This window comes from uncultured Lawsonella sp. (assembly GCF_947252745.1).
GTDB lineage: Bacteria > Actinomycetota > Actinomycetes > Mycobacteriales > Mycobacteriaceae > Lawsonella.
The window spans coordinates 1-57,671 of record NZ_CAMXWW010000006.1; the positions used below are offsets into that span (position 1 = coordinate 1).

At 55.1% G+C, this 57,671-nt stretch carries 52 protein-coding genes (1 of these 52 running past the window's edge); 13 read left to right on the top strand and 39 right to left on the bottom strand.

Annotation, left to right across the window (positions count from 1 at the left end; all coding sequences use genetic code 11):
* Positions 1-178: 178 nt before the first annotated feature.
* Positions 179-880: a LysM peptidoglycan-binding domain-containing protein gene (locus tag Q0X28_RS08600; RefSeq protein WP_367270673.1), complete on the bottom strand. Its 702-nt coding sequence runs from the start codon at positions 878-880 to the stop codon at positions 179-181.
* A 158-nt stretch (positions 881-1,038) separates the two neighbouring features.
* Between Q0X28_RS08600 and lexA the strand changes: the two genes are divergently transcribed.
* Positions 1,039-1,716: a transcriptional repressor LexA gene (lexA, locus tag Q0X28_RS06255; protein ID WP_296237229.1), complete on the top strand. Its 678-nt coding sequence runs from the start codon at positions 1,039-1,041 to the stop codon at positions 1,714-1,716.
* A 45-nt stretch (positions 1,717-1,761) separates the two neighbouring features.
* On the opposite strand, the gene Q0X28_RS06260 is transcribed toward lexA, so the two are convergent.
* A complete protein-coding gene (locus Q0X28_RS06260) occupies positions 1,762-3,522 on the bottom strand; it encodes a phosphoenolpyruvate--protein phosphotransferase (protein ID WP_296237232.1) in 1,761 nt (586 codons plus the stop codon).
* A gap of 437 nt (positions 3,523-3,959) precedes the next feature.
* Between Q0X28_RS06260 and Q0X28_RS06265 the strand changes: the two genes are divergently transcribed.
* Together Q0X28_RS06265 and Q0X28_RS06270 are read left to right on the top strand one after the other, a co-directional pair.
* Positions 3,960-6,029, top strand: a complete 2,070-nt coding sequence (locus Q0X28_RS06265; protein WP_296237234.1) for a fructose-specific PTS transporter subunit EIIC — start codon at positions 3,960-3,962, stop codon at positions 6,027-6,029.
* A 116-nt stretch (positions 6,030-6,145) separates the two neighbouring features.
* The gene (locus Q0X28_RS06270; protein ID WP_296237236.1) at positions 6,146-6,406 is read left to right on the top strand and encodes an HPr family phosphocarrier protein; all 261 of its coding nucleotides are present in this window, start codon (positions 6,146-6,148) and stop codon (positions 6,404-6,406) included.
* On the opposite strand, the gene hflX is transcribed toward Q0X28_RS06270, so the two are convergent.
* From hflX to miaA, 4 genes are read right to left on the bottom strand one after another with little or no spacing between them, the layout of a single operon-like run.
* On the bottom strand, positions 6,392-7,777 hold the full coding sequence (hflX, locus tag Q0X28_RS06275; protein WP_298577115.1) for a GTPase HflX: 1,386 nt from the start codon (positions 7,775-7,777) through the stop codon (positions 6,392-6,394). The genes Q0X28_RS06270 and hflX overlap by 15 nt on opposite strands.
* Positions 7,770-8,639: a diaminopimelate epimerase gene (gene dapF / locus Q0X28_RS06280; protein ID WP_298577117.1), complete on the bottom strand. Its 870-nt coding sequence runs from the start codon at positions 8,637-8,639 to the stop codon at positions 7,770-7,772. The genes hflX and dapF overlap by 8 nt, the downstream gene beginning before the upstream one ends.
* Before the next feature lie 12 nt (positions 8,640-8,651).
* Complete coding sequence (locus Q0X28_RS06285) at positions 8,652-9,422, bottom strand: IclR family transcriptional regulator (RefSeq protein WP_298577119.1); 771 nt, start codon at positions 9,420-9,422, stop codon at positions 8,652-8,654.
* A 51-nt stretch (positions 9,423-9,473) separates the two neighbouring features.
* Positions 9,474-10,406: a tRNA (adenosine(37)-N6)-dimethylallyltransferase MiaA gene (miaA, locus tag Q0X28_RS06290; protein ID WP_298577121.1), complete on the bottom strand. Its 933-nt coding sequence runs from the start codon at positions 10,404-10,406 to the stop codon at positions 9,474-9,476.
* A 180-nt stretch (positions 10,407-10,586) separates the two neighbouring features.
* Here miaA and Q0X28_RS06295 point away from each other — a divergent pair, with 180 nt between their 5' ends.
* Positions 10,587-11,927, top strand: a complete 1,341-nt coding sequence (locus Q0X28_RS06295) for a DUF349 domain-containing protein (RefSeq protein ID WP_298577123.1) — start codon at positions 10,587-10,589, stop codon at positions 11,925-11,927.
* A 51-nt stretch (positions 11,928-11,978) separates the two neighbouring features.
* Here the strand turns inward: Q0X28_RS06295 and miaB are convergent, their stop codons facing one another.
* The 4 genes from miaB to Q0X28_RS06315 form a co-directional block, all read right to left on the bottom strand.
* Positions 11,979-13,478 carry a tRNA (N6-isopentenyl adenosine(37)-C2)-methylthiotransferase MiaB gene (miaB, locus tag Q0X28_RS06300; RefSeq protein ID WP_298577125.1) on the bottom strand — a complete coding sequence of 500 codons (1,500 nt, stop codon included), beginning with the start codon at positions 13,476-13,478 and terminating at the stop codon, positions 11,979-11,981.
* 39 nt (positions 13,479-13,517) lie between these two features.
* Positions 13,518-14,123 carry a regulatory protein RecX gene (locus Q0X28_RS06305; RefSeq protein ID WP_298577127.1) on the bottom strand — a complete coding sequence of 202 codons (606 nt, stop codon included), beginning with the start codon at positions 14,121-14,123 and terminating at the stop codon, positions 13,518-13,520.
* Between the two features lie 3 nt (positions 14,124-14,126).
* Entirely contained in the window at positions 14,127-15,188 is a 1,062-nt protein-coding gene (gene recA, locus Q0X28_RS06310; protein ID WP_298577129.1) for a recombinase RecA, read from the bottom strand.
* 149 nt (positions 15,189-15,337) lie between these two features.
* Complete coding sequence (locus Q0X28_RS06315; RefSeq protein WP_320617236.1) at positions 15,338-15,562, bottom strand: DUF3046 domain-containing protein; 225 nt, start codon at positions 15,560-15,562, stop codon at positions 15,338-15,340.
* 89 nt (positions 15,563-15,651) lie between these two features.
* Here Q0X28_RS06315 and Q0X28_RS06320 point away from each other — a divergent pair, with 89 nt between their 5' ends.
* Genes Q0X28_RS06320 through Q0X28_RS06330 form a run of 3 tightly spaced genes read left to right on the top strand, consistent with a single transcriptional unit; the run spans position 15,652 to position 17,651 of the window.
* Positions 15,652-16,341, top strand: a complete 690-nt coding sequence (locus Q0X28_RS06320) for a biotin transporter BioY (protein ID WP_298577132.1) — start codon at positions 15,652-15,654, stop codon at positions 16,339-16,341.
* Entirely contained in the window at positions 16,338-17,015 is a 678-nt protein-coding gene (locus tag Q0X28_RS06325; RefSeq protein WP_298577134.1) for an energy-coupling factor ABC transporter ATP-binding protein, read from the top strand. Before Q0X28_RS06320 ends, Q0X28_RS06325 begins: the two co-directional genes overlap by 4 nt.
* A 12-nt stretch (positions 17,016-17,027) precedes the next feature.
* A complete protein-coding gene (locus Q0X28_RS06330) occupies positions 17,028-17,651 on the top strand; it encodes an energy-coupling factor transporter transmembrane protein EcfT (protein ID WP_298577135.1) in 624 nt (207 codons plus the stop codon).
* A 102-nt stretch (positions 17,652-17,753) separates the two neighbouring features.
* Here the strand turns inward: Q0X28_RS06330 and Q0X28_RS06335 are convergent, their stop codons facing one another.
* The 4 genes from Q0X28_RS06335 to pgsA form a co-directional block, all read right to left on the bottom strand.
* The gene (locus Q0X28_RS06335) at positions 17,754-18,578 is read right to left on the bottom strand and encodes a PspA/IM30 family protein (RefSeq protein ID WP_298577137.1); all 825 of its coding nucleotides are present in this window, start codon (positions 18,576-18,578) and stop codon (positions 17,754-17,756) included.
* A 164-nt stretch (positions 18,579-18,742) separates the two neighbouring features.
* Positions 18,743-19,039, bottom strand: coding sequence for a helix-turn-helix domain-containing protein (locus tag Q0X28_RS06340; RefSeq protein ID WP_298577139.1), 297 nt, complete (start codon positions 19,037-19,039; stop codon positions 18,743-18,745).
* 126 nt (positions 19,040-19,165) lie between these two features.
* Positions 19,166-19,648 (bottom strand): CinA family protein, encoded by a 483-nt coding sequence (locus Q0X28_RS06345; protein WP_298577141.1) that lies wholly within the window; start codon positions 19,646-19,648, stop codon positions 19,166-19,168.
* A 3-nt stretch (positions 19,649-19,651) separates the two neighbouring features.
* Positions 19,652-20,278 (bottom strand): CDP-diacylglycerol--glycerol-3-phosphate 3-phosphatidyltransferase, encoded by a 627-nt coding sequence (gene pgsA, locus Q0X28_RS06350; RefSeq protein WP_367270674.1) that lies wholly within the window; start codon positions 20,276-20,278, stop codon positions 19,652-19,654.
* Positions 20,279-20,375: 97 nt separating this feature from the next.
* Here pgsA and Q0X28_RS06355 point away from each other — a divergent pair, with 97 nt between their 5' ends.
* Both Q0X28_RS06355 and Q0X28_RS06360 read left to right on the top strand, forming a co-directional pair.
* Entirely contained in the window at positions 20,376-20,921 is a 546-nt protein-coding gene (locus tag Q0X28_RS06355; protein ID WP_296237269.1) for an amino-acid N-acetyltransferase, read from the top strand.
* Positions 20,922-20,969: 48 nt separating this feature from the next.
* Positions 20,970-21,257, top strand: coding sequence for a YciI family protein (locus Q0X28_RS06360; RefSeq protein WP_296237272.1), 288 nt, complete (start codon positions 20,970-20,972; stop codon positions 21,255-21,257).
* An 82-nt stretch (positions 21,258-21,339) separates the two neighbouring features.
* On the opposite strand, the gene Q0X28_RS06365 is transcribed toward Q0X28_RS06360, so the two are convergent.
* From Q0X28_RS06365 to Q0X28_RS06415, 11 genes are all read right to left on the bottom strand, one after another.
* Positions 21,340-22,503, bottom strand: a complete 1,164-nt coding sequence (locus Q0X28_RS06365; protein ID WP_298577146.1) for a TerC family protein — start codon at positions 22,501-22,503, stop codon at positions 21,340-21,342.
* A gap of 203 nt (positions 22,504-22,706) precedes the next feature.
* A complete protein-coding gene (locus Q0X28_RS06370; protein WP_298577148.1) occupies positions 22,707-25,223 on the bottom strand; it encodes a DNA translocase FtsK in 2,517 nt (838 codons plus the stop codon).
* Positions 25,224-25,354: 131 nt separating this feature from the next.
* Positions 25,355-27,223 carry an RNase J family beta-CASP ribonuclease gene (locus Q0X28_RS06375; protein WP_298577150.1) on the bottom strand — a complete coding sequence of 623 codons (1,869 nt, stop codon included), beginning with the start codon at positions 27,221-27,223 and terminating at the stop codon, positions 25,355-25,357.
* Positions 27,224-27,415: 192 nt separating this feature from the next.
* On the bottom strand, positions 27,416-28,321 hold the full coding sequence (gene dapA, locus Q0X28_RS06380) for a 4-hydroxy-tetrahydrodipicolinate synthase (RefSeq protein ID WP_298577152.1): 906 nt from the start codon (positions 28,319-28,321) through the stop codon (positions 27,416-27,418).
* A gap of 107 nt (positions 28,322-28,428) precedes the next feature.
* The gene (gene thyX / locus Q0X28_RS06385) at positions 28,429-29,178 is read right to left on the bottom strand and encodes an FAD-dependent thymidylate synthase (RefSeq protein ID WP_296237282.1); all 750 of its coding nucleotides are present in this window, start codon (positions 29,176-29,178) and stop codon (positions 28,429-28,431) included.
* Complete coding sequence (gene dapB / locus Q0X28_RS06390; RefSeq protein ID WP_298577154.1) at positions 29,175-29,930, bottom strand: 4-hydroxy-tetrahydrodipicolinate reductase; 756 nt, start codon at positions 29,928-29,930, stop codon at positions 29,175-29,177. Before dapB ends, thyX begins: the two co-directional genes overlap by 4 nt.
* Positions 29,931-30,068: 138 nt before the next feature.
* Positions 30,069-31,376, bottom strand: a complete 1,308-nt coding sequence (gene galK, locus Q0X28_RS06395) for a galactokinase (RefSeq protein WP_298577156.1) — start codon at positions 31,374-31,376, stop codon at positions 30,069-30,071.
* Entirely contained in the window at positions 31,369-32,550 is a 1,182-nt protein-coding gene (gene galT, locus Q0X28_RS06400; protein ID WP_298577158.1) for a galactose-1-phosphate uridylyltransferase, read from the bottom strand. Before galT ends, galK begins: the two co-directional genes overlap by 8 nt.
* Before the next feature lie 137 nt (positions 32,551-32,687).
* Positions 32,688-33,014 (bottom strand): hypothetical protein, encoded by a 327-nt coding sequence (locus Q0X28_RS06405; RefSeq protein ID WP_296237289.1) that lies wholly within the window; start codon positions 33,012-33,014, stop codon positions 32,688-32,690.
* 12 nt (positions 33,015-33,026) lie between these two features.
* On the bottom strand, positions 33,027-34,745 hold the full coding sequence (locus Q0X28_RS06410) for a sodium:solute symporter family protein (protein ID WP_298577160.1): 1,719 nt from the start codon (positions 34,743-34,745) through the stop codon (positions 33,027-33,029).
* Positions 34,746-35,209: 464 nt separating this feature from the next.
* Positions 35,210-37,453, bottom strand: a complete 2,244-nt coding sequence (locus tag Q0X28_RS06415; RefSeq protein ID WP_298577162.1) for a polyribonucleotide nucleotidyltransferase — start codon at positions 37,451-37,453, stop codon at positions 35,210-35,212.
* A gap of 461 nt (positions 37,454-37,914) precedes the next feature.
* On the opposite strand from Q0X28_RS06415, the gene Q0X28_RS06420 reads away from it, so the two are divergent.
* Positions 37,915-38,400: a phosphoribosyltransferase gene (locus Q0X28_RS06420; protein WP_296237703.1), complete on the top strand. Its 486-nt coding sequence runs from the start codon at positions 37,915-37,917 to the stop codon at positions 38,398-38,400.
* Positions 38,401-38,626: 226 nt separating this feature from the next.
* On the opposite strand, the gene rpsO is transcribed toward Q0X28_RS06420, so the two are convergent.
* From rpsO to rbfA, 7 genes are all read right to left on the bottom strand, one after another.
* Positions 38,627-38,896, bottom strand: a complete 270-nt coding sequence (gene rpsO, locus Q0X28_RS06425; RefSeq protein ID WP_053961424.1) for a 30S ribosomal protein S15 — start codon at positions 38,894-38,896, stop codon at positions 38,627-38,629.
* 201 nt (positions 38,897-39,097) lie between these two features.
* Positions 39,098-40,087: a bifunctional riboflavin kinase/FAD synthetase gene (locus tag Q0X28_RS06430; RefSeq protein ID WP_298577165.1), complete on the bottom strand. Its 990-nt coding sequence runs from the start codon at positions 40,085-40,087 to the stop codon at positions 39,098-39,100.
* 76 nt (positions 40,088-40,163) lie between these two features.
* Positions 40,164-41,114, bottom strand: coding sequence for a tRNA pseudouridine(55) synthase TruB (truB, locus tag Q0X28_RS06435; RefSeq protein ID WP_296237301.1), 951 nt, complete (start codon positions 41,112-41,114; stop codon positions 40,164-40,166).
* 5 nt (positions 41,115-41,119) lie between these two features.
* Entirely contained in the window at positions 41,120-41,902 is a 783-nt protein-coding gene (locus tag Q0X28_RS06440) for a 4'-phosphopantetheinyl transferase (protein ID WP_298577167.1), read from the bottom strand.
* 8 nt (positions 41,903-41,910) lie between these two features.
* Positions 41,911-43,263 carry an MATE family efflux transporter gene (locus Q0X28_RS06445; RefSeq protein WP_298577168.1) on the bottom strand — a complete coding sequence of 451 codons (1,353 nt, stop codon included), beginning with the start codon at positions 43,261-43,263 and terminating at the stop codon, positions 41,911-41,913.
* A 2-nt stretch (positions 43,264-43,265) separates the two neighbouring features.
* Complete coding sequence (locus Q0X28_RS06450; protein WP_298577170.1) at positions 43,266-44,273, bottom strand: bifunctional oligoribonuclease/PAP phosphatase NrnA; 1,008 nt, start codon at positions 44,271-44,273, stop codon at positions 43,266-43,268.
* A complete protein-coding gene (rbfA, locus tag Q0X28_RS06455; RefSeq protein ID WP_296237310.1) occupies positions 44,270-44,761 on the bottom strand; it encodes a 30S ribosome-binding factor RbfA in 492 nt (163 codons plus the stop codon). The genes Q0X28_RS06450 and rbfA overlap by 4 nt, the downstream gene beginning before the upstream one ends.
* 268 nt (positions 44,762-45,029) lie before the next feature.
* Between rbfA and Q0X28_RS06460 the strand changes: the two genes are divergently transcribed.
* Positions 45,030-46,301, top strand: coding sequence for an MFS transporter (locus tag Q0X28_RS06460; RefSeq protein WP_298577172.1), 1,272 nt, complete (start codon positions 45,030-45,032; stop codon positions 46,299-46,301).
* Positions 46,302-46,448: 147 nt separating this feature from the next.
* On the opposite strand, the gene Q0X28_RS06465 is transcribed toward Q0X28_RS06460, so the two are convergent.
* From Q0X28_RS06465 to rimP, 5 genes are all read right to left on the bottom strand, one after another.
* The gene (locus Q0X28_RS06465; protein WP_298577174.1) at positions 46,449-47,756 is read right to left on the bottom strand and encodes an MFS transporter; all 1,308 of its coding nucleotides are present in this window, start codon (positions 47,754-47,756) and stop codon (positions 46,449-46,451) included.
* A 483-nt stretch (positions 47,757-48,239) separates the two neighbouring features.
* The gene (gene infB, locus Q0X28_RS06470; RefSeq protein WP_298577176.1) at positions 48,240-51,098 is read right to left on the bottom strand and encodes a translation initiation factor IF-2; all 2,859 of its coding nucleotides are present in this window, start codon (positions 51,096-51,098) and stop codon (positions 48,240-48,242) included.
* A 134-nt stretch (positions 51,099-51,232) separates the two neighbouring features.
* A complete protein-coding gene (locus Q0X28_RS06475; RefSeq protein WP_296237705.1) occupies positions 51,233-51,514 on the bottom strand; it encodes a YlxR family protein in 282 nt (93 codons plus the stop codon).
* 108 nt (positions 51,515-51,622) lie between these two features.
* Positions 51,623-52,639, bottom strand: coding sequence for a transcription termination factor NusA (gene nusA, locus Q0X28_RS06480; protein ID WP_296237318.1), 1,017 nt, complete (start codon positions 52,637-52,639; stop codon positions 51,623-51,625).
* Positions 52,640-52,642: 3 nt separating this feature from the next.
* Positions 52,643-53,239: a ribosome maturation factor RimP gene (rimP, locus tag Q0X28_RS06485; protein ID WP_298577178.1), complete on the bottom strand. Its 597-nt coding sequence runs from the start codon at positions 53,237-53,239 to the stop codon at positions 52,643-52,645.
* Positions 53,240-53,476: 237 nt separating this feature from the next.
* Here rimP and Q0X28_RS06490 point away from each other — a divergent pair, with 237 nt between their 5' ends.
* Positions 53,477-53,860 (top strand): hypothetical protein, encoded by a 384-nt coding sequence (locus Q0X28_RS06490; RefSeq protein WP_296237322.1) that lies wholly within the window; start codon positions 53,477-53,479, stop codon positions 53,858-53,860.
* Positions 53,860-54,552, top strand: a complete 693-nt coding sequence (locus Q0X28_RS06495; protein WP_296237324.1) for a ferritin-like domain-containing protein — start codon at positions 53,860-53,862, stop codon at positions 54,550-54,552. Before Q0X28_RS06490 ends, Q0X28_RS06495 begins: the two co-directional genes overlap by 1 nt.
* A 99-nt stretch (positions 54,553-54,651) precedes the next feature.
* On the opposite strand, the gene Q0X28_RS06500 is transcribed toward Q0X28_RS06495, so the two are convergent.
* Both Q0X28_RS06500 and Q0X28_RS06505 read right to left on the bottom strand, forming a co-directional pair.
* Complete coding sequence (locus tag Q0X28_RS06500) at positions 54,652-56,385, bottom strand: proline--tRNA ligase (protein ID WP_298577181.1); 1,734 nt, start codon at positions 56,383-56,385, stop codon at positions 54,652-54,654.
* A 127-nt stretch (positions 56,386-56,512) separates the two neighbouring features.
* Positions 56,513-57,671, bottom strand: the 3' portion of a protein-coding gene (locus tag Q0X28_RS06505; RefSeq protein ID WP_296237328.1) for an MFS transporter. Its footprint extends 326 nt past the window's final position; the window shows 1,159 of its 1,485 coding nt (coding positions 327-1,485); its start codon lies beyond the right edge, outside the window — the gene reads right to left on this strand; it ends in the stop codon at positions 56,513-56,515.

The following is a 57,671-nucleotide window of genomic DNA, read 5'->3' on the forward strand; positions in this document are numbered from 1 at the left end:
TCTTCCCACTATCAATGGAACGGGAGTCGACAACACGGGACTGCGGCGAATGACAGAACGGACAGCGCATTGCAGCTCTACCTCTCACATACCCGAACAGCGAATGTGTGGACGCTACTACGGCTTTCTTTAGAGCGCCCAGTGTCATTATTGTAAGCCTCTAGATCAATATATTGAGTCACAGACCCGCCGGAACCACTAGAACTTGTCCTGGTAGGAGTGCAGTCGACTGAAGTTCATTAAGGTCACGGATTCGATCGATGACAGCAGCAGTATCTGTCTGAGGAGCGTAGTGGGAAGCTATGCTTCCCAGGGTATCTCCGGTTCGCACACTGATGGTCGTGAGAGACGTCGGGATAGATGCCGCCGGATCACCCACTAATTGGGCAATAGTAAAAGCAAGTACCCCAAGGGTCACCATCAATAGGACAATAATAGCCGCCTGTCCCCAAGCCGGATTGTGCAGCGCGCCGCGAGTAGAACTCTGAGCTTCCGAGGACGACGATACTGCGGAGTTATCCAGAGGAGAAACCACACCTGCTCGAGAACGAGCTGTGCGAACACGTCGCGGACGCTCATAAACAAATGATCCACGACCAGCCCGTTGCCGCAATGAGGGGGCCTGTACGCGCGTCTGAGAAGCAACCACAGAGGAGGGGCTCGCGAAAGCGCCCGCTCGAAGTGGAATGCCACGACCACGGCGAGTGGAGACGCCACAACTCCTCCCCCTATCGAACACATTATCTAGTGTTAATGAATGGATCACATTTTCAGATCCAGTAGGACACAGTGCTGAAGTACCACCCAAGGAAGACATCGTCACCATTTCTATGACCTCTTTCCTCTCGTCGTTGCTGGCTATACAAGTAGTGTACATCATTTTCGAACATGTGTACGAACTATCATGGGGACATCATTGTCTTACCAAATCCCTGTAACAAAAAATCAAAACATTCAACATTCGTACAAATGTTTGATTTTGATAGATGTCGCCCGTAACCTGAAAGTAAGCCACTTTGACCAGCAGAGGAGTCAGTTATGGCAGCCGCATCCCGCAGACGTCCGAACTATCACGATCTGACAGACCGTCAACGACGCATCTACGACTTCATTAAAGATGCCAATGACTTACGCGGCTATCCCCCCACTATTCGCGAGATCTGCGACGCGACTGGACTCAACTCCACCTCATCGGTCTCTTACCAACTGGACAACTTGGAAAACTTCGGCTTCATTAAGCGCTTCCCCAATCAACCTCGGGCAATGCAGGTAGTAGACGTAGAACGCCTGCCACAGGAACCGACAGCTAGCTCCACGTTCACCGATACCAGTGGTGACGACACTGCCGCTTTTGTCCCTCTAGTGGGTCGTATCGCGGCAGGCACTCCAATCCTGGCGGAAGAGAATATTGAAGATGTCATGCCCCTCCCCCGCGATGTGGTGGGTTACGGCGATCTCTTCATGCTGCAGGTAGTGGGTGAATCAATGATTAACGCGTCGATCTGTGACGGCGACTGGGTCATCGTGCGTTCCCAAAATGTCGCAGACAACGGCGACATCGTTGCAGCCCTCATCGACGAAGAGGCGACAGTAAAGACTTTTCTCCACAATGACTCGGGGGTGTGGCTGATGCCGCAAAATCCGGTTTTTGATCCTATCCCCGGCGAACATGCCCGCATCATGGGTAAAGTCGTCGCAGTACTCCGCAAGGTCTAACAGGACCCTGGCGATCGCCCCCCCCGAACGGCGAAATCAGGCAAACTATCCTGTCATCTCCGCTGGGAGTTCACCGACAGCCCCTTCGTCCTCTTTAAGCTGCGCGAAGAAGTCCGCGGCAATACGGCGAGCATGGTGCGCACCTTCAGCTTTAAGAACTTCCTGAGCCAATTCCTGGTAATGGTGCATATCCCACTTTTCAAGGACGACACCCACCTCAGGTACGGCACTGGGAACCATAGAGAGAGCATCAACTCCCATCCCCACGAAAACCTGTGCTAGATAGGGATCGCTGGCTGATTCACCACAAATAGAGACGGTTTTACCGCACTTCTTAGCCGCTTCAATGACACTATTGATCAGCCGCAAACCTGCTGGCTGCCACGGATCTGTAAGCTCAAAAAGATCAGCAGAAAGACGATCTGCCGCCATGGTGTACTGAATCAAGTCGTTCGTACCAATGGAGCAGAAATCTACCTCCCGCATAAACATCTCAGCCATAATCGCGGTCGCTGGAACTTCCACGACAATACCCGGAACAAGGCCACGCTCGCGTACCATCGCTGCAAAACGCCGCGCTTCAGACACTCGTGAAATCATAGGAGCCATCACTCGTGGTGCAGTATCCGACGGCAAGCCTGCCTGGCGCGCACCCTCTGCAATCGCATCAAGTTGGCGAATGAGAAGATCCTCATTCTGCAGTCCAATGCGGACTCCTCGCATTCCGAGGGCAGGATTCTCTTCCCGTCCGGTATGTGCAAACTTCAGGGGCTTGTCAGATCCAGAATCCAAGGTGCGTATAGCCACACGATTTCCGAATGCACGGAAGACCTTCTCGTAAATACCGGCCTGCTCGTCAACACTAGGTTCAACACTTCGGTTGATAAAACAGAGCTCAGTACGGAAAAGCCCTACGCCATCAACCATGGCATGGCAGGCCTCTTCGATAGTGTTCTCATCTTGCACGTTGGCGAGCAGCGAAACTGGCACTTTGTCGCGAGTCTGTGCAGGACCCGACCATGTTTCTACTTGTTCACGATGACGCTCATCAGAAGCAAGACGCTGGGCAACGACGGAGGTCGGAGGGTTGGCAATCACCAAACCGCGTACACCATCCAGCAGCGCACTCGTCCCCTCTGACAGAACTGTCAGGTCCATCACGCCGGTGACGTACGGGATACCCAACTGACGAGCGACAATAGCGATATGCCCAGTAAGACCACCACGAATCGTCGCAATGGCACCAATAGAATTCGGGTCGATTGCCGCAATGTCAGCAGGTGCAAGTTCATCTGCAACGAGAATAGAAGAGGAAGTCAGCTTGGGAAGACTTGGTTCGTCAATCCCCTGTAAACGTCGCGCGATGCGATCACGAATATCTCGGAGATCTGCCGTTCGCTCTGCAGCAAACCCGCCGCGCCGTTCCAGAAGCTCGATGAAACGGCTAATTTGATGACCGGTAGCTGCCTCCGCAGTCATACCAGCGGTAATATCCCGCTCTGCCGGTCCGACCCAACCGCGATCAGTGACCAGATAGACGCTCGATCGGATGACGTCGGCGGTAACCCCCGTCAGTCGATCTGCTTGCTCACGTAGTCCTGTTGCAACATCATCGAGGGCGTCATGAAACCGCTCAAGCTCTGCAGGGCGATCAGCAACCTTTACTCGGTAACCACGCCGGGGAAGCTCTGGCCCTCGCCGGAACCACGCGATGGACCCATTAACGACACCAGGTACTACGGCAATACCTTGTAGTACTCTGCTCTGGTCGTTGGTTGGTCCGGCGTTGTTCATATACACCTTCATCGCGCTAACTCCCCACTGATTCCGGGGAAACTCCTCCCAACTCGATACGAGAAGGGGCCTGATGCTGGGCGGATGTTTTACACCCCTAAATATGCCCAATCGTTGCTACCCGGTCAAATTGTAGCCTTAGCCGCAACTGTGATTTTTTTCAATAGCAATTGCAACAGTTGCTGCAACCTCTTTTTCCGACGAGCACAGCACGATTCAGTAAGATAATTGAGGGGATATCTGGTGATATTCACCACGAGCGAATCCTTCCCTCCCTTCCCTCACTTCCCTTGTAGAGGCGGGCAAAGGTCTTCCTCGCAAGTGGCATAACCGGTAGGCCGCCTCCCTAGTCGCTGCTACCCCACATTCCATGACCCCGTAGGTAGTACGCTCGACACGCCGATACCGCACGCATAGACAACTCAGACAGAAAGGCTTGAGACAACCCTATGGCGCCCAGCTTCCTCACCATTCTGTCGGCGGATGCCGTCCTCCTTGACGTTGATCTCGGAGCAACAAAAAGTGATGTCATCATCGCTCTTGCTCAGCGTGTCGAAGACATCGGCCGATCCGGTGACGCACGCCAGCTTGCACAGGATCTTCAAGCCCGGGAAAACCAGTCTGCCACGGGGCTCCCGGGTGGCATAGCAATTCCCCATTGCCGAACGGAAGCTATCGCTTTCCCCACCATTGTCTTTGCACGCCTGTCCCATCCTGTCGATTTCGGTGCCACTGACGGATCAGCGGATCTCATCTTCATGTTGGCAACGCCGCTCGACGGCCTCATCAGCCACACCAAACTCCTCTCCCGCCTGGCGCGGGCTCTGGTTCATGATGAAGTGTTGACACAACTGCGTACAGCAGAAGAACCTGCAGATGTCTTCCAGCTTCTTAACGGTCCTTTAGGCAACTCTGGGCCGCTCCTTCCGCCTGCCCCCGCACGTAATCATAAAATCAAGCTGCTCGCTGTCACCGGCTGCCCCACCGGAATCGCCCATACCTATATGTCGGCGGAAGCACTTGAGCTAGCCGTTCAATCTCACTTCCCCGATGTCGAGCTGTCCGTGGAGACACAAGGGGCAGGCGACGATACACAACTTACAAGCCGGCAAATCGACAACGCCGACGTCGTTATTTTTGCGTCCGATGTAGCCATCCGTGGTCGGGATAGGTTTGTCAACCTTCCTTCCATTTCCGTCGGTGTTCGACAAGCTCTCAACTCACCCAATACCGTCATCCAGCAAGCAGTAGAGCTTGCCCGTCTCTCCCGCGGCGAAGCGGGTTTCGACAGTGGGAGCGCCCATCGCAACCGCCCTCACCGCACCCGCAGCACATTTATCAAGAGCATCCCTGCATCTTTGCGAGGAAAACTCTCGGGAATAGGACAAGCGGTGATGACAGGGGTCAGCTACATGATCCCCTTCATCGCGGCCGGAGGCCTCCTCATCGCTTTGGGGTTTCTCATTGGGGGCTATGAAGTAGGTGGAGTGGCTCGGCAAGTGCTCACCCACTACTCCCTAAATGATCTTCCGCCACAGGTGAACTACTTTGTGGGAGACCGCCATGGTGTGCAGCTCACCACAAGTAGAAGCGGCTTAGCCCTCTACATAGGATCAGTGTTTTATGCCTTAGGCCAGACAGCGATGAGTTTTATCATCCCAGTCCTCTCCGGATATATTGCCTATGGGCTTGGTGGGCGCCCAGCAATTGCACCAGGCTTTGTCGGGGGTGCAGTGTCTGTACTCCTTGGAGCCGGTTTCCTGGGTGGAATTGTGACTGGCCTCCTCGCCGGACTGGTCGTTCTGTTATTCCGACTTATCCCCGTCCCACAGTGGCTAGAAACACTCATGCCGGTCGTGATTCTGCCGCTCCTCGGCAGCCTTATTGTGGGATCTCTGATGGTATTTGGCCTAGGCAAACCCCTGGCCTGGGCCATGAGTGGGCTTCAAACGTGGCTTGCTGAGATGAGCGATACTTCAGCAGTTCTGCTAGGTGTCCTGCTGGGCGTAATGATGTGCTCCGACCTAGGTGGACCAATCAACAAATCTGCTTACCTTTTCGCCACGGCAGGTTTAGCAGCACAATCAGGGGCAGCATTTTCCGTCATGGCAGCGACAATGGCTGCCGGCATGGTACCTCCGCTGGGTCTCGCTCTTGCGACGGTCATCCGCAAAAATCTTTTCACTGCCAATGAACAGCAGAACGGGAAAGCGGCCTGGCTACTTGGTTTTTCTTTCGTGACGGAAGGCGCTGTGCCTTTCGCTGCATCCGATCCACTCCGTGTGCTCCCCGCCACTACGCTAGGCGGGGCAGTTGCTGGTGGCCTTTCTATGGCTCTCCATGTTGGGAGTAGAGCTCCACATGGAGGGATCTTCGTCCTCTTTGCAATGGACAACCCATTAGGGTTCCTTGCCGCCGTAGCAGCTGGCACGGTGACGACTGCAATCGTCGTCATCTTCCTGAAAGCGGTGGTAAGGAGGAAGAATGCTGGCCACAAAACCGCAGCGGCCGCTGCATGAGTCGGTTGACAGGACATCCGCGGGGGTGAAGTCGGCTGCTCCGTTCACCGTTTTTCGCCGTTGCCGCTGCGTAAACTAGAATCATTGCAAGAAGCTTCACAGAGACCTGAGGAATTATGACTGCGAAAGATGTTGTTGTTGGCTCCGCCATTGGCCTTCACGCGCGCCCAGCCGGCATTATCTCCGATGCTGCTGCCAAATTTGATGAAGAAATCACCATCGCAGTTGACGGCGAAGAACCGGTGAATGCCACTTCCGCCCTGCTCATCATGAGCCTTGGTGTGGAACATGGCCAAACTGTCACCATTGAATCGGAGAATGTCGCCGCTGTGGACTCCATCGCCGACTTGGTTGCGAAGGACCTAGACGCGGAATAATTCAAGCTGTTGTGCTAGCGCGCGCGGAACACGGGCTTCGATGGTCGTCCCATCGGGCCCGTGTTCTTCATTGAGCACCCGTCCATGCTCGTACAACCGGGAGACGAGCTCTCCATGATCATAGGGAATAAGTGCGTGAACGGTAGTTTCTCGTTCGTCTAGTAGCCGGGAGAGGGCCGCGAGGAAACCATCCATCCCCTCCCCTGTGTGTGCCGATACAAAAACAGCATCCGGGATTTCACTCCGCAATTGCGCTAATGTTAGAGGATCAGCTGCATCGCATTTATTGATCACGATGACGGTCGGTGGCAGATCGATCCCATATTCGGCAACAACATCCGCCAACACATCGTTAACCGATTCGATCTGTTGCAGAGGGAAACCGTCAGAGCCGTCGACAACATGCACAATAATGTCAGCGTCAGCTACTTCTTCCAGCGTCGAGCGAAATGCTTCGACGAGTTGGGTGGGAAGGTAGCGAACGAATCCTACGGTATCAGTCAAGATAACAGAGTGACCGTCGGGGAGCTCCGCACGGCGAGTCGTGGGATCCAACGTCGCAAAGAGCGCATCTTGGACGAGCACACCAGCGCCTGTAATCCGGTTCAGCAAGCTAGATTTCCCCGCATTGGTATATCCCACAATCACAATGGATGGAGTATCCCCTGCACGCCGCCGTTGTCGCTTAGTTTGCCGGGACAATTTCATCTCCGCCAGCTCACGCCGTAGTTTGGCCATACGATGCCGAATACGACGGCGATCAGTTTCGATCTTGGTTTCACCTGGACCACGCAGACCGACACCGCCATTAGAACCAGCGCGACCGCCTGCCTGCCGCGACAGAGTATCACCCCAGCCTCGCAGGCGCGGCAACATGTAGTCCATCTGTGCCAGTGTGACCTGTGCTTTACCCTCCGAGGAGGAGGCATGTTGTGCAAAGATGTCCAAGATAAGCGCGGTGCGGTCAATCACTTTGACGTTAATGGCTTTTTCTAGCGCAATGAGTTGACCTGCAGAGAGTTCACCGTCACAGATGACGGTATCCGCGCCGAGAGACTCCACCACCTGCTTTACTTCGCGCACTTTCCCAGATCCAATGTAGGTAGCGGGATCCGGCTTGTCACGCCGCTGAATCAACACGTCAAGTACCGCAGCTCCAGCAGTCTCGGCAAGTGCCGCTAGCTCAGCCATAGCTGCTTCGGCCTGTGCGACTGACCCTTGGGTCCAGACACCGAACAAGACAACTTTCTCTAGACGAAGTTCTCGATACTCAGCATCGGTGATGTCTTGGAGTTCGGTGGAAAGACCCACCACATGGTGTAAGGAGGATCGCTCCTCCAATTCCATTTCACCGCGGGTTGGTTCATGCATAGGGCTCGAAGTACTCTCCTTCAGCAACGATGACAGAGGGGCCACGGAGGAAACTCGTCTCCGGGGTAAATCTCACCTGGAGCTCACCACCGGGAACAGAAATAGTGACTATGCCATTTTCAATACCGGCATCAGCGAGTGCAACGAAGGCACTGGCGACAGTGCCAGTACCGCACGATTGAGTCTCTCCCACACCACGTTCATATACCCGCATGGAGGTGCGTCCCTCTCTCAGCGGGGTAAGAATCTCCAGGTTGGAACCCGCCGGAAAGAACTCTGTATCGAACTCTGGTGGCTGACGGAAATCCATTGCTGCCAGTTGTTCCGCGTTGAGGTTCGGTAGGACGCACGCGAGATGCGGGTTACCAACGGACAGTGCAAGTCCGGCGACATGCTGACCGGCGAACTCTGCCGAGGAGATTCCCATCAGCTCGACCTCCCCCATCGCGATCTCTACATCTGCCCAGGTACCGTCATCCGCATAATCGTGGATGCGAAACTCTTTCCTCCCCGCCCGAGTTCCGAATGCTCCCTGTTCAGTATCTGCTGGCAAAAAACCGCGGGCAACAAGTACGTGTGCACAGACACGAGCACCATTCCCACACATCTCAGCGATACTGCCGTCAGCGTTCCGGTAGTCCATGAACCACTCATCAGGGTGAACCCCGGAGGGTAATGCAGTGAGTTCTCCCGCAACAAGCAAATCTTTAGCACGACTCAAACGAATGACGCCATCGGCACCAATACCGGCACGCCGATCGCACAACTGAGCAACGTAGGGGGCGCTGAGGCGCACTGCACACTCTGGATCGGGGAGAACAACAAAGTCATTCTGCGTTCCGTGAGCTTTAAGAAAGATCATGCAGACAGCCTACTAGCAGAGCATATTGTTTGCCGCCTCCTGGAGAACGGCGACAGCAGCGTTGCGTTTTTCTACGGTGAAGCGGGCTTCGGGCCCAGAGACGGAAAGCGCAATCGGAGTGGAACCAACGACGCGGGCTACTGCGACGCACCGTACACCGGCCTCTTTTTCCTGTTCATCCGTGGCATAGCCTGCCTCACGGACAATACGGATATGCTCGAGAAACTCTTCGGGGTCGGTGATGGTGTGCTCGGTATCAGGGCGCATACCTTGCGTCTCCAACATTCTTATAATGGTGACGTCATCTAGGCAGGCGACGAGTGCTTTACCCACGGCAGTGCTGTGTACACCAACCCGCCGACCTACTTCAGTGAACATGCGCATCATATGGGGTGAGGGAACACCTGTCATGTAGACCGCCTGGTTACCATCGAGCATTGCCATATTGGCGGTTTCACCGGTGTAGTCAACGAGGCGTTGCAGAGTGGGCTTAACCCAGTCACCCACCAGCCGGCCGGCGCTTTCCCCCAAACGTACGAGCCGGACGCCGAGTGCATAGTGGCGATTGGCTTCTTGCCGAACGTAGCCGGCATCACGCATGGTTCCGATGAGCCGATGAATAGTGGCGACGGGAAGGTTCGTGTGGGCGACGAGATCGGAGAGAGAAGCCATCCCTCCCAGATCAGCCAACGCATCAAGCAATTGGAGAGAACGGTCCACAGATTGAACGTGTCCTCGCTTCGAGTCATCACCGCTAAACCGGAAGACTGACTCATCAACCATTGCCTATTGTCCTTATCGTGTGAAAAAGCCTACAAGTGGTGTTCCCGACAACTACGGTGTCTCCCGTAGTGCTGGAAGGGCGTTATAAACTTCGTCAGCAAGAGAATCCGTCGATGCTGTACACCAGTTTATCCTCTCGTCCCGTTTAAACCAGGACCGCTGGCGACGAACATAGCGCCGAGTTGCCACAAAGGTACTTTCCACTGCTTCTTCCACGGAAAGACGATGGTCAATGACGTCTAAGGCTTGACTATATCCAATGGCACGAGCGGCAGTTACACCTTCGCGGAGGCCCTCGTCACAGAGCGCCCGCGCTTCCTCCACCAAACCATCTGCAAACATTTGCTGAGTCCGCCGTAGAAGAAGAGGATCGAGCCAGTCAACATCGACAGCTAGACCAATCATGTGAGTTCCCCATCGGGGAGACTCCCCTCGTTGAGGTTGAGAGGCGGTGAAAGGCTGGCCAGTAAGATCCATGACCTCCAGAGCGCGCACCGTGCGACGTGGGTCTGATGGGAGGATCGTCCGGGCGGCTACTGGGTCCCGTTGAGCCAATTCTCGATGCAAATCCGCGACGCCTCGCTCTGCCAGTTGGGCTTCCCAATAAGCACGCACCGCTGGATCAGTCGGAGGAAAGCGCCAGTCGTCGAGCAAGGACTGGATATACAGCATTGACCCTCCCACAATAATGGGGATGATCCCAGTACTGCGGAGGCGTTCGATGTCTGCTCGAGCCGCCTCTTGATAGCGGGCGACGGTGGCAGTGTCCGTCACCTCCAGCACATCAATCTGGTGGTGTGCAATACCTCGGCGTTCCGCCACGGGTGTCTTGGCGGTTCCAATATCCATGCCGCGGTACTGCTGCATGGCATCACAGTTCACAATTTCGCCATCTAGGCGCTCCGCAAGGGCAAGACCTAGTGCTGACTTACCGGATCCAGTAGGACCGATAACGGCAACCGGAGTAGGTGGAGGCGTTGGCATCGAGAGGGTTTCTTTCGTCGGTGGGGTCTATTGTAGTCATCTTCCCACATCTCGAAATTCTTGCGGTTTTTAGGCAAAAATGGGGTGTAACTCGTTACCCTGAAGATACGCACCTTCTTGTGGAGAATGTGCTGCACTTTAACTTTGGCAGCCGTGCCGCGCGGCAGAGATGAGGCAGAAATGTCCGATACCACACCGTCCCCTACCCCTTCAGCTCCCGTCCCCCCTACCTCTGGTACCCCTGCTGTAGGTCCGAGCCCTGCACAATTACGTCGCCGCACCTCCGTGGTAGCTCCCCCACGTTCACAGCCGGAAAAATGGGGTCGCGTTGACGAGGATGGTTCTGCATGGGTGAAGACGGCCGACGGAGAGCGCCTCATCGGAACATGGCAGGCGGGTGCCCCAGAGGAAGGGCTTGCCCATTTCGGCCGCCGTTATGACGACCTCGTTACTGAAGTTTCTCTGCTTGAGCGGCGTCTTGAGAGCCATCCGGCGGAAGCTGCCACGACGCGCAAGCACGCAGAAGATTTGAAGGAATCTCTAGCTACTGCTGCAGTTATTGGTGATCTTGCGGCGCTAGATGAGCGGCTGCAAGAAGTCGTGGAAAAGTCCTTTACTGCAGAAGAGAAGGCAAAGGAACTTCGCCAGCAGCGTCGCGATGCCGCGATTGCAAGGAAGACAAAGCTTGTCGAAGAAGCTGAAGCAATTGGTGCATCTGCCACATCATGGAAGCAATCGGGTGACCGTTTGCGGGACATCTTGGAAGAATGGAAGACCATTCACGGCATTGATCGGAAAACGGACGATGCATTGTGGAAGAGGTTCTCTCGTGCCCGGGAGAGTTTCAACCGGCGTCGCGGTTCTCACTTTGCGGAACTCGACCGCGTTCGCGCAGCAGCTGCGCGACGTAAAGAAGAGCTTGTCTCCGCGGCAGAAGCACTTCAAGATTCTGAGGAGTGGAATGACACCGCTGCCGAGTACCGCCATTTGATGTCAGAATGGAAGAAGGCAGGTCGCGCGCAGAAGGACGTCGATGATTCCTTGTGGGCACGCTTCAAGAAGGCTCAGGATAACTTCTTTGATCGGCGTAAGGCTGTGCTGGATGAGCGAGACTCGGAGTTTGCGGCCAACGGCGCCGCTAAGAGTGCCCTCCTCGAGGAGTATTCACCACGTATTAATGGTGCGGGGGACCATGCTGAAGCTCGCTCGCTTTTGAGCGAGCTAGCTAGCAAATGGGAGCAGATTGGACGTGTTCCCCGCGCCGACATGCGGGCTCTCGACGATGCATTGCGGAGCCTTGAACGCCATGTTGCTGAGATGGAAAAGGCTGAGTGGCAACGGACAGATCCGGAAGTACAGGCGCGCGCTCAACAGTTCTGGAACCGTGTCAAGGACTTTGAGGCTCAAGCGGAAAAGGCAGAAAAATCTGGCCGAACGGAGGATGCAGAAAAGGCTCGCGCACAGGCTGCCCAGTGGACGGAGTGGGCGAAGGCCGCAGAGGACTCGCTCAACGGACGGTAATGGCATCAGACCGTTGTCACCACGTATCAGTAGCTGGAGAAAGCTCGCCTACTATGCTTCTGCAGTGCGGAACGTGGGTATTCCCAACCCTGTGCCTACCGGCTTTACTTGGGGCTGAATCCCGGCCTCGTAGTTATCTCCAGCCTTGGTATGCCGAACAGAAAGGATACCGTCATCGGCGAGAAGGTGATGTGGAGCCGCATCGGTGATGGTGACGCTGACCATATCACCAGGGCGGACTGTTTCAGCACTATGATCGGTGAAGTGAACGAGCCTGCCGCAGCGAGTACGTCCGCTGCGACGCTGAGTGGCGTTGTTCTTCCGGCCGTCGTGTGCGGTGACAAGCAATTCCTGGGTTGTACCGACAAGCTTCTGGTTTTCTTCTAAGGTGATGCGCTCCTGCAGCGCTACCAACCGGTCGTAGCGTTCTTGGACTACCTCCGCCGGTACTTGATTACCCATTTCTGCTGCTGGGGTACCGGGGCGAGGTGAGTATTGGAACGTGAATGCACTGCTGAAGCGAACGCGTTCAACAACATCGAGGGTTTCTTGGAAGTCTTCTTCTGTCTCTCCGGGGAATCCGACAATGATATCCGTCGTGATGGCGGCGTTGGGGAGATGGTCCCGAACATTTTCAACAATGCTCAGGAACCTCTTTTGTCGATAAGAGCGACGCATCGCACGCAAAATGCGGTCTGAACCAGATTGCAGTGGCATATGAAGTTGTGGGCACACCACAGGAACTTCCGCCATTGCGAGCACGACATCTTCGGTGAATTCTGCCGGATGGGGTGAGGTGAACTTCAGACGCTCCAGCCCCGGGATCTCTCCACAAGCTCGCAATAGTTCAGAAAAGGCTTGACGATTCCGCGGGCGTTTCGGGTCAGCAAAGCTCATTCCGTAGGAGTTGACGTTTTGTCCGAGCAGGGTGATTTCCTGGATGCCCTCATCAACGAGGCTCTGGACTTCCGCAACGATATCTGTTGGCGGGCGATCGACCTCCTTACCGCGAAGTGAAGGGACGATACAGTATGTGCACGTGTTATTACACCCCACAGAGATTGACACCCAGGCAGCATAGGAGGATTCTCGCTTCGCAGGGAGGGCCGAAGGAAATTCTTTAAGTGACTCATAAATCTCGACCTGTGCTTCCTGATTATGGCGAGCACGGCGTAAGAGTACGGGAAGCGAACCAAGGTTATGCGTTCCGAAGACAACATCTACCCATGGCGCTCTGGCAAGGACGTCATCTTTGTCTTTTTGGGCAAGACAGCCGCCGACAGCGAATTGTAGGCGGGGATTATCGTCTTTCAAGGGGCGGAGGAGGCCCAGCGTTCCGTAGAGGCGGTTAGCTGCGTTTTCGCGCACAGCACAGGTATTGAACACGATGAGATCTGGTGTTCCTTCGCCGTCAAAGCTTGTGTAGCCATCTGCTTCGAGAACTCCGGCGATCCGTTCAGAATCGTGGACATTCATCTGGCACCCAAAGGTGCGGATCTCGTATTGCCTGCGCTCCACTGCGTTCCCCTCCTGTCTGGATGCTGTTTGCATGGGCAGGTCTCCCAGTTTACCCGAGCTGGGGAACTTCTCTTATTTCAAGAACGAGTTGGCGCGATGCTCGGTTAAGGTATCTTGGGTGACACGCTGTGCCAATTCACTGGAAAACCCCCGCCGGGCCAGCATGTTGTAAAGACGGCGCTGTTGTTTGCGGTAGATCTCACGGTCGCTGAGGCTATCCGGATCGATCGCTCGTAGTTTTCGGGAGAGAAGCCTCCGTGCACTATCCTCCTCCAGTTCTGAGGGAAGGCTCTCGAGTGCCGCGTCAATAATGGTAGAGGGGATCCCTTTGTGACGTAGTTCTTGACGGAGGACACTTTTCCCACGTGCACTGTGTTGAGCGCGTGAGGTAACCCATTCACGTGCGAATCGCTCATCATCGAGCAGCTTGATTTCGCTAAAACGTACGACGAGGTCGTCCACAATTTCTGTAGGAAAACCTTTATCTCGGAGGCGATCGGCAAGCTCCCTGCTACTCCGTTCACGGACAGAAAGGAGCCGCAGCGCAGCCTCTCTAGCGCGATCAGGAAGATCGTCGGTGAGCTCGTCTCCACCATGAGACGATGAGGACAGCACACTCTCGGTTGCCTCCCGAAGAGCGTGGAGGGTGTGCTGCCGATGGTCGTAATTTATCGTCAAGGTTTAGAAATCCACTGAACCATCATCGGTAATAGCTGCCTCATCATCGGGTTCATTGGCGTAAGCACCGATCTTAAGTTTGCGGAGAATCTTTTCTTCGATCTCATCGCAGAGGGCAGGATTCTCCCGAAGATTGGCACGTACCTTTTCTTTTCCTTGTCCTAGTTGATCGCCTTCGTAGGTGTACCAGGATCCGGATTTGCGAATAAACCCTTGTTCGACGCCCATATCGATAATGGAGCCTTCGCGAGAAATACCTTGCCCATAAAGAAGGTCAAATTCTGCTTGTTTAAAGGGTGGCGCAACCTTGTTCTTAACCACTTTCACACGAGTTCGGTTGCCGACAGGCTCTGTACCATCTTTCAGAGTCTCAATACGACGCACATCCAGACGTACCGATGAGTAGAACTTGAGGGCTTTACCACCCGTGGTTGTTTCGGGGGATCCGAACATCACACCGATCTTCTCACGGAGCTGATTGATGAAGATGGCGGTAGTGCCAGAGGCGGAGAGCCCGCCAGTCATTTTACGAAGTGCTTGGCTCATCAATCGCGCCTGCAGGCCAACGTGGCTATCGCCCATCTCGCCTTCAATTTCGGCACGTGGTACCAGCGCGGCAACAGAGTCAATCACGATGATGTCGATGGCTCCCGAGCGAACGAGCATATCGGCAATTTCGAGTGCTTGTTCTCCTGTGTCAGGCTGCGAAACGAGCAACGCATCGGTATCCACACCAAGTGCGCGCGCATACTCGGGGTCGAGAGCATGTTCGGCATCGATGAAGGCGGCAATTCCGCCCGCCTTTTGGGCGTTTGCTACTGCATGAAGGGCGACCGTCGTCTTACCTGATGACTCCGGACCATAAATTTCTATCACTCGACCACGTGGCAAACCACCGACACCGAGAGCAATGTCCAGGGCGATTGAACCGGTAGGAATAGCCGCAACTGCTTGATGCTGCTCATCGCCCAAGCGCATCACCGATCCCTTACCGTACTGCTTATCGATCTGTGCCAGGGCATGCTCCAAGGCCTTAGAACGGTCGGGAATTTTTCCAGCGGCCATGAGTGGTTTCTCCTTTGCAGTGTCGTTCGCTGTTGTTACTGCCCACTATAAAGAGACCTAGTAACAAAAGTTCGATTATCCACAGTCTAATAGAACACAGTTTCGAATTTCTACTTTAATGATCGTGCCATGCAGGGTTCTCAGCACTATTAATCCACCATGTCGCCCGCACCGATGTCCGGTCCCCATTGTCTTTCCGCCGGAACTTGCTGATGCCGACAGAGTGCGAGCCACACTTCTCGAATGTCATAGCCGGCATCTAGTGCTTCCTGGGGAGTTTTTCCATCAAGATCACTCAATACCGTGTCATTAAGGAGGCTATCCCCCACCATCTCTCCAAATTCTCGGTGGAGTGCTACCTGGAATTCTGTCATTCGCACACGCTAAGCCTAGCGAGGTTTACGCTTTGTGACATATGGTCTACTCAGAACATCATTGAACACTGTCTACTAAATCTCATCTTATGTCTACTTCCCACTCTTCCTCCCCCGCCAGAGACGTAGCGTACATTGCTGTTTTCGCTGCGGTGACAATTGTGCTGGGTTTCATTCCTCCATTACCCGCTGGCCCACTTGGCGTCCCCATCCTAGTGCAGAATCTCGGCATCATTCTTATGGGAATGGTCCTAGGACCACGACGAGGTGCGCTAGCCGCACTGCTCTTCATCGCACTCGCCTGCACCGGCCTCCCCATTCTGGCGGGAGGACGCTCAGGTCTCGTTGCACTCGCCTCCCCCACGGCTGGGTTCTTCCTGGGATATCTCCCAGCCGCTGCGGTCATCGGACTCATCACACAGTGGCGCACGGGGAGAAATGTAGGCATCAATATTCTTGCTGGTCTCCTCGGTGGCATCGTCATCAACTATGCCTTTGGTATCGCTGGAATGATGGTTATTGGCCGTATTTCCTTCACTGCCGCTGTCGTCACCTTGCCGGCCTATCTCCCCGGAGACCTCCTCAAGATCGTTGTAGCAGCGGCGGTTACTGCCGCACAGCTGAAAGCCCTTCCCCATATTCGGCCTCTGCCTGGTGAAGAGAAGCGGGCTTTGGACACGCTCAAACAGCTAGACGCAGAAATGCCGGTTCAACCACGACGAGAGAAAGACACTACACCCACTTGGGATAGTGCTCCCGGAGACGAGCAACAATCATGATTGAACTACAGGACGTTTCCCACGCATTCGAGGATACTGTTGTCCTTCGCCACATCTCTGCAGTTCTCACAGAACAACGCATCGGTATTACCGGCCCCAATGGATCGGGTAAATCAACGTTTATTCGAATGTTAAATGGACTCATCATTCCCACCCGCGGTGAGGTGATTGTCAACGGTCTTAGCACTCGGAATGCGCGTGCCAAGATCCGCCAGCATACTGGCTTCATTTTTTCCGATCCGCGTACACAAATCCTCATGCCCACCCTCATCGAAGATGTTGAGTTCTCCCTGCGGTCTCGCGTTAAAGATAAACAAACGAGGCGGCAACAGGCGCTCCGTCATCTCACGGATTTTGGATTAGCGGACCGGGCGGGCTCCTCGCCACATGAACTATCCGGTGGGCAGCAACAGCTCCTTGCCATAGCCTCCATCATGGCTATCGACCCCCAACTCGTGCTTGCCGATGAACCTACCGCACTGTTGGATAGGCGCAATACGCGCCATCTTCTAACCGTGTTCCATGAAATGGATGCACAGATTGTCGTCGTATCCCACGATTTTTCCGTTCTCGAACAGATGGATCGCGTGCTGGTATTAAACAACGGCAGCATTCTCGCAGACGACAGTCCCTCACAAGCATTAGCGGCTTATGACGCATTCTTAGACAACTAGCAGGCGCGCACGATGGCTATTAGAACACTTGGGGTGTACTACCCGGGAACATCGTTCCTCCACCGTCTACCCGCTGCCGCTAAGCTTGTGGGATTAGTGCTCTGGGTGGTTGCTGTCGCGGCCGGCTGCCGCCAGGTTTCTTGGGTAGCCGTACCACTCGTACTGGTAGGCATACTTCTTGCTGTGGTGCATGCTCCGGTTCGCATCATTTGGACGCAGATATGGCCAACTCTTCCCCTTCTCGTCCTCATCGGTCTCTATCAGTGGTGGGCGGTCGATTGGCAAGAAGCGCTTCGCATTACCGGCATAATCCTCTGCTGTATTCTTGCGGCTATTAGCATCACTCTCACCACGCGCGTGACAGAGATGATCGACGGCTACGCTATCCTACTCCGTCCACTTCATTGTCTAGGGGCGCCTACTGACCGCATTGCTTTGGCCTTCGCTCTCACTCTGCAGACTATTCCAGCCATCTCTGCGATGGTGAATGAGGTCCGAGAGTCTCTGTGGTCCCGGGGTGCTACACGTTCTCTTCGTGCTCTTACCACTCCTCTACTTTCCCGGATCCTGCACTATGCTGACGAAGTTGCAGATGCGTTAGTGGCCCGGGGAATCGATGATTCACCGGACCACTAACGGGGAGCCTTAAAGCGTAAGAGAATAGTACTGCGCAGTATCGAGGACTGAGCTACAACTTACTGAGCAAAACGGTTATCAACCGGTTCGACAGGAGGAGTCTCATTCAACGTTAGTGTCACCAGCGTCGACAGGCGCCGCGGTCTCTTCTGGAGCAGCAGCGAGTTGCTCAGGGGAAGAGCTCTCCCCACCCGGCAGTTCGCCCGCAGCCATCATTTGTGCACGGATCTCTTCAAGACGGTTATTGGTAATCATCTCCGAGGAGTTGGCTTCAATTTCCATCATGCGGGTAGCCATGCCACCATTCGCAAGCTCAGTCTGGCCCATAGCTTGGGCATAGCGGCTTTCAATCTTCTCCCGAACCTGCTCAAGGTTGGGGACAACGTTGTCTGCTTCGAAGGCGTTCAGCTGCTGCATAGTCTGAACCACCTTCTCCTGCATCTTGGCCTGATCCAGCTGATTCAGAAGCTTGGTGCGTTCTGCCAGCTGTTGCTGGAGGACACGCGCATTGCGCTCAACAGCCGCGCGGGCGGCATCTGATGCTCCGCTAGACTGAGCGTAGAGAGACTTCAGGTCGGTAACAGCAGTCTCGGCGGTTACAAGCTGCGCAGAAAAAGCATTCGCAGCATTTTCGTATTCGCCAGCCTTGTCCTTGTCGCCCTTCTTACGGGCATCCTCGGCCATCAGGAGAGCCTGACGAACGTTGTTCTTGATCTTCTCTACATCAGCAAGCTGACGGTTCATTTTCATCTCAAGCTGGCGCTGATTACCGACAACGGCGGCAGCTTGCTGGGACAGTTCTTGGTGCTGACGCTTTGCCTCTGCAATCGCCTGTTCAATCTGCACCTTAGGATCTGCGTTTTCCTCAACCGTAAGGTCGAGCTTTGCCATCAAGTACTTCCAGGCCTTAACAAAGGGATTGGCCATTCCTACTCCTCAACGTAGACAGATCAGCAAGTTGTGTGATGCCGCTGATGGAGCATCCTCCCGATGGGGAGCTGCTACCACCGATAGTACAGAACGAGCGAACGTTGTAGGTGAGCTACTTCGGCACACTTTTCGCCTGAAACGGACTATCTACTGTGTTGAAGTTAAGCAACTACGCGGAGACGGGAATCTTGCTCAACTCCCATCAGAGATGCTGCTCGCAGTAACACTACTGCGAGATTCACACCAAGGGCGTCACAGATAGACCGGAGAACTTCCGATGACACTTCTTTACGGCCACGTTCGAGCTCAGAAAGGTAACCGGAACTAACGCGGGCTGCTTCTGCCACATCACGAAGAGTGCGGTTGGCATCGAGACGGTAGGTTCGGAGAACTGCGCCCAGGGCTTCACGAAGAAGGGGGCGGGTATTAGTAGTCGCTGCGTTATTCACATTCAGCACAACAACGCTGTGAGCGAATTAATTCCCGAATTTTCTCTACGCCATTAAGAAGAGGGAGGATTATCTTTAAATAGCCAGTTCACAGCCTTAAAAGCATGATATTAATACTACTTTTTAATATGTATGTTAACTGAGAAGATCACACACCATACCCAAAGCGATATCGACACTTTGCTGTCGAATGTCCTGCCGGCTTCCCCGAAAATGACACTCGCGAACGCTGACCGGTCCATGCGGCAAAGCCACACCAATAAAGACCGTTCCCACTGGATGTCCCCCCTGCGTGGCAGGTCCCGCCACTCCAGTGAGTCCAATCCCAATATCAGCTTGGCACGCTCGTCTCGCCCCCTCTGCTAGCTCGGCAGCGGTATCTTCCGCAACAGGGCCTACTTTCTGAAGCGTAGCGGCAGATACACCCGCCAAGCGATGTTTGAGATCGGTGGCATAGACAACAAGACCACCGCGCAGCACCGCACTGGCACCTGGTACTGCTGCAAGACTCGCACACAACATACCAGCGGTCAGCGACTCAGCTGCAGCAATGGTGAGACCACGCTTACTCAACTCCGCAATTGTCGCCACCGCTAGGGGAGATTGCACCGTCTCCACGGGTTATCCGCGGTTCCTACTGCCGGCATCAGAGGCTTCGCCATCGGAATTTGTCGCCGATGCGGAAGCCTCTCCCGGATGGGGAGAACGATAGGCCTTCCAAATGTAGTCGACACCGGTAACAACAGTCAGAATGAGAGCCACACCCATGACGATCCAACCGCACCAGGCAAGCCAACCATCGTAGGGAATGAGGAGGAGGAAGACAGCCAGCGTTTGTGCCATTGTCTTGGCCTTACCGCCGCGGCTAGCAGGAACAACGCGATCCTTGAGAACAGTAAGACGCCAAATGGTGATACCAATTTCCCGAATGAGGATAACAACTGTCACCCACCACCAGAGTTTTCCGACAATATTCAGGCTGATAAGTGCCGCCGCCATAATGGCCTTATCCGCAATTGGATCGGCAATCTTGCCAAAGTCAGTGACGAGACCGTAGCGGCGGGCAATACGACCGTCAGCAGTATCCGTCGCCATCGCAATACAGAAAACCACAACAGCCCAGATACGAGCAGTAACTTCCGGGGTTACGCAGAAAAGAACTACCAGAAATGCGGGCACAAGGATAATCCGAATAGCTGTTAGAACGTTCGGGATATTCCATACTTTCACACGGGATTCTTCCGCCATCGCCATGTAGCCCATCCTTCTGTCGGTAGTGCATAGCCAGGTACCATCCTAGTCTGCCTTCTCCCCTAACCCCTGTCGAGGCGCTATCCTGGTTGCTATGACAAACTCTCCCGCTGCCGGTCCCGCTGCCGTCAGTGTACGGGCTGCCACCACCTATGATGTCCCTGGGATTAAAGCCTTGGTTGACATCTATGCTGGCAAGATTCTTCTTGCCAAGAATCTCATCGACATCTACGAGGCGCTCCAGGAGTACGTCGTGGTGGAACTTGATGGCCAAATTGTGGGGTGCGGAGCACTACATGTACTGTGGTCGGACTTGGGCGAATTGCGAACTGTCGCGGTCCATCCTGATGTTCAGGGGCAAGGCATTGGCCATAGAATTGTCACAACGTTGCTAAGTAAAGCCTGTGAATTAGGGCTGAATCGAGTCTTTGTCCTCACCTTCGAAGTGGACTTTTTTGCTCGTTATGGATTCGAAGTTATCGAAGGAACCCCAGTTAGCAGGCCTATTTATGACCAGATGCTGCGGTCCTACGATGCTGGCGTAGCAGAATTCCTCGACTTGTCCTCCGTAAAGCCAAACACACTTGGCAATACGCGCATGCTAGCTCATGTGGAACCACACTGTCCCGCACTAAAATAGAACTCAGAATATTTTCTGTTAGTACTGGACCATCATGAGGAGAAAACCATGTCTGTTTTCGCATTTAGCTATGTGTATGACGACGCAAATGCCGCCAAGATGGATGAACTGCGTCCCTTGCACCGTGGTTACCTTGGTGAGGGAGCAAAACACGATATCGTTCTCGCCTCTGGACCGTTCACCAGCGGTGAAGGCGCCCTTATCTTGGTGAAGGCAAAGGACGAAGAAGAAGCTACCGACTTTATGAACCAGGATCCGTTCTACAAGAACGGTATGGTCGTGGATCGGTCCTGCCGTGAGTGGAAGTCGGTGCTCGGCGCTTTCACTGACTGCTAACCTGACGACAAACTAGAAAGGTCCTGACTCTCGCTGCGGGGAGTCAGGACCTTTCTTTTGTGTCGTCGGCGGCGACAAGAGCTTAGTCGGTAGCAGGCTTCTTCTTATTGCGCCGACGAAGATGGGGGTGAGGGAAAAGAGGCTCATCGTCGTCATAGCCCACATCTGACAGGGCATGCGCAACTGCATCGGCATCCATGGCCGCAAGCTGCCCCTCTTCTTCTCCGATAGGCGCTTCTGGATCATGAGTTCCGCGCCGCTTGTCTACTGCGTTCTTAATGACAGAGGCAACCACCGTGACGACAAGGACACCAAGAATGAAGAGCAGCGAGAAAGTAATGGAAGGCTGCCAGACGTGAACAGGCTCACCATTATTAATAAAAGGCACCTTGTTTTCATGGAGAGCATGCAACACCAGCTTGAGACCAATAAAACCAAGGATGATGGACAAACCGTAGCTGAGCAGTGATAACCGATCAAGCAAACCATGCAGAAGAAAGTACAGCTGTCGCAGGCCCAACAGCGCCAGGGCGTTCGTCATGAACACGATATACGGTTCTTTGGTGAGACCATAGATGGCAGGAATCGAGTCCATAGCGAAAAGAACGTCGGTAAAACCAATCGCGACGAGCGCGATGAAAAGCGGGGTAAACATTACCTTGCCGCCACGGCGGAACATAATGCGATCCCCGTGAAGTTCAGGGCTCACATGGAAGAACTTCGACGCGAGCTTCACTGACGCGCGTTCACTAACCGGTTTGGGTTCTTCGTCCTTAAACTCTTCTACTACCAGTTTGATGGCGGTGTAGAGCAGGAAGAGACCAAAGAGATAGAAGACCCATGCCCATGCGTTGATAGCTGCAGCACCAATCCCGATGAAGATAGCCCGCAGCGCAAGAGCGATAGCAATGCCGATGAGAAGAACTTTTTGCTGATATTTCGCAGGAACACGAAAGCTACCCAAAATGAGGGCGAAGACAAAGAGATTATCTACTGATAGAGCCTTCTCGGTGACGTAGCCAGCGAAAAACTCCATACCATGCTGGTGAGGGTTGCCTGGTTCTCCCCAATACCACCATAGGAAACTGCCAAAGATGCACGCGATAACGACATAGAACAGCGACCACAGAGCAGCTTCCTTGAGGGAAGGGACATGTGGAGTTTTAACGTGGGAATAGAAATCGAAAAAGAAGAAGCCGATGATCACCAACACACTGATGATCCATGTTAAGGCATTAACTTCCATAGAACTCCCTCCGGGGATGTGCAAATACACGAATCTCCGGAGGTCTCTCCCGCTACAATCCTCATACCGTTAAGAATGCGGACTGAGCCCGTTCGCCGGTTAAGTACGGACTTAACGTGTTGACGACGAGTGCGGATGTGGGATACTCCCCTCCTACACGGTCCAGTGTACAGAAGAGTCGGACAAGCGCTCTAACGACACAGCTAGCCTTCGTTCGTAGCGTGTGGGTCGCCACCTTTCAGCGACCACATCACGGCGTCAAGCTCTTCCGGTTTCACCAGGACTTCACGGGCTTTCGAGCCTTCGGACGGACCAACAATACCACGCGATTCCATGAGATCCATGAGACGTCCTGCCTTCGCAAACCCCACGCGGAGCTTTCGCTGCAGCATAGACGTCGATCCGAACTGCGACGTGATAACGAGTTCTGCAGCAGCGAGGAGGTCATCTAGGTCTTTACCGATTTCCTCATCGATTTCCCTACCTTGTGCTTTTTGTTCCGTTACGCCCTCTTCATATTCTGGCTCGGCCTGTTCTTTAATGAAGGTGACGATACGGTAGATCTCTTCATCGGAAACAAATGCGCCCTGCATACGCACAGGACGGCCGCCCTGCGCGATAAAGAGTGCATCACCCATACCGATGAGGTTCTCCGCACCACCTTGATCCAGAATGACACGCGAGTCTGTCAGAGACGAGGTGGCGAATGCCAGGCGCGATGGCACATTGGACTTAATGAGACCGGTGACGACGTCCACTGAAGGTCGCTGGGTGGCAAGAATGAGGTGGATACCCGCCGCACGAGCTTTTTGGGTCAGCCGAACGATGGAGTCTTCCACCTCTTTTCCTGAGGTCATCATGAGGTCAGCGAGCTCATCAACGATACAGACAATGCGCGGATACGGCTTGTATACTCGCTCGGAGCCCAGCGGTGCGGTTATTTCTCCGGACACGACCTTCGCATTAAAGTCGCTAATCTTTCGTGTGCCAGTGGCCTGCATGTCCTTATAGCGCTGTTCCATCTCTTCGACCAACCACTCCAACGCAGCCGCAGCTTTCTTTGGTTGCGTGACAATAGGAGTAATGAGATGAGGAATGCCCTCGTAGGGAGTGAGCTCAACCATCTTGGGATCGATGAGAATGAGGCGTAGTTGTTCTGGAGTGGAGCGGACCAACATGGAAATGAGGGTGGAGTTTACAAAGGCAGACTTACCCGATCCGGTAGCACCGGCGACCAGCAGGTGCGGCATCTTCTCGATGGACGAGTGGACGAAGCCGCCTTCAATGTCTTTCCCCATGCCTATCATCATCGGGTCATTATTGCGCTGCATGTAGTCGCATGTCAGTACATCATGAAGACGCACCATCTCGCGGTCCGTGTTGGGGACCTCGATACCAACGGCGGATTTACCCGGGATAGGGGCGAGGAGACGAATATTGTCGTTGGCGACAGCGTACGCAATATTGCGTTGCACACCGGTGATCTTTTCGACTTTCACTCCAGAGCCAAGTGACACTTCATAACGAGTCACTGTCGGTCCACGGCTCATCCCGGTGACTGCAGCATCAATCGCAAATTGTTCGAAGACTCCATTAATAGCATCGATGATGAGGTCATTAGCGCGGGAATGTCCCCGTGCCGGTTCACCAGCGATAAGAAGTTCTGCATCGGGCAGTTCGTAATCCGTGTCGGAGAACTCCGTACTCATAACGAGTTCGTCATCGTCATCATCGACATGCGCGACCGTTGAATTGTCCTCGACGGTGGGGGTGTCAGCGGCGTCGTCTTCGTCATAGTTCGCGATTCGTTCGCGCCACTGCTGCCGCATGAGGGCAAGTTCAGAGGTCTCCGATTCCGTCGGATAGTTTTCTTCCGGGCTACGAGAGAGGTAGGCCGGTTGGAGTTCAGTATCCTCCGCCTCATCTTCGTCATCAGGGGGGATGATGCTGGCTTCCGCACGTTGGGCTGCAATCCAGCCTCGGATAGTAATCCATGATGTCCGTAGGTAGGCGCCCACATCTTGAATGCGACGATTGGTGAGGAGCAGAAGGCTGAAGAATGCGACGAGAAGGAAGATGATGACGGCGAGTGGTGAGGTGAGTCCCCGCACGAGCGGCTCTCCGGTGATGAAGCCGATCACACCAGCACCGTCTTGAACCTCCTGGACGTTTTGGGGTCTGCCACTGGCAATGTGCCAGATGCCCAGCACGGACCAGCTCAGCAGCGTTCCACCGAGGGCGATGGGAACGCGACACTCTTCCTTGATTGGTGGGGTAAGCATCAGCAGGAAAGCGGCTGCAAAAAGCAAGATTGGGAGCAGGTGCACTGCCGTTCCCACAACGTAGCTCAATCCCCCAAGGACATATCCTCCGATGGGGACGGACATGGGTGCCCACAGCATGACACTGAGGATAATACCCAGGGCAAGGCAAAAGAGAGCCCAACCGTCCCGCGCATGCCCCGCGTCAATCTCACCAGCACGACTAATTGTCCGTACCCCCTTACCGACACCGGTTGCTAGTGCTGTCCAGCCTTTTTTCAGCCCCTGTCCCACAGCGCTGAACGCGCCTGCGGTGCGCTGTGCCACTGGTGATTGCGGACGGCGAGTCTGTGGACGGCGATTCGATTGCCGTTTTCCAGCGTTTCGGCATGCAGTAGGACGACGGGCAGCGATGCTGCTGCCACGTCGTGCTTGCTGTGGGGCCCGAGAAGCGCTCACTGTAAAAGCGGGGTCCTTTCCTGCGGTAATCAAGAAGGCATACTGACGGTATTAGTGTAACCCCTTTAGTCACACTAATAACATTGGTAACACACTGTCGTGCACAAAACCGGCGGAAAGAACCAGTGGTTCTACTCCTGCGGCGGCTCCGCCATGATGACGGTAGGCACAATCATCGGACGACGACGCCACTTCTTCGCCACCCACTTCCCTACCGTACGACGCACTGTTTGCGCCATACGATACGGATCATTCTCTGCCTCTTTTGCCAGCTTCCGTAGTGCTTTCTCCACTAACTCTGGCACATCATCCAGCGCATCCGGCTCATCAGTGAAGCCTTTACCCATCACCTGCGGAGTAGCAAGCGGCTGTCCAGAGCGGCGGTCAACCACTACCGTAGCCGCGATGAAGCCGCCTTCACCCAGGATGGCGCGATCGGCCAACACATCACTGCTAATATCACCGGTCGACAAGCCGTCAACATACAGGTGTCCTACCGGTACTTGCCCCGCAATCGATAGACGACCTTCGAAGAGGTCAACACACACACCGTTAGCAGCGAAAACCACGCGGTCCGGAGCGACTCCCGTCGAAACTGCTAAATCGCGATTATAGCGCAGATGACGCCACTCCCCATGAACCGGCATCACATTCGATGGGCGAGCTGCGTTGTAGAGGAACAGGAGGTCAGTAGAGTAACCGTGTCCCGACACATGGATATTCGCGTCGTGGTTAGTAATAACCTTGATACCGCGTTGTGCAAGCGTATTTAGCATGCCGAACACAGTCTCTTCATTACCAGGCACCACAGATGAGGACATGATGACGGTATCGCCATCTTGCAGACTTACCTGGCGGTGCTCACTGCGCGCCATACGCGCCAGCCCCGCCATCGCCTCTCCCTGAGTACCCGTCGTCATCACAACAACCTCGTCACGACGGTATTTGTTAATATCCTGAGCGTCAATAAGGTCGTCATCTGAGATAGTGAAGAGACCCATCTCACGGGCAATAGCCATGTTGCGGACCATTGAGCGCCCGCTCAAGGCCAACTTACGATGTGCCGACACGGCGGCATCGGCGACCATCTGTACGCGGGTGACGTTAGAAGCGAAACAGGCCACAACAACAAGTTCCTGCGCATCGCGGATGAGGCGACGCAAGGCTGGCTCAATTTCTGCTTCGCTCGGAGCCAAACCTTTATGAGTGGCATTCGTCGAATCGACGAGCATGAGATCTATACCGTCATCACCAAAACGGGACAACGCAGGCAGATCGGTGGGCAGATTATCTTTAGGAGTTTGATCGACTTTGATATCACCGGTTTGCACAACTACCCCAGCTGGGGACTTCACTACCACACCCAGTGCTCCCGGGATCGAGTGATTCACGTGGAAAAACTCGACGGTAAAGGGGCCTGCCCTATGGCTCGATTCTCTCGTCACATTGATGCAATGTGGATGCAGCCGATGCTCCTCACACTTCGCCTTAACCAGAGCATTTGTAAACTCGCTGCCAACGATGGGAATATCTGGCCGCAGCTTGAGAAGGAAGGGAATAGCCCCAATATGGTCTTCATGGCCATGGGTGAGAACAAGTGCCTCGATATCATCGAGCCGATCTTCCAGGTATCCAAAGTCTGGCAAGATCAGATCGATCCCCGGCTCCGATGAGCTGGGGAACAGCACACCGCAGTCGCAGAGAAGAATGCGCCCGTCGTATTCGTAGGTCATCATGTTACGACCGATTTCGGACACACCTCCCAGAGCTACTAGTCGCATAGCCCCCGGGGGGAGCGGAGCGGGAGAAGGGAGCGGTTCAGAAAGGTCCATCCCCTGCATCATGTGCACACCACCATAATTCGACTCGGTGTACATCTCTGCAGAAGAGTTGGTGGAGCTGGCGTTGTCGTTATCATAGGCCAAAGTTTCGGAGTTAGCCTCAGGCGGCCCCATGCGGCGAGTAACGCGCTTGCGGCCGGTACGTTTCGTATCAGACATACTTATCCTTCAATTGTGTATCCCCGCTGTGGGGATAAGGCGACGGTCATCGTCGCGAGCGGTCTAAAAAGATGCGACAGCGTTCAACGGCACCCCGTGGTTCGAATGTCTCCCCCTCCACCATAACCATCTCATCCCTCTAGATAGTCCCGGTGACGTCATACTCATAGCAGATTTGCCGAAGCGCCCTGTTTACAGCACACCTACCTGACGCAGGTCTTCTGCTAAAACATCCATGGTGGCAGCATCAAGTGGCACCTGTGGCAATCGTGGAATACCGACGGGTACACCAATGAGCTGCAGGGCAGCCTTGGCGAAACTCACTCCACCAGAACGAGCCATGGCACGATTGAGCGGGAACATGGTGGCATTCAACCGCAAGGCCTCGGCGAGATCGCCGCGGTCAAACGCATTCCGCATCTCCCGCAGAGTGCGAGAGGCCAGGTGCCCCACCACTGACACGAATCCTGTGGCTCCAACGGAAAGCCACGGAATATTGATAGGATCATCGCCAGAATAGAGGGCTAGTTCGGTGTTCTGGTAGAGACGACCACCGGCAGCCAGGTCCCCTTTAGCCTCTTTGATAGCCACAATGTTGGGGACTTCCGCCAACCGCATGGCCGTTTCCTCAGCAATCGGGGTAGCAGTACGCCCAGGAATGTCGTAAAGCATCACGGGGCTATCGACGGCTTCAGCAACTGCTTTGAAGTGCTGGTAAAGACCCTCTTGCGGGGGCTTCGAGTAGTAGGGAGTAACGACCAACAGTGCGTCTGCGCCTGCTGCTTCCGACTTCCGCGCCAACTCAATGGAAGACGCCGTGCTGTAGTTCCCAGCTCCCGCCACGATCTTGGCACGATCGCCCACTGCTGCCTTTACCTCACGCATCAGTGTCAGTTTTTCTTCAGTGGACGTCGTCGGAGATTCACCAGTCGTACCAGCCAGTACAAGGCCATCGCAGCCATCATCGACAAGCTTCTTGGCGAGCTTTACACCTGCGTCAATGTCGAGCTTCATATCCTTGTCGAAGGGGGTCACCATTGCGACAAGGACGGTTCCAAAGTGCTCTGCAGCGCGAGTGCTGGCCATTCCGTTCGTCATAGCTTTTAGACTACCCGTTTCTCTCGATGATTGAGGAACTGAGGACTATGTTAAAGCGCGATCCTCAGCACTCTTTCACTATAGTGCCCCCGGTTGGCCAGACTGATTCAATCCATGGCATACGGGCTGGTGGCAATTTCTGAACCGTCGGACAGCACGGAGATCTCAAAGTCTCCGAACACAGTAGGGGCGATGTTTTGTAGCTGTCGCAAACATGAAATAGCCAGCTGACGGATCTCCACATCCGCATACTCGGTTGCCCGCATGCCGATGAAGTGACGCCACGACCGCAAATTTCCCGTCACCACTATGCGCGTTTCCGTGGCATTTGGGAGAACTGCACGGGCTGCTTGACGAGCCTGTTTACGGCGCAAAAGAGCATTCGGTTCAGTCGCGAACTTCTCTTCTAAAGCAGTAAGCAGAGTTCGGTAGGCCTCCCGGCTTTGGTCAGCGGCGGCGGTGAACACTTCCACCAATTCAGGATCGTCTTCAATAGCGGGGGGCGGAACAACAAGTGCATCCTCCTCCGGCACAAATCGTTGAGAGAGCTGCGAATAGGAAAAGTGCCGGTGACGAATGAGTTCGTGCGTACAAGAACGGGAAATACCCGTGATATAGAACGTCACATTGGCGTGCTCGAGCAGCGAAACATGCCCCACTTCTAGCACGTGTCGGATGTACCCAGCATTTGTCGCCGTATGGGGGTTAGGCTTGTCCCACGTTTCGTAGCAGGCACGGCCTGCAAACTCAGTCAGCGCTTCCGCACCCTCCGCATCTGTTTCCCAAGAGAGATCTGCAGGCGGTTCAAAGTGTGTGTAAGCGACGAGTTGAACGCGCATCGTGACCAGGTTGGTCATGCTAGGCCCAGCACCTCATCAAGACCGAAGGTAAGACCAGGACGCTTGTCCACTTCGCGCACACCCAGCAGAACACCGGGTACGAAACTCGTTCGATCCATGGAGTCCTGCCGAATCGTGAGGGTTTCTCCCGGACCCCCGAGGAGAACTTCCTGATGAGCGATAAGACCACGCAAACGAACGGCATGGACGTGTACTCCATCCACTGTCGCACCACGTGCTCCCTCGAGGCTCTGGGTTGTAACATCAGGACTATCAGCAACGTTAGCGGCGTGGCGGGCTGCCGCAATACGCTGTGCCGTAGTCACAGCGGTACCGGATGGAGCATCCGCCTTATCTGGATGATGAAGTTCGATAACTTCCACCGATTCAAAGAACTTCGCAGCTTGCTCAGCGAAACTCATGCACAGCACAGCACTAATAGCAAAGTTAGGGGCGATGATAACCCCCACACCAGGGTTTTCTTCGCACCAACTGCGAACCTGCGCTAGACGTTCTTCGGTAAAGCCAGTGGTTCCGACCACACAGTGAATACCGTGCTTAATGAGCCACTCCAGATTGTCCATAACGACGTCGGGGTGGGTGAAGTCAATGATGACCTCAACACCATTATCGACAAAAGTCTGCAGATCGTCGTCGCGATCGACAGTGGCAGCCAACTCTAGATCTGGGGCAGCATTTACTGCCTCACACATGGTCTTGCCGACTCGACCGAGGGCACCTACTATACCGACTTTCACCAGTTCAGCCATCTTCTGTCCTTCTCTCCCTCGGGCTCAAGGGATTCTACATGAGCACCAGCTCTTCATATTGTGCTCTAGTCTACTCTGTGGCAAGAGTGTGGAGCCCAGTCACACGACTGGGCTCCACACTCTTCTAAACACTCAATGCTACCTATCGCGGCCAGCACCTTCACTTGGAACAGCTACTATGAAGCTAGGTGCAGCTAAACCAAGGTGTACAGCACTGGCCAGTACTGCCTTTTCCACCTTGTCGACGTCCTCTGCATTGATGAGGGCAATCGCAGAACCACCAAAACCGCCACCGGTCATCCGTGCACCCCATGCACCACACTCGAGAGCCGCATCAACCGCACTATCGAGTTCAGGGCAACTGACTTCATAGTCATCACGGAGTGACTCGTGGGAGGCCGTCATTAAACCACCAACTGACTCGAGACCATGTACCGCGTCAGCGTCCTTAGGGTCACCAAGTGCTCCCTTCCGCAGAGCCTCAACGAGCGACTCCGTTCGACGAGATTCGGTCACAATGTGGCGCATTCGTCGTGCGACGAGATCCAACCAAGCTTGCTTGTTCTTCTTCTTTTCAGCTTCAGGCTGAGTTGCAGCCCATTCGACGGCACGATCGACAAGCTTGTGTTCCCGGTGCGGAGCAGTGACGTTGAGGCCTTCCATCACACGGTCAACCACTGCACGGCGGGAGGCGTACTGTCCATCACCAAGGTTATGCGGAGCATTGGTATTCATAACGAGGATGGCGAGGCCATTGCTATCGAGGTCGAAAGGAACCTCCGCGACCGAATTCTCACCCATGTCGAGTTCAAGCACTTCACCTGCCTGTCCGCGGAAGGATACCGACTGGTCTAGACCGCCTGTCGACGCACCCACAACATCGTTCTCAGCACGAATACACGCTGCAACAAGGTGATTGGAGGGCTCGTCGACACGCCCCTCATCCAGACTCTCCAAGCCCGGTCCGGTGAGATCGAAAACCGCACAGGCGGCGGCAAGTTCAATAGCGGCAGAACTGGATAGACCTGCACCCAACGGAACATCGGAGACAAACACCATGTCGAAGCCTGAGTTCTCCGTTAAGTTGACACCGATAGCTTCGGCATCCTGCCACATACTCCAGATGACGCCCGCTGGATATCCCGGCCAACTGCTAGGGCTACCAGGTCCTACTTCAGCCAATTTCCCCTCCCACTGCGACGCCTTTCGGGAATGGGGAAGGCGGGAGGCGAGACGTATCACTCCATCCTCGCGCAGTGCAGCAGCGCAGTAGGTGCGGCGGTTAATCGCAAAAGGCAGGCAGATACCGGCAGCATAATCGACGTGTTCGCCAATAACGTTGACGCGTCCGGGAGCAGACCATACCCCGCTAGGTTCATAACCGTAAGTGTCAACAAAGAGCTGTGCAGCAGCGTCAGCACTCACCATGACAGATGTGTCACTCATGTTCTGCGACCTCTCGGAGTCGTTCGGCGATACGTTCGGGGGTAGTGTCGTTAATCCACACCGCCATGGCAGACTCAGAACCAGCGAGGAACTTCATCTTGTCGGAGGAACGACGCAGGCTGAAGAGCTGCAAATGGAGACGACCGAACTCGCGTCCCTCATTCACTGGTGCTTGGTTCCAGCCTGCAATGTACGCAGTCTTCTCAATTCCGGGGAAGAATCGATCAACTTGGCGCAGCAAGCGCGGGTACACGACTGCCAATTCAGCACGCTCTTCTTCAGAGAGTGCAGGGAAATCCGGAACATCCCGCTTGGGTACCAGCATGACTTCCAACGGCCACTTCGCGGCGGCAGGCACGTAGGCGAACCAACACTCGCTCTCAAAGACCACCCGGGTGCGAGCGTCAAGCTCCGCCATCACAACATCGTGCTGTAGCTGCCGTCCTGTTTTCTCGAAGTAGGCGCGCGACTGCCGAAGGATAGCTTCCGTGCGCGGCGGAAGGAAGGGGTAAGCGTAAATCTGGCCATGCGGATGCTGTAGCGTGACCCCAATTTCCTCCCCTCGGTTCTCAAAACAGAACACCTGCTCAATACCATCCAGAGCAGATAGCGCCGAGGTTCGATCTGCCCACGCTTCAATGATGGTGCGAGCGCGTCGCTCAGACAGCTCGCAGAAACTTCCCGTGGGGTTGGGGCTGAAGCAGACAACTTCACAACGGCCGCGTCCGGGCGCTTGGGGAACAAGCTCCATCCCATCTACCGTGCTGGGCAATTCCTCATCAAGATAAGCACTACGGGCGAAGGACGGGAAACGGTTTTCGAATACGACAACGTCGTAATCGTCGGCCGGAATCTCAGTTGGCAACTGCCCGGGTTTCGTGGGACCTAGCGGATTCTCGTTCGCCGGTGGCATGAATGTCCGGTTCATCCGGTGTGCTGCCAGCGCTGTCCAGTCACCCGTCAAAGGATCACGACGCATAGAGCTAAGCGGGGTGGATTTGGGAAGATCTCGCCCGTCATGAAGTTCGCGGGTGTCGCCCCCAGATAGATAGGGTTCGGAATCGTCAAAGTAGATCAGTTCGCGTCCATCAGACAGCGTTGTTACTGTTTTCCGGACGATCGGAGTCACATCCCCCGCTGGCTCGGAAGCGGGTCGTTTTTCCGTGTGAGACACAGTACTCCTCATAAGTAAGTTGTTTAATGTTGTGCGGGACTGCCCTTGTACCTATTATGGCGAAACAGACCCCACTCGCGTGGCAATCCATGGCGAGCGGGGTCTGTCTCTATACACGCTACGAAAGCGAGCAGCAGCTATTTTTTGTCCTCTTCGAGGGACACAAAAGCATCGCCACTAGCAATTGATTTATCTTCGATGTCGGCAGCTTCCTCAGTAAAGCTCTCCGGGTCAGCCGGAACAATTTGCGGGCGAACCTTTGCCCACACGAGGAAGAAGACACCCACCACCAGAAGGACAATTCCGACGATGAGGTTAGCGTTGATGTCACCGGTCTTTGCAGCATCGGCAGCGTCGTAGGACACGGCACCGAGGAGCGTCAGAATGACACCGTAGATGGTCAGTAGTAGACCGATAATGTTGCGGACGTCGAAGGCGCCAGCGGTCGTAGTCTTCTTAGCCATGGGTATTCACTCCTAAGCGAAGATGATGTTGAGAGCGATGACCAGCACCAGCGAGATGATGGCCAACGGGACCGGACGGCGGTACCACGCACGACCAGCATCACGCGGATCGTGGAAGTGTTCCTTCGGGGTCTCGGAGTAAACGAAGCCCACCAGCTCGCTCGCCGGCTTAGGCTTGGTGAATATGGAGACCACTACGGCAAGCAGCACGTCCACCACGAAGGCGGTAATGGCGCAAATGAAGGCGAGGCCCTGGCCCGGCAGGTGAATGACGCCCACCTGGCCAAGGATAAAGACCACAACGGCGGACAAGGTGCCGCACAGTAGCGAGACCCAGCCTGCGGTCGGAGTCATGCGTTTCCAGAACATACCCACAATAAACGTTGCGAATAGCGGTGCATTGAAGAAGCCGAACAGAGTCTGCAGGTAATCCATCAGGTTGGAGAAGGATGCAGCCAGCAGAGAGGTACCAATAGCAAGGATGGTAGCGGCGACGGTAACGATACGTCCCGTATTCAGATAGTACTTGTCGTCCTTGTCCTTCTTAATGTAACGCTGCCAGATGTCGTAGGTGAAGACGGCGTTGAAAGAGGAAATGTTGGCGGCCATACCAGTGGTAAAGGATGCTAACAGACCAGCCAGAACGACACCGAGAAGGCCGTTAGGAAGCACGTCACGCATTAGCAGCAGAATGGCGTCGTTGTACTTGAGACCATGAAACGCTAGGGTGGCGGCATCAGCACCGTTAGCGTAAGCCATTCCCTTGTAGGCCATCATTTCGTTCACGAGAACTGCGGCGATCATACCGGGCAGCACGACGATGAAGGGAATGAACATCTTGGGGAAGGAACCGATGATCGGGGTACAGCGAGCAGAATCCATGGTATTGGAGGCCATAGCACGCTGAACCTCGACGAAGTTAGTGGTCCAGTAACCAAAGGACAGCACGAAGCCGAGGCCGAAGACGATACCAATGACCGAAAGGACGGGACTGTTGAAACCGGAGAGGGCTTCACCCGGCCAAGTGTGCAGCTGCTGTTCGCCCAGTAGACCATCATTGATGACCTTTTCTTTGAGTCCGTTCCATCCCCCCACACGGTGCAGACCGATAAGGGTCAGGGGAAGAAGGCCCGCCACCACGACGAAAAACTGCATAACTTCGTTGTAGATAGCGGCGGAAAGACCACCGAGAGTGATGTAGGCCAGCACGATAATGCCGCCAATAATAAGGGACACCCACATGGGTAGACCGAAGAGGCGGTTCACCACAAGCTGCAGCAGGTAGAGATTTGTACCCGCGATGAACAGCTGTGAGAGTGCGAACGAGATGGAGTTCACGAGGTGAGCTCCCACCCCGAATCGCTCGTGCATGAACTCTGGCACCGAACGTACCTTGGAGCCGTAGTAGAAGGGCATCATGACCACGCCGAGGAACAGCATGGCGGGAATCGCACCTACCCAGTAGTAGTGGAAAGTCGGGAAGCCATACTGCGCACCAGTAGCGGACATACCCATAAGTTCAGTGGCACCGAGGTTGGCAGAGATGAATGCCAGACCGGTAACCCATGCGGGCAAGTTACGCCCAGAAAGGAAAAAGTCGATGCTGCTCGAAACCTTGCGTCGAGCCAGCATGCCGATGCTCAGAATGAAGCAGAAATATACTGCGATGATCAGGTAGTCCACCCAGATGGCGTCTAGCCTGAAGTCTACCGCGCCTTCAGCGAGGATCATTGGTCTCCTTCGAGTTGCCCATTGTCGCTCTCAATGTGACAGTGCACTGTCCAGCGGTTAATTCACACCTAAAGCGAGACTATGACCGGACATTGTTGTCATTCATTGGTGGCCGTGGAGGCACGCCCTAGGTACCGAACGTTTTGCTCAGTTGGAATTACACTAACAGTCCAGAACTTCCTGAAAATGAAAATTGGCAACTGGTAGAGCTCTTCTGAATCGTTTTCTCATGCAGTATTTACTCATGCTTAGCGGGCGGGATGGGGATTAGCTGGGGTTTCTATACAGCCCTAGAGTGGCCGTTTACACACGACAGGAGAACCGATTCAGTGAAACTACTTGCCACCGCTACAACATACTGAAGCCCCGACCCTCTAGAAAAGGATCGGGGCTTCAGAACACTGTAGAGAACGCGTCTGCTACGACGCTATCGCTAACCGTGACGTGGCATGAGTAAAGACGTCTTACTCGTTGCCGTCACTATCATCTACGGGCACCAGGGAGATCTTGCCGCGCTTATCAATATCAGCGATTTCCACCTGCAGTTTGTCGCCAACATTAACAACATCTTCGACCTTGGCAATGCGCTTACCCTTACCCAGTTTCGAGATGTGCACCAGGCCATCACGTCCTGGGAGCAACGACACGAACGCTCCAAAGGCGGTGGTCTTCACCACCGTGCCGAGGAACCGTTCACCAACCTTTGGCAGCTGCGGGTTAGCAATCGCGTTAATAAGGTCGATAGCAGCTTGTGCGGCATCCCCATTGGTGGCGGAGACATAGACCGTACCGTCATCCTCGATGGAGATATTGGCACCAGTCTCCTCGGTGATGGCGTTAATCTGCTTGCCCTTAGGACCAATGACCTCGCCGATCTTGTCAACCGGGATCTGGATACTCGTAATCCGCGGAGCGTAAGGGCTCAGCTCATCAGGTGCGTCAATAGCTTCATTCATCACATCAAGGATGGTGAGGCGTGCATCACGAGCCTGTGTGAGAGCAGTCGCCAGCACCTGGGAGGGGATGCCGTCGAGTTTAGTGTCAAGTTGCAAGGCAGTAATGAAGTCCTTGGTGCCAGCTACCTTGAAGTCCATATCACCAAAGGCGTCTTCGGCACCAAGGATGTCGGTGAGCGCCTGATACTGCATTTCACCGTCGACCTCGTCGGAAACCAGACCCATTGCGATACCTGCAACCGGAGCCTTCAGTGGCACGCCTGCATTGAGGAGCGACATGGTCGAGGCACAGACCGACCCCATTGAGGTGGACCCATTGGAACCGAGAGCTTCGGAAACCTGACGAATGGCGTAGGGGAAATCCTCACGAGACGGGATCATCGGCAGCAGAGCGCGCTCAGCAAGAGCACCATGACCAATTTCACGACGTTTCGGTGAGCCAACACGGCCAGTGTCGCCCGTGGAGTAAGGCGGGAAGTTGTAGTGGTGAATGTAGCGCTTGCTCTCCTCGGGACCGAGGGAGTCAATCTGCTGTTCCATCTTCAGCATGTCAAGGGTGGTCACACCCATAATCTGGGTTTCTCCGCGCTCGAAGAGAGAGGACCCGTGTGCGCGCGGAATGACCTCAACTTCTGCAGAAAGGGCACGGATATCGGTGACGTCACGACCGTCAATACGGAAGTGGTCCTTAAGGATACGCTGTCGAATGATCTTCTTGGTGATGGCCTTGTAGGCTCCGCCAATCTCGCTCTCGCGTCCTTCGAACTGCTCAGCAAGCTCTTCAAACACCTTCTCTTTGAGCTCGGAGTCGGCAGCTTCGCGTTCTTGTTTGTCTGCGATGGTGTAGATCTTCTCCAGTTCCGACTTGGCGGCCTTCTCCACAGCCTCGAAGGAATCATCCTGATAAGCCGGGAAGAGGGGGAACTCTGCGGTTTCCTTGGCGGCTACGCTAGCAAGCTGCTGCTGCGCGTGGCAGAGCTGTGCGATAAAGGGCTTGGCAGCCTCCAGACCACCTGCAACGACCTCTTCAGTGGGTGCTTGTGCTCCACCGTTAACGAGCTCGACGACCTCTTCGGTTGCGCCAGCTTCCACCATCATGATGGCGATCTCCGGCTTACCAGTGCCGTCATCCTCAGAAACAATACGGCCGGCCACCGCCATGTTGAACACAGCCATCTTGAGCTGTTCGACAGTCGGGAAGCACACCCACTGCCCCTCCGGGTTGGATTCAGTGGGGATAAGGGCGATCCGGACACCACCGACCGGCCCGGAGAACGGTAGACCAGCCAGCTGGGTAGAGCAGGACGCTGCGTTGATGGCGACACAGTCGTAGATATCGCCGGGACGCAGACTCAGCATCGTGACAACCACCTGCACCTCATTGCGCAGGCCGGACACAAAGCTGGGGCGAAGCGGACGGTCAATGAGACGGCAGGTAAGAATAGCGTCAGTGGTCGGACGACCTTCACGGCGGAAGAAGTTGCCGGGGATCCGTCCCGCAGCGTACATGCGCTCTTCCACGTCAACTGTCAGCGGGAAGAAGTCAAAACCTTCCCGGGGTTGCTTAGAAGCAGTCGTGCACGACAGCATCATCGTTTCGTCATCAAGGTACACAACTGCGGAACCCGCAGCTTGCTTAGCCAGACGGCCAGTCTCGAAACGGACATTACGCGTGCCAAAAGCACCGTTATCGATGGTGGTTTCGGTTTCGAAAACGCCCTCTTCCACCTCGAACTCACGGAGTTCAGTCATAGGGTTATGCATCTTTCGTCTGGGAGCCACCTAGTCGGAAACATGGTCATCGATCGAAGCTGCCGGAGCACTGCCTTTCCTCACACCTCGACACAGCTCGTCTTATGCCACGTCAGAAAGGATTTTGCGAAGAGAATAGGTCCGACAACCACCACCGAGGACCGTTCACACGTAGGTCAGCTCCAATGGGTTAGCCTCAGGCGGGCTTTAGTGACACTTTTAGTGTAGCAAATCCCGAGGTAGAACATGCAGCAGCAGCATCGTGGGCGTGTTCCTACGAGTTGACGTGCTGCAGGTCACCTCTCCCCTATTACGCCCCCTCGGATCTTTTCCGGCATACTAGAACCTAACAATCGATGTGATTCTTGTGTTCATGACACTGCAGAATCATCGCGCAGAAACCGTGCGTCCCCCCACTCTTGAGAATCGCACCGCACTAGAAAGGCTACACCGTGACCGATATGTCGCCTGATCGTGAAGTACTGACGTGGGAAGGATTCGGTTCCGCCTCTCGTGAGCTTGCACAAATGGTTGCCGATGACGGATACCGGCCCGACCTCATTCTCTCTATTGCCAGGGGTGGACTCTTTGTCGCCGGCGCTTTGGGCTACGCCCTCAATGTGAAGAACCTTCATGTGATGAACGTGGAGTATTACACCGGTATAAACGAACGCCTCGATCTCCCCGTTATGCTCCCTCCAGTTCCGAAGCCGGGCATGCTGCAGGGCGCTCGTGTACTCATCACTGATGATGTGGCTGATACCGGTGCCACACTTCGATTCGTCTACGACTTCGTACAAGAATACGTCGCTGATGTGCGCTGTGCAGTGGTCTTCGAAAAGCCTCACTCCACGGTAAAGTGCGAGTATGTGTGGAAGCGTACCGATCGGTGGATCAACTTCCCGTGGTCTACCCTACCGCCCGTGGAATTCCCCGACGGCGCATAGTTTCTGCAGATAACGAACGTGTGGCCTTGCTCTTCTCCCTGGAGTGGGGCCACTTTCCTGTCGTTGCTGTCATCTACCTGCGTGCGGAAGTGTCCACCGGATGGACTCTTCCGCACGTAGCCTGGAACCTATCCACAAAAAAGCCCCTCACCTGGAAAAACTTCCACAGAGAGAGGCTTAGATGCGCTGAACGTCAGTCAGCTATGTCTCGTGCTGATGACGCACTTTAGCGACGCAGACCAAGACGCTCAATCAGGGAGCGGTAACGCTCAATGTCGACATCTGCAAGGTACTTGAGCAGACGCTTGCGACGACCAACGAGGAGCAACAGGCCACGACGCGAATGGTGATCGTGCTTATGAACCTTGAGGTGCTCAGTGAGGTCAGAGATGCGCTTCGACAGGAGGGCCACCTGGGCCTCCGGGGAACCGGTATCGGTGTCATGCAGGCCGTACTCGGCGAGGATTTCCTTCTTCTCGGCGGACGAAAGGGCCACGAGATTACTCCTTGTTTTTCAGTGTCGTGTATCAATAGAGCCTCCTCCCCTTGATATCCGGGGGAAGGTGGTGCACCGTCACGAACCACAGTGAACACCGAGCTGTCAGTCTATCAGGAAATAGCACAAAATAGTGAAATCATCGCCGCAGTATGTCCCTACAGACACTGCTTCGTTACGCACCAACCCTAGCGGGGGCCGTTACCACAGTTCAGTAGGGGGAACGGTAGAGTCCTCCAGGATCTCTCGTGTCTTTGCCACATCGCGGTGCATGTGCTCCAAGAGATCGTCAACGAAGTCAAACTTTTCCATACCACGCACACGACCGACAAACTCGACAACCGCGTATCGATGGTAGAGATCGGCATCCTCGTCAAGCACGAATGCCTCGACAGTGCGGACCGCCCCGTCAAATGTGGGATTTGTACCTACAGACACCGCCGTGGGGTACCACTTCTGGGACTCAATCGTGCCCTCTACCTCGCCTTCATCAACGATGGCGAACCACCCTGCATACACGCCATCAGCCGGAAGTGCAGTATCACTGGCAAAGCTGATGTTGGCGGTGGGGAAACCTAACTGGCGTCCGCCCCTGCCGGCCCCATGAACCACTTCCCCTTCAACTCGCGGTAGGTGGCCAAGAGCCTGGATAGCATCCTTGATGCGAGAATCTGCCAGCGACTGACGGATGTAGGTGCTGGACACTGTGTGTCCCTCTTCTTTAAGGAGGGGGACAACCTCAGTGGTGAAACCGTACTCCTCCCCCAACTGGGTGAGAGTCTCCGGAGTGCCCGCAGCACGTGCGCCGAAGGTAAAGTTCTCTCCCACCACGACATGCTCAGCATGGAGCCTGTCTACCAGCACTTCCTTTACAAAATCTGCGGGAGCCTGGCCAGCACGTTCCGGGGTAAAGCTGAGGACGACAAACTCATCGATCCCGATTTCATGCGCCAGTTGGGCACGGAATTCGAGTGTGGAAAGACGGAGGGGAGCAATACCTTTACCCACCACTGAAGAAGGGTGAGGGTGGAAGCTGAGCATGAGAGAGGTGATGCCATGCTTCTCCGCATAGTGGGCGGCAGCTGTCGCTAAACGAGCGTGTCCCCGGTGGAGCCCATCAAAGACTCCAATGGTGACAACGCTAGGGCCGCGGTCGAGCGGATAGTTTTCTACGCCTTGCCAAATATGCACAATACCAGGGTAATGGGTGAGAGCCGATGGAGGGAATTGACGAAGCATCGACAAAGCCCAACGAAACGGTAAACAGCTACTGCAAGGTGGCAGGACGCGCGACAAAAACAGACCGTACAATCCTCCGGTTTGCGTTATCAAACGTCTCTTCTAGCAGCGCGATCGTACGCCCCTCTGGATCGATCCCAGCATAGATTCCCGGTAAGCCAGCGGGAGCAATACGCTGCCCCAGTGACACTTTGGTCGCTTCCTCAGCTGAGAGGTGACGAGTCTCTCGCCCGATACATGCAGCAGTATCCAGGTCGAGGGTAAGGCGAGCCCGCTCCCCTGCATCGATTGCCGCTTTATATGTCTCCAGGGGCTGCGCATATGACAGGTCGAAGTCTCCAACTCGAGTACGCCGCAAGGCTGAGAGATGTGCGTGCAGACCTACCTGTGCGGCCAGGTCGCGGGCTAGAGCCCGCACATAAGTTCCGGCTGAACAGCTCACCATAGCGCTAAGCTGCCACCACCCCTCGGGGGTGCGATGAATGTCTGACAAGGAAAACTCATCCACATGGATCGGACGTGCCGCCAGCTCAACGGATTCTCCCCGTCGTACACGCTCGTAGGCCCGCACCCCCTGAACTTTGATGGCAGAGACCGCAGAAGGAACCTGCTGGCTCTCGCCGATGAACGTTGCCGCAGCGTCGTGCAGTTGGCTTTCGCTGAGAGCGTCCAAAAGCTCGGAGGCATCCGTAGCACACACCTCGCCCTCCGCATCTTCTGTAGAGGTCGCCTGGCCGATCACGATAGTGGCCTGGTAACTCTTCGACTCCTTCAGAAGAAACGGCAGCAGCTTTGTCCCCCGCTCAATTCCCACGACGAGAACGCCGGTGGCGGCAGGATCAAGAGTGCCGGAGTGACCGACACGACGCGTGCGAAATGCCCTTCGCAGTACGGAAACAACATCGTGGCTGGTCATACCGGCAGGTTTATCAACGACGACGAGCCCAGAGTCAGCTAAGCGAACAGGACGACGAGACATGTCGCCTAGTCTACATGTGGGGTGGGAATAACTAGCGCTGTGACAATGAGACCTTTGTCGACCACCCATACCCCGCTGCATTCTGCGAATTCACTGCACTGTGGGGAGATGTCCGCATAGAGCGCCAACAGTTGCTCTTCAACTCGGGCGCTAAACCTGCCGGAACCGGAAAGGTGGGTTGTAGTCTTGGATGCCTCTGAGGTGACGCTGTCTACGATGAGTTTGAGCTCTGCGTCCTCGAATCCTAGCCAGGCACCAGTTACGGGATACCAGGCTTTGTAGAGGGCTTCTTTTGCGGAAAAGAGCACCGTGTCAAGGGGAAGATGCACCGCTTGCTGGCTGAGGTGCTGCCGTTCGCCTGGGCTCGCAATTGACTCCAAGACATCGGGAAATAGTGGCTGGGCACGTTCGGCATCGAGGCCTAATGTCAGGACTCGATCGGTCGTCGCGACAAGCGCACCTTGGAAACCATGTGTGTGTGTCAAGGTTCCACATACCCCAGCAGGCCAAAGTGGGGCGCGCTGTTCATCGCGGAGAAGCTCCCCACGCGGGTAACCAAGTGTGCTGAGCAACTCGTGTGCGAGGAGACGTGTTCGGGCAAACTCCCATTGGCGGCTGGGCACAGCGTGTGCTACCAGCGCGCGCTCTGTCGGGGGGAGGAGTGCAAGTGCTTCTGCAGCGGCATCCGGAGTAGGGGCGAAATCGTCGCCATCACAGAAGCAGCTTCCGATTACTCCGTGACCAAGATGAGAAATAAGCTGGTGGAAAGTGTAAAGGTGCTGGCTCATAATCGTGCTTACTTTAAAGCGTCAGGCGTTCCATATATAAGCCACTTTCCACTTCGCTGTCGGATAAGCCCTGCAATTGCCCTCACAACAATGAAAAGAACGAAACCACCCCATAGCCCAGCCAACCCCCAGTGCATGCTGTAGCTCAGCCAAATCGTCGGAAGATAGCAGGCAAATGCGGCGCCTGCGGTGACATTTCGAAGAAAAACAGCATCCCCAGCACCGAGAAGGACCCCGTCACATGCGAATACGGCCCCTGCCACAGGGAGCAAGCACACCATAAACCACCATGGAATAGATGCTTGAGTAAGGACTGCTGAGTCGTGGGTGAAGACTTTCGGAATCACACTGTGCAACGCCGCATAGGAGAAAGTCAACGCCGTAGCGATTAGAGTCCCGCTCACCACAATCTGCCGTCCCAGACGGCTCGTCTCGGTGGTGCGCTGCGCACCAAGAGACTCCCCCACCAATGACTGCGCAGCAATCGCGATGGAATCAAGTAGGAGGGATGTAAAAACCCAGATCTGCCACACAATTTGATGAGCTGCGAGCGCCTCCGCCCCAATACGCGCAGCCACCGCTGAGACGGAGAGAAAACATACTTGGAAGCCAAGCGATCGCACAATGAGGTCTTTGCCCATATGGAGCTGTTCACGGATGACTGTCCACTGCGGTTTCCACGACAGCTGATAGTGCCGGGCTTCTCGAATTAGTGCAATTAAAAAGAGTAGCCCAGTAACTGATTGTCCTATTATGTTGGCCCAAGCTGAACCGTGCAGACCGAACGAGGGCACAATCCCCCAACCGTAGATAAGGACTGGGCACAGAACAGCAGATAAGCCGAAACCAACAACAACAAAAATGGGGGGTCGGCGGACCTCTTGGATACCTCGCATCCATCCATTCCCCGCCATAGATACAAGGATAAACGGAACTCCTCCTAAGGCGATGCGCAGCCACAGCACAGTATCAGATGCTAATTCACCCCCGCCAGTGAGGAGCTGAGCGATGGGCTCCAGAAAAATCTGCATGATAACGAGGATGCTGACACCTACCAAGAAAGCGAGCCAACTTGCCTGCACTCCCTCCTGACGGGCAAGTCTCGCCTCGCCAGCCCCATAGAACCGTGCAGACCGTGCCGTTGTCCCATAGGACAGAAAAGTGAGCTGCGATGAGACAACTGCCAGAACCGTGCCACTAGCAGCGAGTGCTGCCAGTTCAACTGCTCCGAGATGACCAACGAGCGCAGTATCGAAGAGAACATAGAGCGGTTCTGCGGCAAGAACAACAAGCGCAGGAAGTGCTAACCGTAGGAGGTCACGAATGAGGTGTTGTGAGGAGTGCGGAGACGAGGTAGACATCGCTAGTTCAGTGCCCGGTATCCGTCGTGCAGCGGTGGATCATTCAACATGGTAAGAATCTGGTCGAGCACCTCAGCCAACGTGCTCTGCACGGTGAAGCCGGCGGCACGACGATGCCCTCCGCCCCCGAGACGACGGGCAATTTCCGCGACATTGATAAGACTCCGTGAGCGGAGCGATCCGGTCCATGTCCCGGGAGTCATCTCACGCACGACCAAGGCTACTTCTGCTTCTGCAGTAGTACGGACCACATCAATAAGTGCTTGCACGTCTTCGGGGCGGGCGTGGCGGTAAACATCATAAGGGACTGTTGCGTAGACTAGGCCTCTCTCCCTTCCCGCATCCTCGATTAAGGTAGCCGTCTGCAAGACTGTGGCGAGCAGTTCAAGGTAGCTGAAGGGCCGGGTGTCTAGGAGTTGACGAGTGAGGGTATCCGAATCGATTCCTATTTGTACAAGGCGTGCTGCATCGCTGTGTGCCCGTGGGCTTCCCCAGTGAAATCCTCCTGTATCGGTGAGCAGACCAGCAAAAAGGCACTGTGCGACATCTGTGGTCAGTTCTACGCCAAGTTCATCTAGTACGTCCAACACAAGCTGAGCTGTGGCATCGGCGCGTGGAATGATAACGCTATGGGTGCCAAAGCCGTCATTTGATCGATGATGATCGAGAATGAGGGTGTAAGGCACTTTCTCGGCAAGATGGTGCAGTTCTCCCATACGATCGGCAGAACCACAATCCACGACCACAACAAAATCCAGGTCGTCAGGCAGCTGGTTGGGTCGCACAATACTCTCCGCACCGGGCAGAATCTGTAGTGTTTCTGGAGTGCGGTTGGGTCGCGCAAAACTCAGCCAGGCTTCTTTCCCCATGAGATGTGCGATATGCACAACTGCCAGACCTGAGCCAATCGCATCGGCATCAGGATTAACGTGTGCAATTACGGCGATTCGGTGGGCATGGTCAGCGAAAAGACGGGCTGCTTCAGCGATCGTAACGTGCTGTGCGGTCACTCGTCTCCTTTCTGAGGTAGTATCCCCTGCACTCTATACGCGACGTCAGATTCGGCATCCTCGTTGTCCCGGTAGGGGTTCGCTTCACCAGCAGGTGAGGCTCCTTCCCGTGCCTTCGCAGTAGCCGCATCAGCAGCGCGTGCTTGTGCTAGTAGCTCCTCCATGTGGAGAGCAGCATCGGGAACGGTGTCAGCCTCGAAACGCAAAGTGGGGGTAAACCGAACTCCCGTTCTCTGACCGACCAAGGTGCGCAATTGACCTTTAGCCTTGTTAAGTGCGGCAGCAGCGGCATTGACATTGGGAGTCGCATCCAACGTCTCTCCCCGTACCGTGTAGTAGACAGTGGCGTCGTGAAGGTCTCCGGTAAGCCGCACGTCAGTGATGGTGACGTACTGCAAACGAGGGTCTTTAATTTCTCGGTCGATCGCGGTAGCGACGATCTCACCGATGCGCTTTGCGAGTCGGCGCGCACGGGGCGATGATGTCATAAGGCCCTCCTCTGACGAAGTATGCCGTGCACAATGTACGGCATGACAGTGTGTATCGTACCTTTCGAGAATACCCAATAACAGGGTGAACAGGTGAGGCAGCTTCCTCGAACGGGGAATAAGGGGAAGCTGATATGTTGCCAAGTTTTGAGGGAGCGGTACCCCCTTAGCCGTCGTGATTTCGTCTTAGCTGAAAAACCCAACGTCTACCAGGATGCAGTTGACTAAGTTCTATAGAGAAAGCCATCCATTCCATGAGGAGACTACTGTGACGGTCGAAACCGCTATTACCCCAGAGCTCCGCAAGTCTCGCATCTCCGCTGCCTGCGCATTCGGCGTTCATGCCATGCTGCTGGTGGCGTTGGTAACGTCCTTGCCGAGCCTCGTTCCCATCCTCGGGCTTGAACTCCGCCATGTCGCGTACGTCGTTCTCGCTCTCTCCATTATCGCTGCAGTGGGTTCTACCCTCATGACCTTGGTCGCGAAGCGTACCTCCTCTGCATTCTCCATCCGTATCGCTCTTGGCATGCTAGTTGTCTCTGGCCTGTTCCTTGCTTTTACTCCTGCTGCATCAGAAAGCGCCCGTCTGCCTTTGTTCTGCGCCGCCATCCTGATCTATGGACTCTCTGTTGGTTCCATTGATGCCACGACCAACATGCAGGCCGTGGCTATCCAGCGTCGCTACGGACGGGTGATTCTTAACTCCTTCCACGCAGTGTGGTCAGTGGGTGCCATCATCGGCTCCTTGCTGGTGTCGGCCGGCCAAGCGATCGGTGACATGGCCGGATTTGGCCCCAACAAAAATGCTGCTGGTGATGTTGTTTCTGATCCTTACCTCTACCCACGCTACATGTGGACGATGATTACGGTTGTCCTCATCCTCGCCGTTGTAAGTCTCATCATCTCCCCGAAGATGCTCGAATATGGCCGTGAGAAAGACTCGATGGTCGATGAGCAGGGTAACAAGATTAAGTTCGCCGCGCCGATGAAGGCCTTTGCTGCCCTCTGTGCAGCCATGGCGTTCTTCTATGCTATCGACTTTGGTATTCAGAACTGGTCCCCGCTTTATTTGGAACAGCTCCTCGATGCAGATAAAGCCACCGCTCCTCTAGGTGTTACGGTCTACACCATCTTTGGTTTGATCGCCCGTTCCCTCGCCGATCGCGTAGTCAACAAGCTGGGTGAGGTCAAAACTCTCGCACTGGCTGCAGTTGTCTCCATCATCGGTATGATTGTCGTGCTGACAGCTTCGAACGCTATCGTAGCTGTGGTTGGTTTCGCCATTGTGGGTTGTGGTGTTCCGATTACCGCACCTCTCTGCTTCTCGACTGCCGGATACATGGTTCCCATAAACCAGATGGACGAGGCCGTCGGCCGGCTCAACCTGTTCAATTACGCTGGTACCGTTTTCGGTGGCGGCATTGTCGGTTTGATTGCTGGCGACAATTTGAAGATCGCTATGATCTTCCCCTTGGTGATGGCAATTCTGCTTCTGCTGACCTCGCCGTCCTTTAAGAAGCCTGACGTCATTGTTGACTAAAGTACCCGTACTGCCCGGCAGTACGTAGTATTTCCAGCCTCATAACGATGCCCCCTCCAGAATCATCCGGAGGGGGCATCGTTATAGGAAACTGCATATGGAGTTAGGTGGATCGTCTCCTATTTGAGAACATTCGTGAGTTTGATGTCACCAACATCCACCCACTTTATCGCCTTCCTCAACAGCTTCCAGGTTGGTGGGACGGCGAAAGAAGGGGGACAGGCCCACAAGGGCGACACACATCACGAGCGGGAAGATCATTGCTACCTTCATATTGCCTTGCGAGATGAGACCAACCACACCGCCGCCCAGCAGGGTGCCAATGTAGTTGAAGAGGTTAAGGCGTCCAATAGCTTCGTCGAGCTGTTCCATTGGCACCAGGTAGCCTGCAGTCGAGAAGCAGAGAGGTGCGGTAATCGGAACACCACAACCCACAATGGCGAAACCAACCACGGCCACGACCGGGGACTTAGCGAGCAGAACGATGACCATACCAATAAGGGAAATGATGGAGGCGACGAAGAGGGTCCTGCTTTCACCAAAGCGGCGGGCGAGCCGATCAGCGACGATACGGGCAATCATACCGAGAACCATGTAGCAGGAGAGACCCAGCGGAGCAATGGCCTTATCAGCATGCTCGATATCCGTCAGGAAGACCGCAGACCAGTTCTGAATACCAAAGTCGATGGTGTAGAAGAAGACCATGGCTGCGCAGAGAGCTGCGAAGATCTTCATTGGCGGATTGAACTTCTTCTTCACATCAGCGCTGGTCTCGTCCTCTTCATGACCGTACTTGAGCATCTTCGGGGAGATGATAAAGATGACGATTGTGAGGAGGATAATGAGGGTCAACATCGTCCACATGTAGCGCTGGTAGAGGTAAGGATCGCCGTCAGCGGTGGGGCCGAATCCCATCTTTCCAGCAGCCCACTGGCCCAGAGAGACTACGAGGGAGCCGACGATGGCACCGGCCGACCACACTGCGTGGAAGGAGTTGAGAATCACTCGTCCGTAGCGACGCTGGATAGCCACGGCCTGCATGTTGGTCGTTGCATCAAGTGCACCCACGGCAAAACCATAGAAGATCGTGCAGACTATAAAGACGGGGATCTTAGAGCTACCGGGGGCTGCAGGGCCGAAGGTGAGGCCAAAACTGGCAAGGATAAGTAGTGCAAGTGCGACACGAATAGCGAAGGCGCTGGAAGTCTTACTAGCAACAATGGTAATAACCACAGAACCCACTGCGGCGAAAGCTGAAAGAGCGAGAACGACGAGAGCGATCTTGGAAGCTGAGATACCCAGTAGGGGCATAAGAGAGGGCAGAGATGTTAGGAGAGCCACCATCAGCATTGCCTGAATAGCAAACGCTGCGGAGTCTGCAGCACGAGCTTTCTTCAGCTCGGGGGTGATAGTGGACAGGGCTAACGGATCCGCGTTCTTGGTAAACAAAGACATCAACGTCTCCTTTGGGCGAATTACTAACCTGCACTCACACTATGACTCTTACGTCCCTCTTATTTTTCGGCTCTCTAAAACCTTTCTGAGCGTCTGAGAACTTTCTTAATTTCTTGCGCAGCAGTGCCCTTGTGAATCGATGTGAGACTCGTCACTATGCGGAATTATTTGAAAACCGAGACAACTCTCATCTCACATAACCCAAAGATAGCTTCGATTTTTGTTAGATACGACGAATAAGTATTTTCGTATTGTGGAATTGAGGTAGTTTTGGGTAAATAATGATGAAAGTCTCTGACACAACAAAAAACTTTTTCGCAATTTACGCTTCTACCCCCATATTTCACCCCCATTTTTACCCCCTTCACTACCCCCGTTGCTACCTTTCGCCATTTTTTGCCACCTCAAACTGCACTAGGGGCTCCCTTCCCACCAGAAGAAGGGAGCCCCTAGTTACGGACTATTTACACGTGTAACGCAAAGCTAGTCACGTGGCTTCTCGACAATTTCGTAGACCTCGATAATGTCGTCAACCCTAATGTCGGAATATCCAACTGTCAGACCACATTCAAAACCTTCACGAACTTCCGTCACGTCATCCTTTTCACGCCTCAGCGAGTTTACAGACGTCTCCGGACAGATAACATTGCCATCCCGCACAATACGAGCCTTAGCATTACGTCGGACAATTCCGTCCTTAATCATGCAGCCAGCGATCGTACCAACCTTTGAGGACTTGAACAGCGCACGGATCTCGGCATGACCAATGACATGCTCTTCGTAGATCGGCTTGAGAAGACCCTTCAGCGCCTTCTCAACTTCATCAATAGCCTCGTAGATGACAGTGTAGTAACGGATCTCCACACCTTCACGGTTGGCGATCTCCGTGGCCTTGCCCTCGGCACGAACGTTATAACCAATGATGACAGCGTCAGACGCTTGCGCCAGCATGACGTTCGTCTCCGTCACAGCGCCAACACCACGGTCAATGATGTTGAGCTCGACTTCGTCGTCAACCTCGATATCCAGCAAGGCGGACTCGAGAGCTTCGACCGTACCAGAGTTGTCACCCTTAAGGATAAGGTTGAGCTTCGACGTCTCCTTCAGGACCTCATCGAGATCCTCCAGGCTGACGCGTTTACGAGTCTTGGCTGCCAGCGCATTTCGCTTGCGTGCATCACGCTTCTCAGCAATCTGCCGGGCGATACGGTCTTCTTCAACAACTAAGAAGTTATCGCCTGCACCGGGGACGCTCGTAAAACCGAGTACCTGCACCGGTCGAGACGGCTTCGCTTCCGCGAGGTCGTTACCGTATTCATCGACCATGCGACGCACACGACCGTAGGACTCACCAGCGACAATCGAGTCGCCAATATGTAGAGTACCGCGCTGAACCAGCACCGTTGCCATTGGTCCACGGCCACGGTCAAGATGAGCTTCAATGGCAACACCCTGTGCCGGCATATCCGGATTGGCGCGTAGGTCGAGCGTGGCATCAGTGGTCAGCAGCACAGCCTCCAGCAGCTTATCGATATTGACACCATGCTTAGCATCAATTTCGACGAACATTGTCTCGCCGCCGTATTCTTCCGGCACCAAGCCGTATTCAGTCATCTGGCCGCGGACACGCTCAGGGTTTGCCGACTCTTTGTCAATCTTGGTGATGGCCACCACGATCGGAACGTCTGCAGCTTTGGCATGGTTAATAGCTTCCACTGTCTGCGGCATAACGCCATCATCAGCGGCAACCACGATAACGGCCAAGTCTGTCGACTTGGCACCTCGTGCGCGCATAGCCGTGAATGCCTCGTGGCCAGGAGTATCGATGAACGTGATCACACGAGTACGTCCATCCATCGGAAGACGCACCTGGTAGGCGCCGATGTGCTGGGTAATACCACCAGCTTCACTCTCACCAACATTGGTGCGGCGAATGGTGTCCAGCAGACGAGTCTTACCGTGGTCGACGTGGCCCATAATGGTAACCACCGGCGGACGACGCTTAAGTTCATCATCGTCACCGGCATCCACACCGAATTCGAGATCGAAAGATTCGAGCAGTTCTCGATCCTCATCCTCAGGACTGACCACCTGGACCTTGAAGTTCATCTCGTCACCGAGGAGCTCCAGGATATCGTCTGACACAGACTGGGTAGCCGTTACCATCTCGCCGAGGTTGAACAACACCTGTACCAGCGATGCCGGGTTGGCATCGATCTTCTCCGCGAAGTCAGCGAGGGAAGCACCACGGGAAAGGCGCACAACTTCGCCATTGCCCTTGGGAAGCCGCACACCGCCCACTGAGGGCGCCTGCATTGCTTCATACTCCTGCTTCTTCTGTCGCTTCGACTTCTTTCCACGACGTGGTGCAGATCCTGGACGGCCAAAGGCACCAGCAGTACCTCCGCGACGGCCTCCACGACCACCACGGAAACCACCACCGTTGCCGGGGCCATTACCCGAGCCTGCTGGGCCTCCGGGGCCACGGCTACCACCGCCGAAACCGCCACCGCGACCACCACGACCGCCAGTTGCGGGAACTGGCGACTCGGCAGCACCAGAATGGCGTGGCATGGCAGTAGGGGTGGGGAAACGGCCCGAACGACGGTTCTCGCCACCACCGCGGTTACCGCGGTTGTTGGAAGAGCGTCCGCCCTGACCACCAGAACGCCCACCCTGGTTACTACCCCCCTGGCCACCTTGGGCGCTAGGACGCGGACCGGGACGGCCGCCACCTGGACGCGGCATCGGCCGCGGAGCTGGCTGCTCATCGGGAGTGGAAAAGGGATTATTAGCAACATGTGGACGGCGTGCAGCAGCCTTCGCAGCAGCTGCCGGTGAAGGACGGGGTGCGCGCGGTTTCGCAGCTGCACCAGGCTTCGGAGCCTTCACCGTCTTTGCTGTGTCCTTGGCGACAGCAGCAGGACTCGGCTTAGCAGCGGCCGTGGAAGACTCATCTGCTGCTGTACTTGTGGTGGGAGAAGCAGGCTTCGAGGCCGGCTTCTTGGGAGCCGCCGGCTTGGCGCTCACCTTAGCGGGGGCAGCGTCCAGCGTCTCTCTATCTGTTGCAGCTTTAACCGCAGCAGTGGGTTTAGCTGCGGGCTTCTTTGCTGCGGGCTTCTTGGCGCTAGCAGCAGTCTTCTTGCTGGCGGGCTGCGGGGTCGCGTCAGCCTGGACAGCTTTTTCAGCGAATTGTTTGCGGATACGACGCGCGACCGGAGCTTCTACTGTGGAGCTCGCGGATTTTACGAATTCGCCCTGCTCATTCAGGGTCTCTAAAAGTTGTTTGGATGTTACTCCGAGCTCTTTTGCTAGCTCGTGAACACGGGCCTTTCCAGCCACTTTTCTCCTCACTCAGAGGTCAAGCGCCGAAAAGGTGCTCGACCTCAATGTTTACTGTGATTGCCGTTCATCGGAGGGACTTCACGGTGTACTCATCAGGGGTCGGTCTCACTTTCATATCTGTCGATGGGGTGTCACTCTGCCGAGTGAACCTCTCCATCCGGGGTGCTGCACCATGCTGATACTGCCTGAGTCGCAGTATCGGTGTTCAGCAATCCTTGCACGCGTAAGGCTCGGTGGAATGCATGACGCTGCAGTGCGAGTTCGTATACTTGCTGATCAGGCAAGATCCATGCTCCCCTACCGGGCAGCACAGCCTGTGGGTCAAATACCAGCTCGGTACCGTCAGTAGTAGTCCTGCTGACGAATCGCCACAGTGTCGAGCACTCTCGTCGTTCCCGCGTCACAATGCACATCCGGGTAGGACGATGAACCTTACGTATAGCCACAGGCTATTGTATCGAATTCCGTGGTAAATCCCCGAATTCGAAGCTCTGGGCGCGGCGCATGCCCGTGCGCGAACGTTAAGAGTCCGTACGCTCCGGAGGCTCGGTAGTCACACCATCCGAACGGATATCGATACGCCAACCTGTCAGACGCGCCGCCAACCGAGCATTCTGGCCCTCTTTTCCAATGGCTAGCGACAGCTGATAATCAGGCACAATGACGCGAGCAGCCTTCGTTTCCTCGTCCAACACGGTCACTGACAGTGCTTTAGCTGGAGAAAGAGCGTTACCCACGAAAACGGCAGGATCATCATCCCAGTCAATGATGTCGATCTTCTCCCCACCCAGTTCGCGCATGACGTTCCGGACGCGCTGTCCCATCGTACCGATGCAGGCACCCTTGGCGTTGATACCATCCTTGAGAGAACGAACTGCAATCTTCGAACGGTGACCAGCTTCACGTGCAACTGAGGTGATCTCAACCTCTCCGGCATCAATTTCCGGAACTTCCAGACGGAATAGTTCACGCACCATATTGGGGTGAGTCCGGGACAGCAGAATCTGCGTACTGCTTGCTCCTCGTCGCACACCGACAACGAAGCACTTCAGTCGATCGCCGTGGTTGTACTGTTCCCCGGGTACCTGCTCACTCGGAGCAAGAATACCCTCTTGGGAGTCCATTTCCGTACCCAGCTGTACTACAACCATACCGCGCTTGTTGGCGGCAGCGTCACGCTGTACGATTCCAGCGACAATCTCGCCCTGCTGTGCAGCATATTGGCCGTAAGTGCGGTCATTTTCCGCATCCCGGAGACGCTGCAAGATGACCTGCCGCGCGGTGGTCGCTGCAACGCGGCCAAAGTTTTTAGGGGTGTCGTCATACTCTGAGATGATGGCCCCGTCCTCATCGAACTCTTTCACGATAACGGCGACAGCACCCGTCTTTTCGTTGATATCAATAGAGGCGTGTGGCTGGTGGCCTTCAGTATGGCGGTAAGCGCTCAAAAGAGCCTGACGGATGGTTTCGATCATATCTTTGACCGGGATGCCTTTTTCGGCTTCAATCATCCGCAGTGCGGCCAGATCGATATTCACTTGTTACTTCCCTTCCTGGTGGGTGAGCGCAGCGAGTTTCTCGTCGTCCATAGCAATCTCCCAGTCCACATCGGAGGGCTCGGAGAATTCAAAGTCAATCATGGCCACAGCGATCGTGGCAAAGGGAACCGTGTGTACGGCGATGCGCTTAGGGTTAATACGTTGCCCCTTCTTCACAGCCGGGGCAGTAACAATGGTCACTGCATCATCGCTGACAGTACCGATCCGGCCCTGTAGAGAAGAACCGTCTGTCATTTCAATCGTCACTAGAGAGCCGCGATTACGCTGCCACTGTCGGAGACGTATCAAGGGACGATCCAGCCCCGGACTTGTCACTTGTAGCAGATAGGGAGTGGATCCTTCATCGTGTTTATCGAGTTCCTGGGAGAGAATCTCGGAAAGCTCCACGATAGTGTCGAGAGAGGGGCCAAGTTCAGAATCGTCGTCAACGCAAATCTCAATCACGCGCTGACCATCTTCCCGCCGGAACAGGACATCAACAAGCTCGGCATCGTGCTCGCGGAGCACAGGGCTTACGATATCTGCCACGGCATCTTCGGTGGCGAGGCGACGGACCTCATCAGACGAGGAGTGGGGCATTCTGCCTTCTTTCGATTGTGTCATCGTCTCCAGGATACCCACCTTGGGGGTGAAGTTCGCATCTTTTCTCTCAACCCGACACACAGTTCCGCCGGAGACTCTGGCACAATAAGTCGCGTGACTATAGATGAGCAGCGCCTAGCTAGTGTGTCGGCAGGACACCCCTTAAACTCCGGAAAAACTTACTGTAATCGTCGGCAGTTTCTGTTAGGGGCGTGTGCAGTTGGTCTAACTCCTATGGTTGCAGGTTGTACGCGCGGCCGCCAGGACACCGTTGACCCCCTCTACCAGCTGCTCGATAGCGCCCAGCGCGACGTCGAGGCCGCGCGCGCTCTACGCTCGTCTTCCGGACAAGTGGAAGATGTCATTACGGTGCGGAAGGCACATATTGCTGCACTCCAAGCTGAAATTGCCCGCCAAGAAAAACTCTGGGAAAGGCCGGCAACATCCTCTTCAACCGCAACTCACACGGAGGGCTCGCTGAAAAAACTACGCCGACACCTCACCGATGCTTCTCAGGAAGCACTTTCGGTGGTTGCTTCGAACGCAGGGTACCGCGCCGGTCTTGCAGGAAGCATTGCAGCCTCGTGCAATGCTCTCGCTAAGGTGGTGCTCTCCTAATGCTTTCTGATACCGATACTCGCGCTCTTGGAGATGCGCTCCGAAGTGAATACGCTGCCATTTTCGGCTATGGGGTAGTGTCTGCCTATATCTCTGGCGCGCGCAACAGTTCTATTGCTGAGGTGTGGTCCGCTCATCGCTCACGCCGAAATCGCATTATCCATCTGATCGAATCTTCCGGTGAGAAAACTCCTCTGCCAGAGCTGGCGTACACCTCTCAGGACAAAGTGTGGGACAACCTCACCGCAATTCAACTGGCTGCGCGTATTGAAGATGATTGCTCGGTGGCATGGTCTCGGGCACTACAGCAGTGCACTACTCCAGAATGCCGCAAACTCGCTATGCAAGCCCTCCTACATACCGCAGAATGGACGACGCGCTGGCGAATGGCTGCTGGGACGTCTCCTGCTATCGATCCACTCCCGGGGCTTCGTCGGCCCGATGATAAGCGTGTCAAGGAAGTGGACCCCGGTGCTGCTCCCTCCCCCACTACTCCGACTAGCCCGTCGACGAGCTCCACAGAGACCGCCGACAGTACTCTCTCCACCCCCGCTACGAATGACAACATGTCACGCTGGTACTACAACGATCAATACTCCTCGACCGTCCCCTACCCCACGGATGCCACGAGCTCCTCGTATAGCGAGACTAGCGAACCCGCTACAGGAGACTACGACGCTACGAGCCGCTAACACCGTGGCCTAGACCGTTCCTTCGCCGTCGGTTCGTCAACTGCACATAAAAAAACAACTGGGCGCCCGCCAGGGGTGCCCAGTTGTCGTTTATGGCGGTTATCGAGCAGTCAGTACATGTAGCGCAGCTGCCGGCTCCATCTCCTCTGACTCACCAGTCAGGCGGTTACGGAGCTCAACCTTTCCGTTGGCCCAGCCTCGTCCAATAACAAGGACATGCGGCATACCCAACATTTCGGAGTCTTTAAATTTCACACCGGGAGATGCCTTGCGGTCATCCAGCAGCACCTCGAGACCAACGGCAGATAGTTGCTCAGCCATCTCTACAGCGGCTTCTGCAACTCCCTCTGCTTTATTGGCGACAACAACGTGCACGTCCCACGGCGCCACCTCCGCTGGCCAGCGTAGGCCCTTCTCATCATGGAACTGTTCAGCAATCACAGCAACAAGACGGGAGACACCAATACCGTACGACCCCATGGTCACCCGCTGGGGCTTGCCGTCTTCTCCCAACACATCAAGTTCGAAAGCATTAGTGTACTTGCGTCCCAGCTGGAAGATATGACCAATTTCGATACCGCGGGCAAGCGTGAGCGTGCCTTTCCCATCCGGCGCCGGATCCCCCTCTCGAATCGTTGCAACATCAAGGACACCAGTGGGGGTGAAGTCTCGTCCTACCACTGCATGGAGACGGTGCATATCGGGCTGGCCGCCACCGACCACCCATGATGTCCCAATGACGGCACGGGGATCTACATAGTAGGCAATGTCATTATCGAGCAATTCGAGCGGACCGATATAACCCTTCTTGATGAAGGGGTACTTCTCGAAGTCCTCTGTTTCGAACAGTTCCACCTCAGTCGGGTCAAACGCGGCTTCCAAACGCTTTTGATCAAGTTCACGGTCACCGGGAATACCAATACCGAGTGGTACCCATTCCCCACCGGGTTTTCGCGTCTTCACCATCAGCGTCTTGAGAGTCTGATCGGCGGCAATCTCACCATGACCGGCCTCTTGTAAACAGCTGACGAGTTCGTCGATGGTCCCCGCACCTGGGGTGGGAATATCTTCCATCTCGGGTTGCCCGTCAATAGTCTGTGCGTCCGGAACAGGAATGCGCACTGCCTCTACATTGGCGGCATAGTCTGAGCCGGTAGAGCGTACAAAGGTGTCTTCACCGGCGGGTGAGACAGCGAGGAACTCTTCGGAGGCGGATCCTCCCATTGGCCCAGACATTGCGGTACAAATAACGTACTCAATCCCCAGTCGGTCAAAAATGCGCTGGTAGGCACCACGGTGTGCTTGGTAGGCAGCCTCTAGGCCAGCGTCATCGATATTGAAAGAGTACGAATCCTTCATCACGAATTCGCGGCAGCGAAGGAGACCAGCACGCGGACGTTCCTCATCGCGATACTTTGTCTGGATTTGGTAGAGGATCAACGGCAGGTCCTTATAGGACGTGCACTGGGACTTCACGGTGAGGGCAAAAAGCTCTTCGTGCGTTGGGCCCAGGAGGTAGTCGGCGCCTTTACGATCCTTCAAACGGAACAAGGCGGAGCCGTATTCCGTCCAACGGTGGGTAGTTTCATACGGTTCGCGGGGAAGCAACGCCGGGAGTTCGATCTGCTGAGCGCCGATTCCGTCCATTTCCTCGCGGACAACTTTTTCAATGTTGCGGAGCACCCGTAGGCCAGCGGGCAGCCACGAGTAAATGCCCGGGGCGATGCGGCGGATGTAACCGGCACGAACGAGCAGCTTGTGGCTGGCTACTTCGGCGTCGGCAGGGTCTTCTCGGAGAGTACGCAAAAAAAGCGTCGACATTCTGGTGATCACAGACAGTTAGCCTAGTCCTTTTGGCCAATTGACACACGTCAGGCTGCCGATGCCCAAAACCGAACGAGGGCAGACTCGTAGCTTCCGAGGCGAACACTAAGCCACTGGGGTTAGTGCGGCTCAAACATTAAGGAAGATCGTTCGCTGCCTCGTTGGCCTTTTGACCTTCTACCACTTCTGAAACGGTGAATCGGACGAAGAGCACACTCAAGATGCCCATAAGGACGGCTAAGCCCAGACAGACAAAGAGGGTAAGGAGATAGCCCTCGCCCAAGGCATGAAGCTGAGTGTCATTCATCGCCGTAATGGGAATATCCGCTCCACCGAGATGCCGTGTGTAAGACTGTGCAAGTGCGCCAGCGAAAGTGAGCCCAATCGGCCCGCCCAAGGTCTGTGCCACAAGAGAAATGGCCGTAAGAGGACCAACATCAATCGGTTTCACGCCCGCTACTACAGAGAGGGTCAGAGCGATGCTCACCAAGCCTACGCCATAGCCAATAACGAGGGTAGGCGGGAAGATATTGGCCCAGAAGCTGGACTGCTCATTAATGGTGGTACCCCAACCGAAACCAATCATCATGAAGACGCAGCCGGCGACAATAATCCACCGAGGCGCCCACTTCATGGAAACCTTAGATGCGGTACCAGCACCGAGGGCTAGAGCGAATGCAAACGGGATGAAGGCTAGTCCAGCGTGCAGCGTTGTGTACTTCAAGATGGTTTGCACATAAAGCGCCACGAACACCGCAACGGTCGTCATGATGGCACCGAGTAGGAAAATGGCGACAAACGTAAATACACGGTCCCGGCGCTCAAAGAGGTTGAGGGGAAGCACTCCATTGGTGGTGTGCTTCTGTGTGATGAAAAAGGCGCCGAGAGCGGCAATCCCCACTACGAGGGATGTAATAACCAGCGGATTCGTGAGTCCCGAACCAGCATTGGTGAGACCGAAAACGATAGCAGTCGATCCAAGAGTGGCCAAGATCGCACCCCGTACATCCAAAGGCACCCGCTGTCCCTGCACTGGGCTCAACGCAAAGTATCCGGCAATCACGATGAACACGCCAATGGGAACGTTGATGAGGAAGATCCACTCCCAGGAGATCGTTGTCAGGGCTCCACCGATGATCAGGCCGAAGACGGACCCCAAACCGGTCATTGCTGACCACACTGCAAATGCCTGGTTGCGAGCCTTTCCGGGAGGATAGGTCACCACAATAAGGGCCATACCAGAGGGCGACGCTACTGCAGCACCCAGTCCCTGGAGAACTCGAGCCAGAATGAGC

What these genes read in the sequence shown, in the direction of transcription:
- Q0X28_RS06490 (WP_296237322.1), top strand. Translation starts at nt 53,477, where the DNA reads ATGGTTGCAGGTTGTACGCGCGGCCGCCAGGACACCGTTGACCCCCTC.
- Q0X28_RS06270 (WP_296237236.1), top strand. Translation starts at nt 6,146, where the DNA reads ATGACTGCGAAAGATGTTGTTGTTGGCTCCGCCATTGGCCTTCACGCG.
- Q0X28_RS06420 (WP_296237703.1), top strand. Translation starts at nt 37,915, where the DNA reads ATGTCGCCTGATCGTGAAGTACTGACGTGGGAAGGATTCGGTTCCGCC.
- Q0X28_RS06365 (WP_298577146.1), bottom strand. Translation starts at nt 22,503, where the DNA reads ATGGAAGTTAATGCCTTAACATGGATCATCAGTGTGTTGGTGATCATC.
- dapF (WP_298577117.1), bottom strand. Translation starts at nt 8,639, where the DNA reads ATGATCTTTCTTAAAGCTCACGGAACGCAGAATGACTTTGTTGTTCTC.
- Q0X28_RS06335 (WP_298577137.1), bottom strand. Translation starts at nt 18,578, where the DNA reads ATGGCCAATCCCTTTGTTAAGGCCTGGAAGTACTTGATGGCAAAGCTC.
- Q0X28_RS06320 (WP_298577132.1), top strand. Translation starts at nt 15,652, where the DNA reads ATGTCTACTTCCCACTCTTCCTCCCCCGCCAGAGACGTAGCGTACATT.
- rimP (WP_298577178.1), bottom strand. Translation starts at nt 53,239, where the DNA reads ATGCCCCACTCCTCGTCTGATGAGGTCCGTCGCCTCGCCACCGAAGAT.
- dapA (WP_298577152.1), bottom strand. Translation starts at nt 28,321, where the DNA reads ATGACGAACGGAATGGCCAGCACTCGCGCTGCAGAGCACTTTGGAACC.
- dapB (WP_298577154.1), bottom strand. Translation starts at nt 29,930, where the DNA reads ATGGCTGAACTGGTGAAAGTCGGTATAGTAGGTGCCCTCGGTCGAGTC.
- Q0X28_RS06265 (WP_296237234.1), top strand. Translation starts at nt 3,960, where the DNA reads ATGGCGCCCAGCTTCCTCACCATTCTGTCGGCGGATGCCGTCCTCCTT.
- thyX (WP_296237282.1), bottom strand. Translation starts at nt 29,178, where the DNA reads ATGACCAACCTGGTCACGATGCGCGTTCAACTCGTCGCTTACACACAC.
- pgsA (WP_367270674.1), bottom strand. Translation starts at nt 20,278, where the DNA reads ATGGCGGAAGAATCCCGTGTGAAAGTATGGAATATCCCGAACGTTCTA.
- Q0X28_RS08600 (WP_367270673.1), bottom strand. Translation starts at nt 880, where the DNA reads ATGATGTACACTACTTGTATAGCCAGCAACGACGAGAGGAAAGAGGTC.
- Q0X28_RS06475 (WP_296237705.1), bottom strand. Translation starts at nt 51,514, where the DNA reads ATGTGCATTGTGACGCGGGAACGACGAGAGTGCTCGACACTGTGGCGA.
- Q0X28_RS06325 (WP_298577134.1), top strand. Translation starts at nt 16,338, where the DNA reads ATGATTGAACTACAGGACGTTTCCCACGCATTCGAGGATACTGTTGTC.
- Q0X28_RS06295 (WP_298577123.1), top strand. Translation starts at nt 10,587, where the DNA reads ATGTCCGATACCACACCGTCCCCTACCCCTTCAGCTCCCGTCCCCCCT.
- Q0X28_RS06405 (WP_296237289.1), bottom strand. Translation starts at nt 33,014, where the DNA reads ATGGCTAAGAAGACTACGACCGCTGGCGCCTTCGACGTCCGCAACATT.
- Q0X28_RS06330 (WP_298577135.1), top strand. Translation starts at nt 17,028, where the DNA reads ATGGCTATTAGAACACTTGGGGTGTACTACCCGGGAACATCGTTCCTC.
- Q0X28_RS06440 (WP_298577167.1), bottom strand. Translation starts at nt 41,902, where the DNA reads ATGAGCCAGCACCTTTACACTTTCCACCAGCTTATTTCTCATCTTGGT.
- galK (WP_298577156.1), bottom strand. Translation starts at nt 31,376, where the DNA reads ATGAGTGACACATCTGTCATGGTGAGTGCTGACGCTGCTGCACAGCTC.
- truB (WP_296237301.1), bottom strand. Translation starts at nt 41,114, where the DNA reads ATGTCTCGTCGTCCTGTTCGCTTAGCTGACTCTGGGCTCGTCGTCGTT.
- Q0X28_RS06360 (WP_296237272.1), top strand. Translation starts at nt 20,970, where the DNA reads ATGTCTGTTTTCGCATTTAGCTATGTGTATGACGACGCAAATGCCGCC.
- miaA (WP_298577121.1), bottom strand. Translation starts at nt 10,406, where the DNA reads ATGCCAACGCCTCCACCTACTCCGGTTGCCGTTATCGGTCCTACTGGA.
- Q0X28_RS06355 (WP_296237269.1), top strand. Translation starts at nt 20,376, where the DNA reads ATGACAAACTCTCCCGCTGCCGGTCCCGCTGCCGTCAGTGTACGGGCT.
- Q0X28_RS06415 (WP_298577162.1), bottom strand. Translation starts at nt 37,453, where the DNA reads ATGACTGAACTCCGTGAGTTCGAGGTGGAAGAGGGCGTTTTCGAAACC.
- lexA (WP_296237229.1), top strand. Translation starts at nt 1,039, where the DNA reads ATGGCAGCCGCATCCCGCAGACGTCCGAACTATCACGATCTGACAGAC.
- rbfA (WP_296237310.1), bottom strand. Translation starts at nt 44,761, where the DNA reads ATGACATCATCGCCCCGTGCGCGCCGACTCGCAAAGCGCATCGGTGAG.
- Q0X28_RS06445 (WP_298577168.1), bottom strand. Translation starts at nt 43,263, where the DNA reads ATGTCTACCTCGTCTCCGCACTCCTCACAACACCTCATTCGTGACCTC.
- Q0X28_RS06285 (WP_298577119.1), bottom strand. Translation starts at nt 9,422, where the DNA reads ATGGTTGATGAGTCAGTCTTCCGGTTTAGCGGTGATGACTCGAAGCGA.
- Q0X28_RS06495 (WP_296237324.1), top strand. Translation starts at nt 53,860, where the DNA reads ATGCTTTCTGATACCGATACTCGCGCTCTTGGAGATGCGCTCCGAAGT.
- Q0X28_RS06375 (WP_298577150.1), bottom strand. Translation starts at nt 27,223, where the DNA reads ATGTCTGATACGAAACGTACCGGCCGCAAGCGCGTTACTCGCCGCATG.
- hflX (WP_298577115.1), bottom strand. Translation starts at nt 7,777, where the DNA reads ATGCATGAACCAACCCGCGGTGAAATGGAATTGGAGGAGCGATCCTCC.
- Q0X28_RS06315 (WP_320617236.1), bottom strand. Translation starts at nt 15,562, where the DNA reads ATGACAGAATTCCAGGTAGCACTCCACCGAGAATTTGGAGAGATGGTG.
- Q0X28_RS06410 (WP_298577160.1), bottom strand. Translation starts at nt 34,745, where the DNA reads ATGATCCTCGCTGAAGGCGCGGTAGACTTCAGGCTAGACGCCATCTGG.
- Q0X28_RS06465 (WP_298577174.1), bottom strand. Translation starts at nt 47,756, where the DNA reads ATGTCTTTGTTTACCAAGAACGCGGATCCGTTAGCCCTGTCCACTATC.
- Q0X28_RS06260 (WP_296237232.1), bottom strand. Translation starts at nt 3,522, where the DNA reads ATGAAGGTGTATATGAACAACGCCGGACCAACCAACGACCAGAGCAGA.
- miaB (WP_298577125.1), bottom strand. Translation starts at nt 13,478, where the DNA reads ATGCAAACAGCATCCAGACAGGAGGGGAACGCAGTGGAGCGCAGGCAA.
- recA (WP_298577129.1), bottom strand. Translation starts at nt 15,188, where the DNA reads ATGGCCGCTGGAAAAATTCCCGACCGTTCTAAGGCCTTGGAGCATGCC.